The 57,671-nt window shown below is 32.0% G+C and carries 53 protein-coding genes (2 of these 53 cut by a window edge); 19 read left to right on the top strand and 34 right to left on the bottom strand.

Features of this window, described 5'->3' with window-relative positions; genetic code table 11:
* From nreB to BDW25_RS05600, 16 genes are all read right to left on the bottom strand, one after another.
* Positions 1–621, bottom strand: partial view of a nitrate respiration regulation sensor histidine kinase NreB gene (nreB, locus tag BDW25_RS05675; protein ID WP_233172043.1) — the 5' portion only. 390 nt of this gene lie to the left of the window's left edge; the window shows 621 of its 1,011 coding nt (coding positions 1–621); it begins with the start codon at positions 619–621; its stop codon lies beyond the left edge, outside the window.
* Between the two features lie 33 nt (positions 622–654).
* Positions 655–1,107, bottom strand: a complete 453-nt coding sequence (nreA, locus tag BDW25_RS05670) for a nitrate respiration regulation accessory nitrate sensor NreA (RefSeq protein WP_002448501.1) — start codon at positions 1,105–1,107, stop codon at positions 655–657.
* Between the two features lie 20 nt (positions 1,108–1,127).
* On the bottom strand, positions 1,128–1,817 hold the full coding sequence (gene narI, locus BDW25_RS05665) for a respiratory nitrate reductase subunit gamma (RefSeq protein ID WP_002448574.1): 690 nt from the start codon (positions 1,815–1,817) through the stop codon (positions 1,128–1,130).
* The gene (gene narJ, locus BDW25_RS05660; protein ID WP_002448445.1) at positions 1,810–2,385 is read right to left on the bottom strand and encodes a nitrate reductase molybdenum cofactor assembly chaperone; all 576 of its coding nucleotides are present in this window, start codon (positions 2,383–2,385) and stop codon (positions 1,810–1,812) included. Before narJ ends, narI begins: the two co-directional genes overlap by 8 nt.
* Positions 2,378–3,937 (bottom strand): nitrate reductase subunit beta, encoded by a 1,560-nt coding sequence (gene narH / locus BDW25_RS05655; protein ID WP_002454911.1) that lies wholly within the window; start codon positions 3,935–3,937, stop codon positions 2,378–2,380. Before narH ends, narJ begins: the two co-directional genes overlap by 8 nt.
* Positions 3,927–7,610, bottom strand: a complete 3,684-nt coding sequence (locus BDW25_RS05650) for a nitrate reductase subunit alpha (protein WP_002448393.1) — start codon at positions 7,608–7,610, stop codon at positions 3,927–3,929. Before BDW25_RS05650 ends, narH begins: the two co-directional genes overlap by 11 nt.
* Before the next feature lie 205 nt (positions 7,611–7,815).
* Positions 7,816–8,766, bottom strand: coding sequence for a uroporphyrinogen-III C-methyltransferase (cobA, locus tag BDW25_RS05645; RefSeq protein WP_133945088.1), 951 nt, complete (start codon positions 8,764–8,766; stop codon positions 7,816–7,818).
* Complete coding sequence (nirD, locus tag BDW25_RS05640; protein ID WP_037554316.1) at positions 8,757–9,071, bottom strand: nitrite reductase small subunit NirD; 315 nt, start codon at positions 9,069–9,071, stop codon at positions 8,757–8,759. The genes cobA and nirD overlap by 10 nt, the downstream gene beginning before the upstream one ends.
* Positions 9,072–9,073: 2 nt before the next feature.
* The gene (gene nirB, locus BDW25_RS05635; RefSeq protein ID WP_133945086.1) at positions 9,074–11,479 is read right to left on the bottom strand and encodes a nitrite reductase large subunit NirB; all 2,406 of its coding nucleotides are present in this window, start codon (positions 11,477–11,479) and stop codon (positions 9,074–9,076) included.
* Between the two features lie 210 nt (positions 11,480–11,689).
* The gene (locus BDW25_RS05630) at positions 11,690–12,403 is read right to left on the bottom strand and encodes a sirohydrochlorin chelatase (RefSeq protein WP_071859928.1); all 714 of its coding nucleotides are present in this window, start codon (positions 12,401–12,403) and stop codon (positions 11,690–11,692) included.
* A 124-nt stretch (positions 12,404–12,527) separates the two neighbouring features.
* Entirely contained in the window at positions 12,528–13,346 is an 819-nt protein-coding gene (locus BDW25_RS05625) for a formate/nitrite transporter family protein (protein WP_002448547.1), read from the bottom strand.
* Positions 13,347–13,470: 124 nt separating this feature from the next.
* Positions 13,471–13,653, bottom strand: coding sequence for a hypothetical protein (locus BDW25_RS05620; RefSeq protein ID WP_002448340.1), 183 nt, complete (start codon positions 13,651–13,653; stop codon positions 13,471–13,473).
* Between the two features lie 71 nt (positions 13,654–13,724).
* Positions 13,725–14,195: an SRPBCC family protein gene (locus BDW25_RS05615; RefSeq protein ID WP_133945083.1), complete on the bottom strand. Its 471-nt coding sequence runs from the start codon at positions 14,193–14,195 to the stop codon at positions 13,725–13,727.
* 111 nt (positions 14,196–14,306) lie between these two features.
* Entirely contained in the window at positions 14,307–14,822 is a 516-nt protein-coding gene (locus BDW25_RS05610; protein WP_002448482.1) for a YceI family protein, read from the bottom strand.
* Between the two features lie 299 nt (positions 14,823–15,121).
* Positions 15,122–15,718 carry a thioredoxin domain-containing protein gene (locus BDW25_RS05605; RefSeq protein ID WP_002448447.1) on the bottom strand — a complete coding sequence of 199 codons (597 nt, stop codon included), beginning with the start codon at positions 15,716–15,718 and terminating at the stop codon, positions 15,122–15,124.
* 24 nt (positions 15,719–15,742) lie between these two features.
* Positions 15,743–16,102: a DUF4467 domain-containing protein gene (locus tag BDW25_RS05600; protein ID WP_133945081.1), complete on the bottom strand. Its 360-nt coding sequence runs from the start codon at positions 16,100–16,102 to the stop codon at positions 15,743–15,745.
* A 267-nt stretch (positions 16,103–16,369) separates the two neighbouring features.
* On the opposite strand from BDW25_RS05600, the gene BDW25_RS05595 reads away from it, so the two are divergent.
* Both BDW25_RS05595 and BDW25_RS05590 read left to right on the top strand, forming a co-directional pair.
* Positions 16,370–17,617 carry an aminoacyltransferase gene (locus BDW25_RS05595; protein ID WP_002454905.1) on the top strand — a complete coding sequence of 416 codons (1,248 nt, stop codon included), beginning with the start codon at positions 16,370–16,372 and terminating at the stop codon, positions 17,615–17,617.
* 40 nt (positions 17,618–17,657) lie between these two features.
* Positions 17,658–18,080, top strand: a complete 423-nt coding sequence (locus tag BDW25_RS05590; RefSeq protein ID WP_002448363.1) for a MaoC/PaaZ C-terminal domain-containing protein — start codon at positions 17,658–17,660, stop codon at positions 18,078–18,080.
* Positions 18,081–18,181: 101 nt separating this feature from the next.
* On the opposite strand, the gene BDW25_RS05585 is transcribed toward BDW25_RS05590, so the two are convergent.
* From BDW25_RS05585 to BDW25_RS05570, 4 genes are all read right to left on the bottom strand, one after another.
* The gene (locus BDW25_RS05585; RefSeq protein WP_002448438.1) at positions 18,182–18,913 is read right to left on the bottom strand and encodes an amino acid ABC transporter ATP-binding protein; all 732 of its coding nucleotides are present in this window, start codon (positions 18,911–18,913) and stop codon (positions 18,182–18,184) included.
* The gene (locus BDW25_RS05580) at positions 18,910–19,629 is read right to left on the bottom strand and encodes an amino acid ABC transporter permease (RefSeq protein WP_002448600.1); all 720 of its coding nucleotides are present in this window, start codon (positions 19,627–19,629) and stop codon (positions 18,910–18,912) included. The genes BDW25_RS05585 and BDW25_RS05580 overlap by 4 nt, the downstream gene beginning before the upstream one ends.
* Complete coding sequence (locus BDW25_RS05575) at positions 19,610–20,410, bottom strand: transporter substrate-binding domain-containing protein (RefSeq protein WP_002448333.1); 801 nt, start codon at positions 20,408–20,410, stop codon at positions 19,610–19,612. The genes BDW25_RS05580 and BDW25_RS05575 overlap by 20 nt, the downstream gene beginning before the upstream one ends.
* Positions 20,411–20,528: 118 nt before the next feature.
* Positions 20,529–21,968, bottom strand: a complete 1,440-nt coding sequence (locus BDW25_RS05570; protein WP_077699993.1) for an MDR family MFS transporter — start codon at positions 21,966–21,968, stop codon at positions 20,529–20,531.
* A gap of 94 nt (positions 21,969–22,062) precedes the next feature.
* On the opposite strand from BDW25_RS05570, the gene BDW25_RS05565 reads away from it, so the two are divergent.
* Complete coding sequence (locus BDW25_RS05565) at positions 22,063–22,161, top strand: putative metal homeostasis protein (protein WP_100066500.1); 99 nt, start codon at positions 22,063–22,065, stop codon at positions 22,159–22,161.
* A gap of 133 nt (positions 22,162–22,294) precedes the next feature.
* On the opposite strand, the gene BDW25_RS05560 is transcribed toward BDW25_RS05565, so the two are convergent.
* Positions 22,295–22,981, bottom strand: coding sequence for a 2,3-diphosphoglycerate-dependent phosphoglycerate mutase (locus tag BDW25_RS05560; RefSeq protein WP_002448565.1), 687 nt, complete (start codon positions 22,979–22,981; stop codon positions 22,295–22,297).
* A 348-nt stretch (positions 22,982–23,329) separates the two neighbouring features.
* Between BDW25_RS05560 and BDW25_RS05555 the strand changes: the two genes are divergently transcribed.
* The gene (locus BDW25_RS05555; protein WP_133945079.1) at positions 23,330–23,767 is read left to right on the top strand and encodes an aggregation-promoting factor C-terminal-like domain-containing protein; all 438 of its coding nucleotides are present in this window, start codon (positions 23,330–23,332) and stop codon (positions 23,765–23,767) included.
* A gap of 40 nt (positions 23,768–23,807) precedes the next feature.
* On the opposite strand, the gene BDW25_RS05550 is transcribed toward BDW25_RS05555, so the two are convergent.
* The 3 genes from BDW25_RS05550 to BDW25_RS05540 form a co-directional block, all read right to left on the bottom strand.
* A complete protein-coding gene (locus tag BDW25_RS05550) occupies positions 23,808–24,683 on the bottom strand; it encodes a cation diffusion facilitator family transporter (RefSeq protein ID WP_071859921.1) in 876 nt (291 codons plus the stop codon).
* A gap of 180 nt (positions 24,684–24,863) precedes the next feature.
* A complete protein-coding gene (locus tag BDW25_RS05545; RefSeq protein WP_049334685.1) occupies positions 24,864–25,244 on the bottom strand; it encodes a GtrA family protein in 381 nt (126 codons plus the stop codon).
* 2 nt (positions 25,245–25,246) lie between these two features.
* The gene (locus BDW25_RS05540; protein ID WP_133945077.1) at positions 25,247–26,743 is read right to left on the bottom strand and encodes a hypothetical protein; all 1,497 of its coding nucleotides are present in this window, start codon (positions 26,741–26,743) and stop codon (positions 25,247–25,249) included.
* Between the two features lie 150 nt (positions 26,744–26,893).
* Between BDW25_RS05540 and BDW25_RS05535 the strand changes: the two genes are divergently transcribed.
* From BDW25_RS05535 to BDW25_RS05520, 4 genes are all read left to right on the top strand, one after another.
* On the top strand, positions 26,894–28,039 hold the full coding sequence (locus BDW25_RS05535; protein WP_133945075.1) for a glycerate kinase: 1,146 nt from the start codon (positions 26,894–26,896) through the stop codon (positions 28,037–28,039).
* A 15-nt stretch (positions 28,040–28,054) separates the two neighbouring features.
* Positions 28,055–28,777 (top strand): hypothetical protein, encoded by a 723-nt coding sequence (locus BDW25_RS05530; protein WP_002448557.1) that lies wholly within the window; start codon positions 28,055–28,057, stop codon positions 28,775–28,777.
* A gap of 140 nt (positions 28,778–28,917) precedes the next feature.
* Positions 28,918–30,114: a putative multidrug effflux MFS transporter TcaB gene (locus BDW25_RS05525; RefSeq protein WP_133945073.1), complete on the top strand. Its 1,197-nt coding sequence runs from the start codon at positions 28,918–28,920 to the stop codon at positions 30,112–30,114.
* A 419-nt stretch (positions 30,115–30,533) separates the two neighbouring features.
* Entirely contained in the window at positions 30,534–31,145 is a 612-nt protein-coding gene (locus BDW25_RS05520) for a C39 family peptidase (RefSeq protein WP_002448367.1), read from the top strand.
* A gap of 52 nt (positions 31,146–31,197) precedes the next feature.
* Here the strand turns inward: BDW25_RS05520 and BDW25_RS05515 are convergent, their stop codons facing one another.
* Positions 31,198–32,010, bottom strand: a complete 813-nt coding sequence (locus BDW25_RS05515) for a metallophosphoesterase (protein ID WP_071859916.1) — start codon at positions 32,008–32,010, stop codon at positions 31,198–31,200.
* Positions 32,011–32,317: 307 nt separating this feature from the next.
* Between BDW25_RS05515 and BDW25_RS05510 the strand changes: the two genes are divergently transcribed.
* The gene (locus BDW25_RS05510; protein WP_133945071.1) at positions 32,318–33,718 is read left to right on the top strand and encodes an amino acid permease; all 1,401 of its coding nucleotides are present in this window, start codon (positions 32,318–32,320) and stop codon (positions 33,716–33,718) included.
* Between the two features lie 132 nt (positions 33,719–33,850).
* Positions 33,851–35,947, top strand: coding sequence for a cation:proton antiporter (locus BDW25_RS05505; RefSeq protein ID WP_133945069.1), 2,097 nt, complete (start codon positions 33,851–33,853; stop codon positions 35,945–35,947).
* Between the two features lie 53 nt (positions 35,948–36,000).
* On the opposite strand, the gene BDW25_RS05500 is transcribed toward BDW25_RS05505, so the two are convergent.
* On the bottom strand, positions 36,001–37,827 hold the full coding sequence (locus BDW25_RS05500) for an APC family permease (protein ID WP_133945067.1): 1,827 nt from the start codon (positions 37,825–37,827) through the stop codon (positions 36,001–36,003).
* Between the two features lie 269 nt (positions 37,828–38,096).
* Here BDW25_RS05500 and BDW25_RS05495 point away from each other — a divergent pair, with 269 nt between their 5' ends.
* Positions 38,097–39,590, top strand: coding sequence for a serine hydrolase domain-containing protein (locus BDW25_RS05495; RefSeq protein ID WP_133945065.1), 1,494 nt, complete (start codon positions 38,097–38,099; stop codon positions 39,588–39,590).
* Positions 39,591–39,687: 97 nt separating this feature from the next.
* On the top strand, positions 39,688–40,530 hold the full coding sequence (gene yidC, locus BDW25_RS05490) for a membrane protein insertase YidC (protein WP_133945062.1): 843 nt from the start codon (positions 39,688–39,690) through the stop codon (positions 40,528–40,530).
* 55 nt (positions 40,531–40,585) lie between these two features.
* On the opposite strand, the gene BDW25_RS05485 is transcribed toward yidC, so the two are convergent.
* The 3 genes from BDW25_RS05485 to BDW25_RS05475 all read right to left on the bottom strand — a co-directional run bounded on the left by BDW25_RS05485 (position 40,586) and on the right by BDW25_RS05475 (position 43,746).
* Positions 40,586–41,059: a DUF1440 domain-containing protein gene (locus BDW25_RS05485; protein ID WP_019834811.1), complete on the bottom strand. Its 474-nt coding sequence runs from the start codon at positions 41,057–41,059 to the stop codon at positions 40,586–40,588.
* 100 nt (positions 41,060–41,159) lie between these two features.
* Complete coding sequence (locus BDW25_RS05480) at positions 41,160–42,092, bottom strand: 2-dehydropantoate 2-reductase (protein WP_071860261.1); 933 nt, start codon at positions 42,090–42,092, stop codon at positions 41,160–41,162.
* 253 nt (positions 42,093–42,345) lie between these two features.
* Entirely contained in the window at positions 42,346–43,746 is a 1,401-nt protein-coding gene (locus BDW25_RS05475) for an MFS transporter (protein ID WP_002454889.1), read from the bottom strand.
* Between the two features lie 264 nt (positions 43,747–44,010).
* Here BDW25_RS05475 and BDW25_RS05470 point away from each other — a divergent pair, with 264 nt between their 5' ends.
* The 4 genes from BDW25_RS05470 to lrgB all read left to right on the top strand — a co-directional run bounded on the left by BDW25_RS05470 (position 44,011) and on the right by lrgB (position 47,928).
* The gene (locus tag BDW25_RS05470) at positions 44,011–45,765 is read left to right on the top strand and encodes a sensor histidine kinase (protein WP_133945060.1); all 1,755 of its coding nucleotides are present in this window, start codon (positions 44,011–44,013) and stop codon (positions 45,763–45,765) included.
* The gene (locus BDW25_RS05465) at positions 45,766–46,536 is read left to right on the top strand and encodes a response regulator transcription factor LytR (RefSeq protein ID WP_133945058.1); all 771 of its coding nucleotides are present in this window, start codon (positions 45,766–45,768) and stop codon (positions 46,534–46,536) included.
* Positions 46,537–46,771: 235 nt separating this feature from the next.
* Complete coding sequence (lrgA, locus tag BDW25_RS05460; protein ID WP_002488774.1) at positions 46,772–47,227, top strand: antiholin-like murein hydrolase modulator LrgA; 456 nt, start codon at positions 46,772–46,774, stop codon at positions 47,225–47,227.
* A complete protein-coding gene (gene lrgB / locus BDW25_RS05455) occupies positions 47,227–47,928 on the top strand; it encodes an antiholin-like protein LrgB (protein WP_002448343.1) in 702 nt (233 codons plus the stop codon). The genes lrgA and lrgB overlap by 1 nt, the downstream gene beginning before the upstream one ends.
* Positions 47,929–47,991: 63 nt before the next feature.
* Here the strand turns inward: lrgB and BDW25_RS05450 are convergent, their stop codons facing one another.
* Genes BDW25_RS05450 through BDW25_RS05435 form a run of 4 tightly spaced genes read right to left on the bottom strand, consistent with a single transcriptional unit; the run spans position 47,992 to position 51,568 of the window.
* On the bottom strand, positions 47,992–48,669 hold the full coding sequence (locus BDW25_RS05450; protein ID WP_002448417.1) for an ABC transporter permease: 678 nt from the start codon (positions 48,667–48,669) through the stop codon (positions 47,992–47,994).
* A 2-nt stretch (positions 48,670–48,671) separates the two neighbouring features.
* Positions 48,672–49,610 carry an osmoprotectant ABC transporter substrate-binding protein gene (locus tag BDW25_RS05445; RefSeq protein WP_002448611.1) on the bottom strand — a complete coding sequence of 313 codons (939 nt, stop codon included), beginning with the start codon at positions 49,608–49,610 and terminating at the stop codon, positions 48,672–48,674.
* Between the two features lie 24 nt (positions 49,611–49,634).
* Complete coding sequence (locus BDW25_RS05440; protein WP_002448427.1) at positions 49,635–50,270, bottom strand: ABC transporter permease; 636 nt, start codon at positions 50,268–50,270, stop codon at positions 49,635–49,637.
* The gene (locus tag BDW25_RS05435; RefSeq protein ID WP_133945056.1) at positions 50,270–51,568 is read right to left on the bottom strand and encodes a betaine/proline/choline family ABC transporter ATP-binding protein; all 1,299 of its coding nucleotides are present in this window, start codon (positions 51,566–51,568) and stop codon (positions 50,270–50,272) included. Before BDW25_RS05435 ends, BDW25_RS05440 begins: the two co-directional genes overlap by 1 nt.
* Positions 51,569–52,014: 446 nt before the next feature.
* Here BDW25_RS05435 and BDW25_RS05430 point away from each other — a divergent pair, with 446 nt between their 5' ends.
* The 3 genes from BDW25_RS05430 (at position 52,015) to BDW25_RS05420 (ending at position 56,467) form a co-directional block, all read left to right on the top strand.
* A complete protein-coding gene (locus BDW25_RS05430; protein WP_002448606.1) occupies positions 52,015–53,070 on the top strand; it encodes a 2,3-butanediol dehydrogenase in 1,056 nt (351 codons plus the stop codon).
* 302 nt (positions 53,071–53,372) lie between these two features.
* The gene (locus BDW25_RS05425; RefSeq protein WP_049437279.1) at positions 53,373–55,016 is read left to right on the top strand and encodes an APC family permease; all 1,644 of its coding nucleotides are present in this window, start codon (positions 53,373–53,375) and stop codon (positions 55,014–55,016) included.
* 101 nt (positions 55,017–55,117) lie between these two features.
* Positions 55,118–56,467, top strand: coding sequence for a carboxylesterase family protein (locus tag BDW25_RS05420; RefSeq protein ID WP_133945054.1), 1,350 nt, complete (start codon positions 55,118–55,120; stop codon positions 56,465–56,467).
* A gap of 48 nt (positions 56,468–56,515) precedes the next feature.
* Here BDW25_RS05420 and BDW25_RS05415 read toward each other — a convergent pair whose 3' ends face one another.
* Positions 56,516–57,671, bottom strand: partial view of an MFS transporter gene (locus tag BDW25_RS05415; protein WP_133945052.1) — the 3' portion only. The gene runs 20 nt beyond the window's last position; only the last 1,156 of its 1,176 coding nucleotides appear in the window; the start codon falls outside the window, past its right edge — the gene reads right to left on this strand; its stop codon occupies positions 56,516–56,518.

Here is a 57,671-nt window from a genome sequence, read left to right as displayed (position 1 = left end):
ATCTAGAGATGAGGGTCTTAATTCAACTGATAGATGTCTGATATCATCAATCAATTTAGACATTAATCCCTCAATACGTTGTGATTGTTGGACAAGTTCTGAGGATTCTTTTTGATATTTCAGCAATCTGAGTTCAACATCAATATTTAGCATTTCTTGTACAACACTATCGTGTAGTTCTCTAGAAATACGTTTTCTTTCATTTTCTTGCGCGGAAATTGTTTTTCTCATCATCTGACGTTGATACATTTTTTCTTGTCTTTCAATTTGCGGCGAAATATCTTGAAGTGTAAATGCATATATCTCATTATCTTCATCAATTGCTTGATAAGAAGCTGTAAATGGTCGAACTTTATGATCTACTGTTTTCATAAACACTTGAAAATTGATATCGTTTGGTTTAGATGTGTCTAAATAACAATTTTTGCAACTTTGAAGTTCAAATTCATTTGAATACCCTTCACAACGGTCACAAATCGCATTTGTCATCGCACTATAATTATTATCTTTTGAAATAATTTCTTCAGCGGCGTCATTCATTGCAATGATTTTTCCTTCTTTGTTTACAAAAACAATTTTTTCATTTGTAGTTTCATAATATTTTTTTAGTAAGTCTTCCATTTGCAGATTATACAACTCTAACACATATATCACCTAGATTTCTTCATTAAATTCCCACAAACGGCCTTTAATATTTAATTGATTAATCACTTTAGGCAATGTTTTACTACCTCTTTGTCCTAATAATAACACGCCTGCAACATGCTGTTCATGCCATAATGGTATAGCAACGAGTGCGTTTAAGTTTTCACTCATCAAAATAGGATACTTAATTTTTTCTTCTGGCGTTATTGTTTTGGAAACATTTTCTATAACCATTCGCTTTCCTGTTTTCATGACTGTTCCAGCTAAGCCTCTGCCTTTTCTCAAAACAATCAATTTATAACGATTGTTTAGATTACCTGAAACATATTGCCATTTAATAGGTCCAGAAGGTTCATGGTTTTCATATAGCGCAACACCAGCAAAATCACAGTTTTCTTTTTTTCTAAGTGTGTCAAGCTCTTGCTGAAAATGTACCGGTTCAAACAAAGGTTCCGGAATCATATATCGTACTCCTTTTATATTTAATGTGCACGAGGTGCTTTATGTTTTCTATATACAATATAACGTCTATTTGTATATGCTAATGGAATACTCCATACATGTACAAGACGTGTAAATGGCCAACAAGCTAATATTGTAAATCCTAATAAGATATGAATTTTAAATGATAATGGAACGCCTGTCATTAGTGCTGCATTAGGTGAAAATGTAAATAAGTGTCTAAACCATATAGAAATCGTTTGACGGTAATCAAAGTCAGTTATCACTGCATTAGTAACTAATGTTGAGAAACATCCCATAAATATAATCAATATTAATAAGAAATTTACGAAAATATCAGAAGCTGAACTTAACTTTCTCACATTACTAATAGTTAAACGTCTTGCTGTTAAAAGTAACATTCCAATTAGAGTCATTATACCAAAAATACTACCGATATAAACAGCTCCAAAGTGATATGTACTTTCGCTTATACCAAGCCCATCTATCCATTCTGCTGGAATAGCTAATCCCACCACATGGCCAAAAAATACTGGAATAATTCCTAAGTGAAATAACAGACTGCCCCATTTAAGTTGTTTCTTTTCTAAAAACTCACTCGATTTTGCAGTCCATGAAAACTGATCATATTTATATCGGGCAATATGACCGACGATAAAAATTGCCACACATAAATATGGGTAAATAATCCAAAGAAATTGATTAAGCATGATGTGTCACCTCTTTTGGAATGTCTAAACAAGCTTTTAATGTTTCTCGTAATGCACGAATCACATAAGCGTAAGGATTATTCTCCTTAGCTAATTGATTTGCCATTTCATATGTACCATCTTCAATAATCATAATCACTAACTCAATATTGCCTTCTGCACGAGGATCATTATGCCAACTTGCTACGTGTAAAAACTGCAACATCAATGGTAGATAATCAGATAATTCATTATCTACCATTTTTAATCCAAACATTTCATAAAGTACTTTAAGTTTTGCGAGCATTTGACCTCTTTCTTTTTGAGTATCAAATTTATTGTAAGTCATATAAAGTGGTGATGTTTTATTGAAATCAAATGTATCCGTATAAATTGCTTTAATTTCAGATAAAGTAAATTGATACATAATTTCACGATATTTCATTAAATCTGCATATCCTGGATGTGAAGGATGAATCGTTTCTTCAAATGTATTAGGATGAAAGGTTAATTTTTCTGGAAAATTAAGTTGTTGTGCAAGATATCCAAAACTTTCTTGATAGTATTTAAATTGCGTTAGATTAATCACGGAAAATACCTCCATAGAAATTCTCATTATAAATTTCTTGACTAGATTTTCCTGACGTTGAACCTACTGGAACACCACAACCTTCACAATTGTCTCCGAAATATTCACCGCCATATCCTTGACTACCTTGAGCGTGATACGTATCTAAATAGGTTTCTTTATGTGAAGATGGTACAACAAATCGGTCTTCATATTTAGCTAAACCTAATAGACGATACATTTCTTTTGTTTGAATTTCTGATAAACCTAAACGTTCTAATCTAGAAGTATCAAATGGTTTGTTTGTGACTTGAGCACGCATATAACTTCTCATCATTGCCATTTTTTGTAACGCTTCTTTCACTGGCTCTACTTTACCTGCTGTAAATAAGTTTGCTAAATATTCAATAGGTAAACGCATTTCTTCGATGGCCGGGAAAATCATATCAGGATTTTGACCTGAATTTTTACCTTCAAAATAACTCATAATTGGACTTAAAGGCGGGCAGTACCATACCATTGGCATTGTTCTAAATTCAGGATGTAATGGAAATGCCAATTTATATTCAATTGCTAATTTATAAACAGGTGAATTTTGAGCAGCTTGGATCCATTCATAACTGATACCATCTTTTTCTGCTTGTTCAATCACTTCTTCATCAAATGGATTTAAGAAGATATCAAGTTGTTTTTCATATAAGTCTTGTTCATTTTCAGCTGAAGCCGCTTCATGTACACGATCAGCGTCATATAGTAAAACGCCTAAATATCTCATTCTTCCTGTACACGTTTCTGAACATACAGTTGGCATTCCTGCTTCAATTCTTGGGAAGCAGAATGTACATTTTTCAGCTTTATTTGTTTTCCAGTTGAAATATACTTTTTTGTAAGGACAACCTGTCATACAGTAGCGCCACCCACGACATGCATCCTGATCGACTAAAACAATACCATCTTCATCTCTTTTATACATAGCCCCTGAAGGACATGAAGCAACACAACTAGGATTTAAGCAATGCTCGCATAGACGAGGTAAATACATCATAAATGTTTCATCAAATTGGAATTTGATGTCTTCTTCAATTCTTTGAATATTTGGATCTTCTGGTCCTGTTACATGTCCACCAGCTAAATCATCTTCCCAGTTTGGTCCCCATTCAAGATTTAGTCTATCTCCTGAAATCAATGAGTGTGCTTTTGCAACTGGTGAATGTTTACCTTCTTTAGCTGTTGTTAAATGTTCATAATTATAAGTCCATGGTTCATAATAATCTTTGATTAACGGCATATCTGGATTATAGAAGATTTTACCTAAGGCAATTTTAGACCACTTACTACCTGATTTAAGCTCAAGTTTACCTTTTTTATTTAATACCCAACCACCTTTATAGTGCTCTTGATCTTCCCAACGTTTTGGATAACCTACACCTGGTTTGGTTTCTACATTATTAAACCACATGTATTCTGCACCCGGTCTATTTGTCCAAGTATTTTTACATGTCACACTACATGTATGACACCCAATACATTTATCTAAATTCAATACCATTGCAACTTGCGCTTTAATCTTCAAGCCAATTTACCTCCTTCATTTTTCTAACTGCGACGTACACATCACGTTGGTTTCCAATTGGTCCATAGTAATTGAAGTGATAACTAATTTGTGCATATCCTCCAACTAATTGCGTAGGTTTTAGGTGAATTCTTGTAGGTGCATTATGTGATCCCCCACGAGTATCAGTAATCTCAGAACCTGGTGTTTCAATGTGCTTATCTTGTGCGTGATACATAAACATCGTACCTTTAGGCATGCGGTGTGACGTTACCGCTCTTGCAGTCACAACACCATTTCTGTTATAAACTTCAAGCCAATCATTATCATTAATACCATGTTGCTCAGCATCTTCATTAGATAGCCAAACAACTGGACCTCCTCTGAATAAAGTCAACATACGTTCATTATCTTGATATGTTGAATGAATATTCCATTTTCCATGAGGTGTTAAATAACGTAGAACAAGTGCATCTTGTCCACCTTTTACCTTTTTATCTCTTGCGCCAAATACCATTGGTGGAAGTGTTGGTTTATATACTGGTAAACTTTCACCAAATTGCTGGAATACTTCGTGATCGATATAGTAACTTTGTCTTCCTGTTAGCGTTCTAAAAGGTACAAGTCTCTCAATATTTGTTGTAAATGGAGAATAACGACGATTATTTTTATTAGAACCTGGGAATACTGCTGTTGGGATAACTTCTCTTGGTTGAGCTGTAATATTTAAGAATGAAATTTTTTCAGATGCACGTTCTTTTGAAATATCCTTCAATTCCATTCCAGTTTGATTTTCTAAATCTTCATATGATTTTTGAGATAATTTACCATTCGTTGCCGAAGAGATATTTAAAATTGCATCAGCTACTTTACGTGCAGTATCAATACGTGGTCTATCATTTCTAACAGAATGTTCATCGTCATCATTCCATGTACCAATCATGCTTTTTAGTTCTTCGTATTCTTCTTTAACACTAAAACTTACGCCATGTGCCCCTACTTTACCTTTCTCAAGTAAAGGTCCTAATGTAACGTATTTATCATAAATTTTAGTATAGTCACGTTCTACAATAGAGAAGTTAGGCATAGTTTTACCTGGCATGCCTTCTACTTCACCTTTAGACCAATCTTTAACAATACCGTATTCAGAACCTAATTCTTGTTTAGAATCATGAGCAAGTGGTGTAGTTACCACATCTTTAAATGTGCCTGGTAAATAATCTTTAGCCATTTCTGAAATTGCTTTACTCAATGTTTTGTAAATGTCCCAGTCAGAACGTGATTCCCATAATGGATCAATTGCTGGATTAAATGGATGAATAAATGGATGCATATCGGTTGAAGATAAGTCATGTTTTTCATACCAAGTTGCTGCTGGCAACACAATATCAGAATACAAAGGCGTTGCAGTCATTCTAAAATCTAATGATACAAGTAAATCTAATTTGCCTACTGTATCTTCTCTCCATTTAATTTCCTCTGGTTTATCATTTTCATTTGGTTCAGCCATTAATCCTGAACGTGTACCAAGTAAATGTTTCATAAAGTACTCTTGACCTTTAGCTGAACTTGAAATTAAGTTAGATCTCCAAACAAATAATGTTTTAGGGTGATTTTTTCTTAAGTCTGGGTCTTCAATAGCAAATTCTGTTTCTTTATTTTTCACTGATTCAATCGCACGTTTTAAAATAGCTTCATTTGAATCATCGCCCGCATCTCTTGCTTCTTCACCAAATAACAAACTGTTTTTATTAAATTGTGGATATGAAGGCAACCAACCTAAACGTGCTGCTGTCACATTATAATCTGCTGGATGCTGATGTTTAATGTTGTTAGCAAGTGGTGATTTCAATTTATCTACATTAGATTCTTCATATTTCCATTGATCAGTTGCAAAATAGAACCAACTTGTACCATTTTGTAAACGTGGTGGACCTTGCCAATCTTTAGCGAAAGCTACAGTATTCCATCCTTCGATTGGACGACATTTTTCTTGCCCAACATAGTGAGCCCAACCTCCACCATTAACACCTTGGCATCCACATAAGAGAACTAAATTCAATACAGCACGGTAAATGGTGTCAGAATTGAACCAGTGGTTAATCCCCGCACCCATAATTATCATCGAACGTCCTTTAGTATCAATAGCATTTTGTGCAAATTCTCTTGCGACTTGTGTCACTAATTCTTGTTTAATACCTGTAACGTTTTCTTGCCATGCAGGTGTATATTTAGACTCACTATCTTCATAAGATTTAGCTTCTAACTCATGACCAAATCGTTTAATACCATATTGACTAGCCATTAAATCATATACTGTAGCAATACGTACTTCTTTACCATCTGCCAATTTAACTTTTTTAGTTGGGATAGGTCGTTCGAAAATACCATCTCCTTGACTATCAAAGTAAGGAAATTGAATGGTTTGTAACTCATAATCTTCTTCTGCAACAGATAAAGCTGGATCAATTTTACTTCCATCTTCTGTTTCGAGTTTTAAATTCCATTGTTTGCCTTCTTCCCAACGTTGACCCATTGTACCGTTTGGAACGACAAGTCGATGGCTAATCGCATCGTGAATCACTGGTTTCCACTCACCATTTTTACTTTTTATGCCTAAATCGCTTGCACGTAAAAATCGTCCTGCCTTATAACCATTCTCATCTTCATCCAACATCAATACAAATGGCATATCTGTATATTGCTTGGCATAATTAACAAACATATCACTTGGTTCATCTTCATAAAATTCTTGTAAGATGACATGTGTCATAGCTTGAGCAACTGCAGCATCTGTTCCTGGATGAGGTGCTAACCAATTATCAGCAAATTTAACATTTTCTGCATAATCTGGTGCTACAGACACCACTTTTGCACCTTTATAACGTACTTCAGTCATAAAATGGGCATCAGGCGTACGAGTAAGTGGAACGTTAGATCCCCACATAATGATGTAAGAGGCATTGTACCAATCACTTGATTCAGGTACATCAGTTTGTTCACCCCAAATTTGAGGAGATGCAGGTGGTAAATCAGCATACCAATCATAAAAACTTAACATTTCTCCGCCTAATAAATTAATAAAACGCGCACCAGATGCATAACTAATCATCGACATTGCTGGAATAGGTGTAAAACCAGCGATTCTATCCGGACCATCTTTTTTAATGGTATAAAGAATTTGTGCTGCGATAATATCTGTTACATCTTTCCAACTTGCACGTACATGTCCACCTTTACCACGTGCTTCCTTATATAATTTAGCTTTCTTTTCATCTTCGACGATAGATGCCCATGCAGCGATACGATTTCCATTATTGTCTTCAAGTGCTTCTGTCCATAGATCTAATAGTTTACCTCTAATGTAAGGATATTTCACACGAAGTGGGCTGTATTCATACCATGAAAATGACGCGCCACGTGGACATCCACGAGGTTCAAATTCAGGCATATCTGGACCGCAACTTGGATAGTCAATTTGTTGATTTTCCCACGTAATCACACCATTTTTAACGAAAACTTTCCACGAACACGATCCAGTACAGTTTACGCCATGTGTAGTTCTTACTACTTTATCGTGACTCCATCTTTCACGATACATTTTTTCCCATTCTCTACTTTTACTTTCTAAGACTGACCAATTTCCATTAAACGTTTCAGTTGGTTTGAAAAAGTTTAATCCGAATTTTCCCATTTATATAAATCCTCCTACCTGCAAAGGTCATACGTTACTTATGTTCAATGTTATTTAAAGAAATTTCATTTAAATTGTACATTTTTTCACATGGCTTTTATATTAGGGAATTACCTATTTCATATAAAAGAATCCCTAAAAAAGTGAGATAACACACTTTTTAAATACCGTGTTATCTCACTTATGACATTCGAAGTGTAAAGAACTACACTTCAATATATTTAATATTTTGATGCTGCGTTATGATCGATTCATATAAATATTTTTGAGAAGAATGATAGGTTTCATCATATTGAATTAAGCATTTTAAATACTGTTGAGATAAATCTTCTGCTTTTGAAAGTGCTAATTCTTTATTCCCTTTAATAACGTACAATGTTTCATCTATTGTTTGTTTTGAGTGTATAATCTTTTCGTCATCCATATAGTTAATGATATGGCCTAATATACAAATTCCTGGATCATGTTTAATATTAAGCTTAGATAATTGATATTCAATAGTGCTTAGTTTACCAACCACTATGGTTTCGTTATAACATGTAGCATTAAAAATGATAGCAATATCATAATCTTCTTTAGTATATCTTCTAATTTGACTAATAATATAATTTAATCGTTTAATTCCCATATAAATTGCTAAAGTCCCACCATTAGCTAAATTACGTATATCCATGTCTTGATCAATATCATCTTTAAAATGACCTGTAGAAAATGTAACACTTGGTGCTACTGAACGCATCGTTAAACCTAAGTCTAATGAAGCTACCGCTGCACTCGCAGAAGTTACCCCAGGTACAATATCGTAGGCAATCTGATGTTCTTTTAAAATGTCTATTTCTTCAGTTACTCGTCCAAATACTGCTGGGTCTCCACCTTTTAAACGTACAACAACTTTATACTTTTTCGCTGCTGCTACTATTTTTAAATTAATATCTTCTTGTTGAATATGTTTAGTATAAGGTTTTTTTCCAACATCTATGATTTCAGTAGTTGGTTTTGCATATTGTAATATCAATGGATTGACAAGACGATCATATAAAATAACATCTGCTTGACGAATTAATCGTTCTGCTTGTTTAGTTAGCAAATTAGGATTGCCAGGGCCAGCCCCAATTAAATATACTTTTCCAAATTTACTATTAGTGACTAGAGACATATAAATACGTCTCCATCTTGAATTTCAACTTGATATGTTTCAACACAACCTGTATCAGGTTCTTGCACTTTACCCGTATTCAAATCAATTTTTTGATCGTGGAGTGGACAATAAACGTATTCTCCACTTACAGTACCTTCAGATAGCGGTCCTTCTTTATGTGGACACACATTATTAATAGCATGCACTTGTCCATTTTCTGTTAAAAATATACCGATTTGTTTATCTTTAACAATAACTTTTTTACCAATTAATGGTGTTAATTCATCCATAGTTGTTACTTTAACTTTTTCCATTACACTCATCCTCACACTTTCTCGACTTCAAATATTTTTTGTGATTCTTTATTTTCAACAATAGCTTCCCAAGGTTCTTCTTCAAGTGCTTGTTTAGCATCCATAATTCTATCAAAAAGTTCTTTTTGACGTTGTTCATCTAAAAGCACTTCTTTAACATGATCAAATCCTAGTCGTTTAAGCCATGGTGCTGTTCGTTCAGCATATATTCCAGTCTCTCTGTAATATTGCATAAGCGCACCACACAGTTGTACCACTTGATCTTCTGTTTCAACAGTAGTGAGTAATTGACCTACAGTGACCTCTGTGCCACCGTTACCACCAATATAAATTTGATAGCCATTTTCTACTGAAATGACACCAAAGTCTTTAACACCTGATTCTACACAGCTTCTTGGACAACCAGAGACACCCATTTTAAATTTATGAGGTGTGTCTATGTATTCAAATGTTTTTTCTAATCGAATACCTAAACGTGTAGTATATTGTGTACCAAATCGACAGAATTCCTTACCAACACAACTTTTCACAGAACGCGTTTTCTTACCATATGCAGAGGCAGAGCGCATACCTAAATCTTTCCAAACCTTTGGTAACTCATCTTTTTTAAGACCATATAATCCTACACGCTGAGACCCTGTTACTTTAACAAGAGGCACGTTATATTTTTTCGCTACTTCACCTAAACGAATTAATTGGTCAGCATCTGTGACACCACCACGCATTTGTGGAATCACTGAGAAAGTACCATCATTTTGAATATTTGCATGATAACGTTCGTTCGCAAATCTTGATGCTTTTTCATCTTGGTGTTCATGAGGATATACCATATTTAGATAATAGTTAATAGCTGGGCGACATTTTGGACAACCATTTTTATCTTTAAAATCAAGTACGTGACGAACTTCTTTTGACGTTTTTAAACCTTTAGCTCTAATTTGGGTAACAATTTCATCACGTGTCAAATCAGTACATGCACAAATACCTGTTGGTTTAGCAGCTACAAATTCATCACCTAATGTACATTTTAGTATTTCTCCAATTTGTCCTTTACATTTACCACAAGAATTTCCTGCTTTGGTTGTTTTTGTAACCTCATCTACAGTAGTTAATCCTTTTGTTGTAATTGCGTTGACAATCGTACCTTTATCTACACCATTACAACCACAAATTGTTTCATCATCAGGCATATCTGCTATTGAAGTTCCACTTTCTTCTCCGCCTTTATGAAGAAGTGACACTAGTGTATAGTCCTCTAGTGATTCATGTTTTTTCATCATACTATAAAATCTTGAACCATCATCTGTATCGCCATATAAAACGGCACCTACTACTCGACCATCACTTAGATAGACTTTTTTGTAAATATTATCTACACTGTTAAAGATTTCGATGCCATGTACAGTGTCATCTTCAACGATTTGTCCTGCACTATATAAATCACAACCTGATACTTTTAAAGACGTAAATGTCGTAGAACCTTTATATCCTTCAGTCTCATTACCTGTTAAATAATCAGCAAGCACTTTACCTTGTTCATAAAGAGGTGCAACTAAACCATATACTTTACCATTGTGTTCTGCGCATTCACCCACGGCATAGATATGTTCATCAGATGTTTGCAAGTAATCATTAACGACGATACCTCGATTCACTTCTAATCCCGCTTCACGAGCTACTTCGGTAAATGGACGTATACCAACAGCCATAACGACTAAATCTGTTTCTATTACTCTACCATCAGCTAGCTTAATAGCTTCTACATCATCTGTTCCTATAATTTCTTTAGAATTTGCTTGTAGTTCAATATGCATGCCTTGACGTTCTAAATCAGCTTTTAACATATCTCCAGCTTTACGGTCTAATTGCATTTCCATCAGCCATTCTGCTAAGTGAAGAACTGTTACATCCATACCTTGATCCATTAATCCTCTTGCACATTCTAATCCAAGAAGACCTCCACCAATAACAATGGCACGTTGTTTTGTTTTAGCAATTTCAATCATACGCTCAGTATCTTCAATTGTGCGCCAACCGATGACACTTGGTAATTCTGATCCAGGTATAGGTAAAACAAATGCCTTTGAACCCGTCGCAAAGATACAGATATCATAAGCTACAGTGATACCTTTAGACGTAGTGACCGTTTTGGATTGTCTATCTACTTTTTCAACTGGATCATCTACAATTAGTTCAATATGATGTTCTTTATACCAGTCATAAGTGTTCATAATCGTTTCTTCAACTGTCATTTTCTTTTGTAAAATATTGGATAACATGATTCGATTATAATTAGGATAAGGTTCTTTACCAATAATTGTAATGTCAAATTGAGAATCTGAACGCTCTAAAATTTCTTCAATTGTTCTTAAACCAGCCATACCATTACCAATCATTACGAGTTTTTGTTTAGCCATATCAATGCCCCTTTTATTATATTTAATTATTATTAACTTCAAATAGTTTTGAACTCACTATTCTTTACAAGGCTATTTTATACCATATTCTTTTAAATTTGTGATTATTTTCACATTTAAATGTAAAATCGGGGATTTCCCTAATAAAAAACACCTTTCATTACATAAGTGAGGATTTAGCACTCATATAATGAAAGATGTATGTAGTTACTATACTGTTAATTCTTTTAATCGCTCTCGAATAATCGATTTTAAAATAGGGTCGAAATTAATAGACGGAGTCATGTGCAATTCATTAGCAATATCCATCTCTGATATAAGACCTTTTACTTTATTAACTAAACGTCCATCATATAAAAACATTGGAACCACAATAAGATGATGATATTGTCTTGAAAGTTGATCTAAATCATTTTTAAACGTAATATCTCCATATAACGTACGGCAATATATAGGTTTGTCTTGCTTAAACTTAGTACTCAATTCTTTTAGTTCATCATGTGCTTTAGTATAAGAAAAGCTACCATGTGCAATCAATACAACTGCCACATCTGACTCTTCTTTTATATCCACATCATTAATACGTTGTTCTACTAAATCTACCATATATGGATGCGTACCAAGAGGTGCACTAATTTCATAGGTTATATTTGGATGTGCTTGTTTAATGTTTCTTAACATCTCTGGAATGTCTACAATATAATGCATAGCTGAAAATATAAGTAAAGGTACAACTTTAAATTGCGTTTCTCCTTTTTCTATTAAATTAATAATCGTATTTTCAACACTTTTTTCTTCACTTTCAATAAAAGCAAGCTCATAAGCGTAAGTTTCATCTTGTAATAAACTATCTATAAATTCACCGAGTGCTTTATTTTGATCTCCTTTTCTCATGCCATGAGCTACTAGAATATTCGCAACCAAATGGTTTCCCCCTTATTATTTTAATGTTGATTAAAATAATAAGATTTTCTGAATATTAAGTCAATATGTTGGGGATTAAAAGAGCGGAAATGTCTCTCGATATTTCCGCTCTTTGATCGTCTTACTATGCTTTTATACTGTCTCTTTTTCCGTTTAAATAGGCATAAACAAGCCCTACAAAAATACCTCCACCAATATAGTTACCTACAAAAGCAAATACTATATTTTTTAGCACATCTATCCATGATAATGCATCACTATTATAAAAAATCATTCCTGCATATAATCCAGCATTAAATACAACGTGTTCATATCCCATAAACACAAATACTATAACACCAACAGCAATGAAAAATGCGCGAGCTAAACCTTCTTTAAAAAGCATTGAAACATAAATACCAATATTAATAAAGAAGTTACAGAATATCCCTTTGATAAGAATATTTAACCAAGTTGATTCTACCGTTTTTAAATGTACTGTTTTACTTAGACTTGCAACCATTTCAGGTGTCATCACATGTGTACCCTTCATTAATAAGAATAAAATAAACCCACCTATAATATTTCCAATAAAACAAAATAAGAATATGTATAACATTTTTTTAACTGCAATGACTTTGTAGTACCATCCGACAGTTAAATACATAAAATTACTAGTAAGTAATTCTGAATTAGTTAGAACAATAAGAACTAAAGCTAAACTAAATGAGATTGCTCCTAATAAATTAACAAGTCCATCATTTGTTCCTGCAAACTGTGTTTTGATTGCTAACATAAATACTGTAACAATAGCTAGTAAAAATCCTGACATCATTGACTTTAGTAAATATCGTCCAGGTGTTTGAGTTGCCATAACTTCTTTCATTTGTACCTGTCTTACAGCCGCTTTAATAAGATCTTTTGTAGTATATGTATCTTCAATTGTTGTATGGTTACTTGTCATATTCCCTCTCCTTAATTCATTTATAATTTTATATTATATATAGTAACGTGCATTTTGAATAGAGGAGATTAAAAAAGAGCAACATATGGAGGTTTATTTTCCATATCTTGCTCTTGTCATGATATTAATGTGCTTTTTTTAATTTTGAAAAATAACGTAATCCTGAAGCAAAAATACCATAGCCTAATGCCGTTCTTAAAATATATTTTATGACGCCATTATTTAAACACTTTGAATTAATTAATAATGTTGGAATTAAAGTACTAATTGAAAATAATCCCAGCACTTTTAAATATCTTTCTTTCATACTATATCATCCTCTTTTCAATATTATTATAACTTAAAAGTTCAATTTAATTTTGACATCCTCGTGACGATTTATTCATTAAGTAAGACTTCTAGTTGATCTAATGTTGAATTCATACCTGCTTCTATTCCCATACCTACTGCTTGTTGAGCTGCTTCTTTAGTTGGAAACATTGACGTAGATGTAACAGTAGTCATTTGTTTATTATCTGAATTAAAATTGATTGAAATATGCATACCAGGTAAACGCGTATCTTTTTCTCCCTCAGGTGTAGCAAAGTAATCAAAGTATTCAAGATACTTCGGACGATCCACTTTTCGATATTCAGTTAATGTATAGCTTGTCTGTTCTGAGGTTTCTATAGCAAAGAAGGATTCCCCGCCTTCTTCAGTATTAAAACGATATACTTTTGTCTTAGCGCCTTGAGGATGAAACCATCGCTCAAATAACGATGGATTTGTATAGGCATCAAATACATCATTGATAGGAGCTTTAAATGTTCTTTTAAAAATAATTTTATTTTCTTTTACTTCAATTGACATCGTTATCTCTCCTGATTTTTAAAATGATAATTCCTATAGTTTAGCAACTATTATATTTTAAGACAATAAAAAAACAGGCAAAGTTAGAACCTTGCCTGTTTTTTAACTTTATTATTCTTCAATAGGAAATTCTAAATCGAATTCCACATTTAATATTTTACCTAATAAAAAACCGCCAGTTTCTAATGGTTGGTTAAATGTAACACCATATTTTTCACGATCAAGTTCACCAGTAATAACTAAACCTGCTGTATTCTTATTATTAAGTGGGTTTAAGCTAATACCTTTATAATCTAAATCAAATGTTTCTTTTTGTGTTTGATCTTTAATTGTTACATTACCAGTAACTGAATGATCATCAACACTAATAATTTCAAATTTAATTTCAGGATATTGTTCAACGTTTAAGAAATCTTCACTTTTAAGATGATTATCACGATCTTCTACTTTAGTATCAATAGAATTAGCTTGAACAGTAAAAGTTCCTTTTAAAGAACTTAAATCATGAAAGTCACCTGTAATATCTGCATCAAAATCGTTAAAACGTCCTTTTACATTACTAATTACAAGGTGTTGTATTGAGAAATTCACACCTGAATGAACTGGATCTAAATTAAAGTTAGCCATTTATTTTCCCTCCAATAGTGAAATGATAAAATAATATTATTCAATTTATTTATCTTTTATTTTGATATAATTATTATACTTAGTATATTAAATAAATCTAACAAAAATTACAAACTAAGCGACTTAATTAAAATATATTAATTGTGCTGATTTTGTTTCTTTTATTTGTATTCCCTTTTTTTATAAAAATAATGATTTTGAATGTAAAATTTTTAAATATGTCTTAAACGATATAAAAACATAATTAAAAGACCTAATTTAATATTTAAACAACATTAAGTTAGATCTTTTGTATTATGCTATAAATATTTTTTCCATTCTTTGATTTTATAAGGATCTTTTACTTTTTTACCATTGATAAAAACTGTTGGAACGGATTGAATATGATTTTCTTTTGTTAACTTTTTCTGTTTTTCTGCTTCCTTCCAAGCATCGCTGTTTTTAGTTTTATACTCTTTTTTAATGCGATCTTTTTGTTTTTGAGAAATATCTAATTGATCAATTTCTTTGTCAAGTAATGTTTCAGTAATCCAATGTTTTTTTTCATCTTGTTGATGAGCATATATATTTTTTTGGAATGTAAGATATTCTTTGGGTGCAATAGCTTGAATAGCATTCCCTGCTCTAGAGCCCATTAATGAATCTTTTCCAAGAAAACTTGCATTAATAAATTGATATTCCACTTTATTTGTATCAATATAATCTTTTTTTATGATAGGCATGACGTTATCTTCAATTTTTTTGCAATAAGGACATTTATAGTCTCCATATTCTACAATTAAAATTTTTCCATTTCTCGTATGAGCTGGGGTTGTTTCTTTTTTCTTTTGAGAGCAAGCGACAACGATAATGATTAAACATATGATCGCAGCTCCAATAAAAATCAATTTTTTCATATATACTCCTTGAGACTGTTTCAGTTAATTAAGATTTTCTTCTTTATAATCCGAATCATGTGTACTAATATATTGTTTCGTATCAAAGTGCTCTAAATAGGTTGCCTTCTTGTCTTTAAATTGATATGTATAATAATGCATTTCATCGTTATTGTTTAACGGTCTATATGCTAATACAACATACTTACCTTTTTCATACACATATATATTAGCGTCTTTTTTATCAAAATGTTTTACTACATCGCCTTGTTCATTCTTAGCAAGTCGTTTTTGTTTTTTATCTTGTAGTTTTACAGCTTTATCTATTTTATTAGCATATTCATCATTACCGCAGCCCGCTAGCAATATGACACATACACTTAATGATAAAATCAATCTTTTCAAATATGTTCACTCCTACTTTTTCTAATCTAACTTAATATAACTCTTACTATTATACTATGCATATATTGATTATCATACAGTGGTTTTGCAATATAAACTAGACTATTAAAAAATATTATATTTTAAGTTTTATAGTTATATATTTTAAAAAATAATTATTATCTAATACTAAAGTATGAGTAAATTAATTTACTAAATGTGTGTAATAATAGAACTAATTTGATAAAATAGTTTAGAATTCTTAAAAATACAGAGGAGTAGATAATCATGAAATTCGTAAGTTTAACACCTGAAGAATTTGAAAAATTCACATCCGAACATTTTTCTCACTATACACAATCTCGAATACACTTTGATAATAGAAATGAGATGAAACATGATGTACATGTTGTAGGTGTTAAAGATGATAGCGGAGATGTCATTGCTGCAACATTAATGACTGAAGCACGCGCATTAAAATTTTATAAATATTTTTACACACATCGTGGTCCAGTAATGGATTATAGCAATATCAAACTGGTACATTTCTTTTTCAAATCATTAACAGAATATTTGAAAAAACAAAATTGTCTATTTGTTTTAGTAGATCCATATATTTTAGAAAACCTACGTAATGCAGACGGAGAAATCTTAAAAAGCTACGATAATCGTGCGGTGATTAAAACACTTGAAGACTTAGGATATAAACATCAAGGCTGGTCTGTAGGTTATAGTACAATGAGTCAAATTCGTTGGTTGTCTGTACTTGATCTTAAAGATAAAACTGAAGACCAATTACTAAAAGAAATGGACTATCAAACACGTCGTAATATTAAAAAGACGTATGAAATGGGCGTAAAAGTTAAAACATTACCTATGGAAGACACACATACTTTCTTCGAACTGTTCCAAATGGCTGAAGAAAAACATGGCTTTAAATTTAGAGATGAGCCTTATTTCTATGAAATGCAAAAAACATATAAAGATCATGCCATGCTAAAATTAGCTTATATCGATTTAAAAGATTATTTGTCTACTCTACAACATAAACATGAGGATTTAACAAAACAACTTACTGAAATTGAAGAAGCTTTAAAAGAAAGCCCTAACTCTAAAAAGAACAAAAATAAACGTAATCAACTTCAACAACAATTTGATAGCAATGAACGTAAAATAAACCAAACAAAAGATAAAATTGCAGCAGAAGGTGAAGTATTAAATCTAGCAGCTGCATTATATATCTACAATGAACATGAAGTATATTATTTATCTAGTGGTTCTAACCCAAAATATAATGAATATATGGGAGCCTATCGTTTACAGTGGGAAATGATTAAATTTGCTAAAGAGCATAACATTGACCGTTACAACTTCTATGGTATTACTGGAGACTTTAGTGAAAATGCTGAAGATTATGGTGTCCAACAGTTCAAAAAAGGCTTTAATGCTGGTGTTTATGAATATATTGGTGACTTCATTAAACCAATTAAACCTGTTCTTTATCATACTCAACAATGGATCAAAAACAGAAGATAATCATTGCATTATAAGTATACTTTAAGGTAGGCATATAACTATGAAATACAGTATGTTTTCTATAGGAGATACATTCATTAGTAAACATTACAAAATAACTGAGAAAGAAATATTAGAGTTTGCTCATCAATTTGACCCTCAATATATGCATCTAGATAAGAAAAAAGCAGGTCAAGGAATGTATAAAGGGATTATAGCATCAGGTATGCATACCCTTTCTCTTTCCTTTAAACTTTGGATTGAAGAAAACAAATATGAAGAAGACATTATAGCAGGGACTCATTTAAATAATGTAACCTTTATTAAACCTGTCTATCCAAATGACAACTTATATGTAAAAGTTAAAGTTTTAGATAAAAAATTGAAAAAACAATTTGGTAGTTTAACCGTTGAAATTATGACATTTAATCAATATGAGAATAAAGTACTTCAATTTGAGCTTACTGTTTTACTATCAGTTTAAAATATAAATATTTCTAAAATCTATTTATCTGAAGAAAGAAAGCATTATTCAATAAAAAGAATCGTCGTTCAAGATGAAATATCTCAAACGACGATTCTTTTTTAATTTTCATTAATCACATTTAAAAAACGTTTTAATTCATCAGTTTTAGGGTGATCAAATAATTCTTCAGGAGAACCTTCTTCACCAATTTCACCGTCATGAATAAATACAACTTTATTAGATACTTCTTTTGCAAAACGCATTGCATGAGTAACTATCACCATCGTCATGCCTTCATTTGCTAATTCTTTAATAACTTTCAACACATCATTTACAAGTTCAGGATCAAGTGCAGATGTAGGTTCATCAAATAACATCACTTTAGGATTCATCGCTAAAGCTCTCGCAATCGCCACACGTTGTTGTTGACCACCAGAGAGTGCATGAGGACGTTGATCTTTAACATGTGTCAAACCTACTTTTTCAAGTAAGTCTAATGCTCTATTTTTAGCTTCTGATTTACTCATTTTCTTTACAGTTACTAAACCTTCCATCACATTTTCTAAAGCCGTTTTATGTGGAAAAAGATTATAACTTTGGAATACCATCCCTGATTGTTTACGTACTTCAATTTGAGATTTCTTATCTTTAGCAGTATAAGTTTTATCATTCACAGTAACGTTGCCTTCAGTTGGAATCTCTAACGCATTAATCATACGCAATAATGTAGTCTTACCCGAACCGGAACGACCAATTAATGTGACAACTTCACCTTTCTTTACATTCAAATCAATACCTTTAATTACTTCTTTATCATTAAAAGATTTATGAATATTGGATAACTCAATCATGCCTTATACCCTCTTTCAATATATGATTCATAGAAGCCTTGGATGACTGAAATAATAAAACAAACAACCCAATACATCACGGCTACGAGAATATAAATTGTAAAGTACTCGTATGTTGTAGAAGCAACTTCTTGCGCTTTACGGAACATTTCAGCTACTAAGATAAATCCTAGTAATGATGTGTCTTTAATTAATCCTAAGAATGTGTTACCTAAAGCTGGAACTGAAACACGAATCGCTTGAGGTAAAATAATACGTTGAATCGTTTGACGATAATTCATTCCAATAGAGTATGCCGCTTCTGTCTGGCCTTTTGGAATAGAAATAATACCACCACGGATAATTTCAGATGCATATGCACCCACATTTAAAGACAATCCAATAATCGCTGAAACAACAGAAGACAATGTCCATTGTTCGTCTGCATTTCCAGTAATTAGACGTCCAAGTTCTGGAATACCATAAAAGATAATAAAGAGTTGTACAATCATTGGTGTCCCACGAATAATAGATACATATACACGTGCAATTCCTCTTAATACTTTACTAGACGAAATACGCATTAACGCCGTAAACAAAGCGATAATCAAACCTAAAATAAATGTCACAATTGTAATTGGAATAGAGTATTTTACTAAACCTTCCAACATGGGTCCAAATGCTTGAGTTGCTGCATCTAATGCGTGTTGTTGTTGACTATTTAGGCTCAGAAACATTTTCACCGAACCATTTCTCACCAATTTTTGCTAGTTCACCGTTCTCTTTAAGTTTTTTCAGACCATCGTTGAAATCAGAAACAACTTTATCATCGACACTTTTAGAGAATGCAAATGCTGATTTATTTTGTTCTGCATCGCCTTTGATTGCTTTAATTTTAGCATTAGGTTTTTGTTTTTTATAATCTAAATAAGATAAGCTATCATTAAAAGTACCATCCACACGTTTAGATAATAATAAATCGATAGACTGGTTGAAACCATCTACTTTAGTGATGTTAGCACCTTTATCTTTAGCAAGTTTTCCATAGTTAGAAGTAAATGTTTGCGCTAATTTTTTACCTTTCACATCATCAAATGATTTAATATTCTTCTCATCATCACGAACAACTAAGACACCACTTGAATAAGTGTAAGGGTTAGAGAATTTATATTTTTCTTTTCTTTCTTTATTGATACCCACTTGGTTTGCAATGACATCAAAACGTTTTGCATCTAAACCAGCAAACATTGAATCCCAAGATGTTTCATTAAATTTAAGTTTATATCCTTCTTCTTTCGCAACAGCTTTAATTACATCAATATCATAACCAGTTAACTGATCTTTTTTGTTGTGGAAAGTAAACGGTGCATAAGTCCCTTCAGTTCCTACACGTAATGTTTTTTTATCACTATTACTGCTACTTGATTTTGAATCACTATTTTTGTCAGATGAACCACTATTACCACATGCGGCTAATACAAAAATAAGTGTCAAAGCTACAAATAAAAGTCTTTTCATTAATAACTCCTCCATATTCCTATTAAATTAGTCAGAATAAATTAATTCTAATCTCATCACTATGAATAGTCAATAACTATTTAAACTATTAAATAAAATAGAATGTTTAGATATGAGGTTAATGCCTTTCTTCATTTAAATCCTTTTTTCGTTTAAGTAAAAAAGTTAATAATAAACTAACGACTGTGATAATGACTGCAAATAAAAAGCCAGAATGATAACCATGTATCATTGCGTCTGTTTGAATGTGTTTCATCATCTCTGTTTTAGCCATTCCTTGATAATCACTGAGTGTCGGTTTAAAATGCTGACTTGCTACACTTAAAATTGTTACTAAACCAGCTGTACCAATAGAACCCGCTACTTGTTGAATTGTATTTGTCATTGAAGATCCATGGGCATTTAATTCTGGAGTGAGTTGGTTCATTGTATGTGTCATTACAGGCATTAATCCTAAAGCAATACCAATCATACGAATCGCATAAATAGTTGCTAAAACAATTGTTGACGTATGCTCATCCATTACTACAAAGTAGGACGTCGTAATCGTTACAATAAGCATACCTATCATTGAAAGTACTCGTGCTCCAAACGTTTCGTATAAACGCCCAGATATGATAGACATGATTGCCATTACAATTGCTCCGGGTAACAATATCAAACCAGAATCAACAGGCGTACGTTGCAACACATTTTGTACAAACATAGGTAATACCGTTTCAGATCCAATCATCGAAATCATCGTTACAGCCATAATAGCAATACCTACTGTGAATTGACTATTTTTAAATACTTTAAAACTTAATAAAGGGGTTTCAAGTCGTTCTTGTCTCCAAATAAATAAAACTACAAAAATAATGCCTAAAATAATAGTGCTCAGAACGACTGGGTCATTCCAACCTTTCTGAGAAATAGAACTTACCCCGTACAACATACCACCAAATCCGATAATAGATAAAATAATGGAGAGCATATCAATGGGTGCTTTTACTTTTACTCCAACGTTTTTAATAAAAATTAAAGCAAGTATAAAGGTCACTGCTGAAATTGGCGCTACAACATAAAACAATGCTCTCCAATTAATGTATTCAACCAAATATCCAGATAATGTAGGTCCAATCGCTGGTGCTAAACCAATCACTAATCCAAACATCCCCATATATTTTCCACGTTCGTGCGGTTCAAATATATCTAATATAGTCGTCATCATTAGTGGCATCATAATACCAGAACCTAATGCTTGGATAATTCTTGCAATTAATAAAGTAATGAAATTAGGGCTAAATCCTCCTAGTAAAGTGCCTAGAAAGAATATAATAATTCCAGTTAAGAAGACCTGTCTTGTTGTATAACGTTGAATAATAAATGCAGATAATGGAATAACTACTCCATTTGTTAGTAAGAAGGCTGTTGTGAGCCATTGTACTTGAGAATATTCAATATGAAAATCTTTCATTATTCTCGGTAATGCTGTGGTCAACAAGGTTTCATTTAATAAACCAAAAAAACCACCTAATAGCATAGTGAAAATCATAATTAACTTTTTACTATGCGACATGGTATCATCTCCTTATTTTTATTTTTAAATCGTAATAATTACTATTTACATAAGCCATCTTTTCCTTTATTCTTTATAAAAAGGAGGAATATTTATGAAACCAGATTTACAAACTGCACGTCGCAACTTAAAAAGTTCTAATATTAAAACACGTAAACGTGCATTAAAGATGATTAAGCAATATCGACGTTAGTTAAAACCGTTTAACTATTTTTATAAGCAATCTTACTCCACTACATTAATAAAAGACTAAAGCACTTCTTTAATGCTTTAGCCTTTTATTCTATCTACTATATTACAATAAATAAAAATTCTTGCTCACACTTTTATAAATAATAATGATTAGTTACTTTTAAATCGTCATCTAATTCATAAATTAACGGTGCGCCTGTTTTAATTTCATAGCCTATAATGTCTTCATCTGATACGTCTTCTAAATATTTAATTAATGCTCGAATAGAGTTACCATGTGCTGCTACAAGTACAGTATCCCCATCTAATAAATGTTGTGAAATATGATCAGTCCAAATTGGGATTACACGCTCTAATGTTGTTTTTAAACTTTCAGAGTAAGGCATCATACGATGATCTAAATGACGATAGCGACGATCATTTAAATAAGATTGACGTTGTTCTTCAGTTTGTGCTGGCGGTAATACATCATAAGAACGTCTCCATTGATGAACTTGTTCTTCACCAAATTCCTTACGGGCATCATCTTTATTTAATCCTTGTAATTTTCCATAGTGTCGTTCGTTCAGACGCCAACTTTTATGAACAGGAATCCATTCTTGATCAGACTCAGCTAATAAATATTGAGTTGTTTCTAATGCTCTTGTTAATAAAGAAGTATAAGCAACATCAATTTCAATTTTGTTTTCTTTTAATTTTTTACCTGAAGTGATGGCTTCATTTCTCCCTTGTTCTGACAGTTGAACATCTTCCCAACCGGTAAATAAATTTTTCGCATTCCATTCACTTTGTCCATGTCGACATAAAATTAATTTTGGCATAATATAACACTCCTTAGATTAATAGAAAGTTAATGAGTATAACGATTGAATTATAAATACTTTCCTCATTATTTAATTTAATATCTATTTATCTTTACATCATTATTATAGAACGATTTCACTTTTTTTCATAATAGGACTACTTCTAATTTAATTCGGAATATATGATAAATGGTTGAGATATTTGTTACTTCGTGTTCATATTTGATAATTATTTTTGATATGACAGTAACCTATGTCATTAAATGAACTGTTATAGTGAACTTACCGTAGTCAACATCTAGATTTATTGGGATGCAATGTTTTAATTCGAACATTAATATCCAAATCACAAAGGAGTTTTTTATCATGAAAAAATCAATTTTTGCATTAATGACAATGCTCTCATTAGGTGCCGCTGGATTAGAAAGTGGCCAGGCACACGCAGAAGAGGTATCAACATCCCCTTCTCAACAACATCAATATCATCAAAGTCATACATCTAATTTAAATATATCAAGTTCAAACACGACCACTTCTAGTACTTCAAGTAGTACACAATCAGTATATCAACGTTTCTTAGCTGCTGGAGGCACAGAAGAAATGTGGGAGAAAATTGTACTTCCTGAATCCGGCGGTAACCCTAATGCATCAAATGGTCAATACCATGGATTAGGCCAAACTAACCAATCATGGGGGTATGGATCAGTGGAAACCCAAACTAAAGGCATGATTCAATATGCAAAAGAACGTTATGGATCAATTGGAGCAGCGATACGTTTTAGAGAATCAAATGGTTGGTGGTAAATTGAATCAAAAAAGAGTAGGAGTATACTCCCGCTCTTTTTTATTTCTCATTTAATGTATTTGGTTCTGGATGAACATATACAGACGATATACCATTATTTTCTAAATGTGTTTCTACTCTATCGCAAATATCATGCGCTTCTTGTAATGATAAATTTGCATCAACTACAATCGTTACATCTAAAAAAATGCTACTGCCGTGATAACGTCCTTTTACATTTTTTACTTCTCTTACATCTGTAACTTCTTGAACAAGACTTCGATATTCTTCTAAATCTTGTTCCTTAAATCCATCACTCAATGCAAAAATTGAATCTTTAAATATCCCAAACCCAGTATAAATAATTAAACACCCTAATACAGTAGCAAGTATTACATCAATGATAGGTAGACCAAATTGTGTAAATAATAATCCAATAGCAGTACCAATACTGACTAAACCGTCAGATAAATTATCTTTTGAGGCCGAGTCTAATGAGCTACTTTTAGTTTGTTTTGCAAGCCTATGATTAATAGCATAAACACCAATCATAATGACACCACTCATCATACTAATAATAATTGTAATAAAATTTGGAATATGTTGTTCATTTGTCAACATTCGAGGTGCATTTTCAATCACTACTTGTATACCTACAAACATAATAATAAATGATACGAGAAGCGTTGAAATATTTTCAGATTTCAAATGACCATAAGGGTGATTTTTATCAGCTGGCTTAATTGAAATCTTTAATCCCACAATAACAGCGATAGAGACAACAATATCAGTCATGTTGTTCAATGCATCTGCTCTTACAGCTGCTGAATCGTACACATACCCAGTAATATATTTTGCAACAGATAAAACGATATAAACAACTAAACTTAAATAAGCGCCTCTTTGCGCCAATTTAAGATTTTCGCTTTGGGTCATATCTAGTTAACCACCTTAAACACTTAGTATTAATAGTATGTATCATCGAAATTTGAATTACAATATTTTTTTATTTCTATTATTTTTATAAAAATAAACTAATTAATTTTTTAGCCAAGCCTAATTTACTATTTATAAAAAAAGAGCTAGAAATACATATTTCTAGCTCTTTCTTAAATTTTAGTCTTTTAAAATCCATTTAGATAATATAAAAGTAATTGGAATTGTAACGATAAGTCCTACAAAGGGTGCAATTTCAGATGGAAAATTAAACCATCTTACAAAGATATATAAAAACAAAGATTGCATTCCCATATTTACTACTTGTGTTAATGGAAAACTTAAAAATTTCTTAAGGGTTGGTTTAACTCTATAAACGAAATAACAATTTAAATAATAAGAAATAATAAAACTTACTATAAATCCAATAATATGACTCACCATATAGTGAACGTGTAATAATTTTAATAAAATGAGATACACTAAATAATAATCAAGTGTATTAATCCCACCCACTATGACGAATTTGATTATTTCATAGTGCGTTTGTTTTAACTTCATAGTTAATCTCCTCTGTCTTCTATTACATTAATATCAAACGGCAGTATTTTAAGTTGTTTATTATTTGAAATTTGATAGTACTCTTTGAAATTTTCCTTTGCGGTTTCTTCAGTTGGAGTCATTTCATAGAAATATGTCTCAAATGGCAAATGTTTTACAATAATTTCATTTCTATGTTGTTGAATTTGAGTTTGAATATTATTTAATCTAGTTTCATATTTAAAATGCACAATCGTAAAAATAGCAATAAATACGAATAATAAACATCCTACACAAATTTTAAGAATATTATCATAGCTTTGTTTTAAAGTATGTAATTCAGTAACTAAAGTAATCAATATCACACACCACATTATATATACAATAAAGAACTGTTGAGACGTTACCTCTGAGATGAAAAAGATAGGTATAGCACTTAAAATAATAGAAATAAAAGCAGCTATTAAAATGATACGATAGTAGCTATCTGTAACTATAATAAAACTAGCCATACTTATACTGACGAAAAAGTTAAAACACAATAAGAAATTAATTAGACCATAACTTGTAATCAACGTTGTTTGATTAAAATTAAAGGGTTCAAAAATAAATATCTTGTATATAGGCAATGCAAGTATGCCAATCATTAACAGAATTTGTCTAATTTTAGAAAACGTTTGAAAGCGAGTATTTTTTATAAGTAACCCAATTATAACAATCGCAATCATAGACACTATAATAATATGATTAAAAAACATATAACGTGGAAGATCATTTAATATTGTAACTCTTAATTTATGAACATAACCTAAGCCATCAATGTGTGCTCTCATTGCTTGAATGTCACTCAGATAATTAATGTACGTCTGGTTAATCAACATGATTAATGTACCACATAATGATAATAGAAACCCTATTAATAAATTAAAGTTAATTTTACGTTTTAAAATAAAATAAGCAATTAATGTCGTGAATAAAGCTAAATTAACGAAAAAAGTTAATGATTCAGTATATAATTGCCCACTGAAACAACTGATCCAAAATAAAATGACATTGTACATTTTTAGTTCATCTTTTATAAATAAAATTTGACTTATAAAATAAAAATGATAGAGAACACATATCATTCCAAAAGCATAACTAAAAAAATAACCAAAGCTTCCATAACTCTCTGAAAAAACTGAATTAGGTATAATAAGTAATAAAATAGTTGCAAGCATGAGATGACGAATTGAAAATGTTTGGCGTATCAATTTGAGTATTAATAAAATAATACTTACTGATATTATTGAATACATAATCATACGTAATATTACCGAACGTACTGCTACAAGCTCAATTAAATTACTAATATAACGTCCATTCAAATTATCAAAATGTTGGTAAAAGGCACTTATGCCTTGAGGACTTCCAAAAAACCAATCGATTCCATGTAAAGGAATGATTAAACCTAAGTAACCGTAAAATAATAATAACCCTATGACCCAGAGGTAAAATTCGTGTTGTTTAAAGTTAGACATTTACACTACTCCTCCACTACAATAATGTTAAATTATAGTGTTTAATCAATTCTATTTAATTAAATACCATTATATACTTTTTTTATATTTTAAGCATTAAATCATTTTAATTTAGATTTTTATTTATAATTTTAATCGGAAGTGATCTCGTTGAACATAAACAAAATTGTTATTGCGACAGATTCATTTAAAGAGAGTATGACTGCTAAACAAGCTGGATTAGCTATAGAACGGGGTTTTAAAAATATATTCGGTGATGCGTTTAAAACAGAGGTTATCCCTATGGCAGATGGTGGTGAAGGTACAACCGAGGCTTTAATAGAAGCATTAGATGCGACAATTCATAGCATTAAAGTACATGATCCACTATTTAGAGAAGTGACTGCATCTTATGCTCGTTCTAGAGATAATCGTGTAGCTATTATTGAAATGGCAGCAGCTTCAGGATTAGATTTAATTCGTACAAATGAACGTAATCCTTTAATTACTACAACATTTGGTGTTGGCGAATTAATTAAAGACGCTCTAAACCATCATGTGACTAAAATTATATTAGGCATAGGAGGAAGTGCAACAAATGATGGTGGTAGTGGTATGCTGACCGCTCTTGGCGTAAAGTTTCTAAACTCTGATAATGAAGAAATTGAACTTGGTGGTGGTGCTCTTGCTCATTTGACCCATATAGATGCGTCAAATTTAGATTATAGATTAAACGACGTTACCTTTGAAGTGGCATGTGATGTTACAAATCCTTTATTAGGCCCTAATGGTGCCACATATATTTATGGACCACAAAAAGGAGCAACTGAAAAGATGATACCAAAGTTGGATTCCGCACTCGCAAATTATCATGATATGATAGAGAAAGCATATCATATCAGTGTTAAAGATATACCCGGTGCTGGAGCTGCCGGTGGATTAGGCGCCGGTATTCTCACTTTCTTCAATGCGTCATTATCTAATGGCATCGATATTGTCTTAAAAGAAACGCAGTTTCTTGAAAGAATTAAAGATGCCGATTTAGTTATTACAGGAGAAGGAAAAATAGATGTACAAACAATTTATGGTAAAACACCTATTGGAGTGGCAAAAGCATCCAAACAATTCGACTTACCTGTGATTGCGATATGCGGTAGTTTGGGAAAAAATTATCAAGCCGTATATCAACATGGAATTGATAGTGTGTTTAGCATTATAGAAACGCCCTCAGAACTACCCTATTTATTAGCACATGGAGAACGATTCTTAACACAAACTGTTGAAAATATTGCTCGATTAATTAAGTTAAATAATTAAAAAGAGGTGAAATCTATGAAACGTACTGAAAAATACAAAGATTCATATCAATACGATGATCAATATCAACAACGTAATCAAAAAAGTCGGGAGTATCAACAACGTCAACAAGGACGTCAAAGTGAAGAAAATTACAGAAGAAATGAACCTCGTCAAGAGTATCATCATCAAAATCAGGGCGATTATGATGAAAAGGGTAATCGTTACTATAACGATCGTGACTTTAGACGTGAACAATTACTGGAAGAAGAGAATGAAAAAAATAAAAAATCAAAACGTTGGTTAATCGCTATTATTGCAATTCTTCTTTTAATTATTGGCATTTTTGCGACTAAATCTTATATTGATCATAAAAATGAATCGGACAATAAACAACATACTTATAATGCAACAAATGATGTATCTAAAAATTATCAACAAGAAGTTCAAAATCAAAGCGATAATATCAAGAAACAAGTTGAAGATGCAAAAAATGATATTAAAGATAAAATAGACACTGAATCACGTCTTAGACAAATTCAATCTCAAATTGATAAATTAAAAAATAATGAGATTACTAAAGAAGACTCTAAATTAACTCAATTTTATCAAGACCAAGTTAATAAATTAAAAGAAGCAAATAATGCACAACAAAACAACGCAAATGAAAACAAAGTGAATGCGCTATTAGATGATGTCAATAATAAAGTAGATGATATCAAGAAAAAACTAAACAGTATTCTTGGTAATAATAATTAATATTCTTATGTATTGTGATAAATTTCAGCTCTAAAAAAATTGATTAAATCAATCTTTTTAGAGCTTTTTATATTTGAAATTACATATTTTCTCAAAAACCTATATAATGTACATTGCAAATCTTTTCAAGGAGTACAATTATGCATAACTCAACACATACTAAATTGCCGATGCTATTACTTATCGTTCTAGGAACAATGACAGCATTTGGTCCAATGATTATAGATATGTATTTACCTGCTTTACCAGCAATTCAGCAACAATTTAATACATCAACGTCAAGCATACAACTTACCCTATCCTTTGCAATGATTGGTCTAGCACTTGGACAGTTTGTATTCGGACCTTTATCAGATGTATTGGGTCGAAAAAGAATTGCACTAATAATTCTTAGTGTATTCGTTTTAGCTTCATGTAGTGCGATATTTATTACAACATTTCCAATATTTTTATTGATACGTTTGGTACAAGGATTAACTGCCGGAGGTATTATTGTTATCGCTAAAGCTTTCGCAGGAGATTATTACCAAGGAAATACTCTAGCTAAATTTCTTGCTTCTCTTATGGTTGTAAATGGTATAGTGACTATTTTAATGCCGTTACTTGGAGGTTTATCGCTTTCTCTTGGCTCATGGAGAATTATCTTTGTTATTTTAACAGCTATTAGTATGATTATGTTAGGTGGCGTTACTTTCAATATGCCGACCACACATCACTTTGAGCACGTTACTTCCAATTTTAAACATATATTTTCTGACTTTGGACGTTTACTTAAACGACCAAAATTTATTATTCCAATGTTTTTGCAAGGATTAACTTATGTTATGTTATTTAGTTTTTCATCTGCTTCTCCGTTTATCACTCAGAAAATATACCATATGACACCTCAACAATTTAGTGTAATGATTGCAATCAATGGCATTGGTTTAATTGTTGTGAGTCAAATCGTTGCTTTGCTTGTTGAACGTATACATCGCTTTAAAATCTTAATTTATTTGACTTTCATTCAACTTATTGGTGTACTTCTCATTGTATTTACTTTGATATTACAAGGTCCATTGTGGCTTTTATTAGTCGCTTTCTTTTTAAATGTTTGTCCTGTCACTTCAATCGGCCCCTTAGGATTTTCAATGGCTATGGAAGAACGTACTGGTGGAAGTGGAAATGCTTCTAGTTTACTAGGTTTGTTTCAATTTATCCTTGGTGGTTTAGTGTCTCCTTTAGTTGGTCTTAAAGGACAATACAATGTAATGCCTTATATCACAGTAATTGTTATCACAACAATTCTCATAGTTTTACTTCAATTTTTATATTTTAAAAAATATCAACGTATCTAATGTATTCTTATATTAATAAATGTAATCTAGCATCCATTTTTAATATAATCATCGACTGCCAATATGTTAAGACAATTGTTGATATGCTCCCTTCAAAGTAGATATTAAAACTTTGAAGGGCGTTTTTTATGTCTAGTAAATATAAAATGAAAGCCAATATATTACGATACGTTTTCCAAGAATATGAAAAAGGGATTTCTTTTCAATATATAATCGAATTATTACAGTTAGATATTAATACGCTTTGACCACAAACTAAAAATGAATATATACTTAAAACGATATCCATATTTTAGTAATAATGTTTCTTAGTAAATAATATTCAAACAAAGAATTCAAATGATTATACGCTACTCTAATCAAGGTATATAATAAATTTACTTTAAAACAATGTTTTACTGTCATAAAGGAGAACGTTAATGAATAAAAAATTATTATCTGTTACGCCTAAAAGTCAACTTTTTCCAATCCCTATGATTATGGGTTGTGAAGGCGTTTCTGCAGCTATGTTATTACAATATAATCATCATAATATTAAAGCTACTGATATTATGAAACATTGGCCCACTCATCCAAATAATCCCTATAAAGGCTATGTTGGTCATCATTTACTTGTTAAGTTTGGTCATCACCAAACGATTTTCCCTTCTGCTTATGTTCCATATTTACAAACATTTGATTCACGTATCGTAGATGGCACTGGTACGAATTTAGAGGAATTGGAAACTGTGATTGATCAAGGACAACCGGTTCTTATGTATCATACAAGTTTAGGTCAAAAACCTTCACGTAAAACGTTTAAATTTGATAACCATACGCGTCAACTTGTGTCTAACATTCACGTTACATTACTTATTGGATATGACGACACACATTACTATTATATTGATCCTTTATGGAGTCACTTTTTAAGAAAAGTAATTGTGCCTGCATTAGTACCTAATCGCTTCCAGATTATAAAAATTAAAAAAGAATTCATGGAGCGTAGCTTTAACGCCCCTGGTAAAAAATGTATCTATGTAAAACCATAAATTAAAAGAGCAAGAAGCGACTTCCTTCTAAACGTCGTTTCTTGCTCTTTTTTTATTCTATTACAAAGTCCATTAATGCATGATTCATTTCTGAATATATATCTGCTGTTCGCCATTCTCTTTTATAACCTAAACAAGGACATAAAAAGGTTATATTATTTTCAACTAAAGATTTACGAAAATGAACATGTCCCATAATACTGTATTTAATCGGAAACTGCTGATATAATTGATCGAAATCTGATGTACCTATAAATGCATTGAAAAAATCAAAAATACGATGAGGGGTAGGTACTACAAATTTAGAATGTGTTACAATATGGGTCATTAAAATAATTTGTTTATCTTTAAGTTGCTCCAATGCTTGTTTAACATGCTTAGCCGCCTTTTTGGATAAAATCGTATCATCTTCATCCCAATCGATTTTCACTTTATCTTGCCAAGTGGCCCCATAATATTTCCCTTTTTTTAATCGAGTTTCTTCAAACTTTTTATCAGCGTAACTGTAATCATACCAAGCAGTATGGCCTACAATAGCCCAATTATCATTAATTACATATGGATGATCCAACAAACACTCTGGCTTTGTTCTATAAAAATCATAAATATCTTGAGATGTCGTTTCATCCTCTACTTTCCAATAATCATGATTTCCTGGAACAAATAATACGGGAATATGTAAAGCAGTTTTTAAATCTTTAATAAATTGATAGCTATCTCTAAAATAGTTCGAAATATCTCCTGCAATTAATAGTAAGTCAATCTCTCTATGTTGTACTACTTTAATCAATGTTTCTAGATATACATTTGATTTTAATTTAGGATGTCTATCTATATGTAGATCAGAAATCGCTCCGATTCTCATTCCTCTACTCCTCTAATACATTTTTAAATTTTATCTATTATGCCATAGATTATTATAAATATAAATTATTCTGTTTTTCATAGTTGTATACACATATTTGTTTTTTTGAAAATTAAGAGTATAATAAAATTAACTTTTAACAAAGTTACATATTTAAAAAAATTTAAAAAAGGTAAACTTTTAAAAATCTGAATATTCTAATTAATTACAAATTGATCTTCACTCTTTTCTACTTTGTTAAAAAAGTTTTCAAAATTCAAAGAAAGTGCTTACTCGAGTATCATATTGCTTTCTTAGGGGGAAGTCTATGGCAAGACAGTTAGAAAGAGAATTAAGTAATAGACACATTCAATTAATTGCAATTGGTGGCGCTATTGGCACAGGATTATTTTTAGGTTCTGGACAAACGATTTCGTTAACAGGACCATCACTACTCATCACCTATCTAATTATTGGTATAGTGTTATTTGCTTTTATGAGAGCACTTGGAGAATTGTTACTTAGTAATACACGTTTCAATTCATTTGTAGATATTGCCAACGAATATTTAGGGCCGTTCGGTGGTTTTGTCATTGGTTGGACATATTGGTTATCTTGGATTGTTTCAAGTATGTCTGATTTAACAGCAATGGGACAATATTTTAGTTTTTGGTTTCCAAACGTTCCTCACTGGCTAACCGTATTATTTATCGTACTCTTACTTATTTCATTCAATATGCTTGGTGCAAAATTATTTGGAGAGTTAGAATTTTGGTTCTCTATTATAAAAATTATTACTATTATTGCTATGATTATCGTTGGCTTAGTTATGATTTTCTTTTCATTTAAAACATCGTATGGACATGCGTCTTTTAGTAATCTTGTAAATCATGGCGGTATTTTTCCAAATGGACCAGCTGGATTTTTAATGTCATTCCAAATTGCTGTCTACTCATTTATTGGTATTGAACTAATAGGTGTTACAGCCGGAGAAACTAAAGATCCCCGCACAGTTATTCCAAAAGCAATTAATAATGTACCTGTTAGAATTTTATTATTCTATGTGGGAGGCTTACTTGTGATCATGTCAGTGATTCCTTGGAATAAGATCAACCCTGATGCAAGTCCATTTGTGATGTTATTTAGTATGATTGGCTTACCTTTTGCAGCAGGACTTGTTAACTTTGTCGTATTAACAGCAGCCGCTTCTGCAACGAATAGTGGTATTTATTCTAATAGTCGTATTTTATTTGGTTTATCTAAACAAGGATTAGGACCTAAAATGTTAAGTAAGACAAATCATCATAGTGTGCCTTACTTATCAATGCTTGTATCTTCTGGAACATTACTTTTAGCTGCATTATTAAACTTTATCTTCCCAGATGCAATTCAATTATTTATTTATGTCACTACACTCTCAACTGTATTATTTATAGTCGTTTGGGCAATGATCATTATTTCTTACATTATATATGTACGGAAAAATCCTAAAGAACATAAACACAATAAATTTAAACTTCTAGGCGGTAAAGCAATAGCCTATGTTATTCTTGCATTTTTCTTATTTGTATTTGTGTTATTATTCTTTAGTGCTGATACGAGAGTAGCCATATGTATTTCACCAGTTTGGTTTATATTCTTATTCTTGTTTTATAAAAAGTATAAGAAAAACGCTGAATATTTAGCTGAAAAAACACGTCAGCAACCTCGAGAATCAATCAATCATTAGACATTTTATTTAAGCGGAACTGAATTCAGTTTCGCTTTTCTATGTCTTAATAATGAAATATACTAAAATATCTCATTATCTTTTTAATCATGATAAAATATTAATTATTTAAAAAAAGGAGTCACAATACATATGGAATTGTTAGAAGCTTTTTTATTATTTATACTTGCTGTTATCATTAGTTCTATTATTTATCATCGCTTCCCCAACATTCCAACAGCTTTCATTCAAATTGCCTTAGGTGTCGCTTTATTCATCTTACCCATTCCACTACATTTTAAATTTGAACCAGAAGTCTTTATGATGGCTGTCATTGCCCCACTCTTATTTGTGGAAGGGACACATGTTTCTCGAGAAAAACTTCTAGAATATCGAAAACCTGTCGTTCTTATGGCCATGGGATTAGTATTTACAACTGTGATTGGAGTCGGCTTTTTCATCCATTGGATTTGGCCTAATTTACCGATGCCAGCTGCTTTTGCTATTGCAGCTATTTTATGTCCGACAGATGCAGTTGCTGTATCAGCCATTACTAAAGGTAAAGTATTACCCAAAGGGTCTATGGCAATTTTAGAAGGAGAGTCTCTATTAAATGATGCTGCAGGTATTATTTCTTTTAAAATTGCAGTCACTGCCCTGGTGACAGGTAGTTTTTCAGCTATGAATGCAATTGGTCAGTTTCTACTCTCAACATTTCTTGGTATTTTAGTAGGTGCAATAATTGGCGCTTTAGTCGTCAGTTTACGTGTTTACCTCACTTCTAATAAAGGTTTAAAAGATAGTAATACATTGACTTTCATCCAATTACTTACTCCTTTTGTCATTTATTTTATTGCTGAAGAAGTTCATGCTTCTGGGATTATTGCAGTTGTGGTAGCTGGGTTGATTCATGGTTTAGAACGAGATCGTCTCATTCGCGCTCAAACTGAATTACAAATGAACTACAATCAAATTTGGAATACATTAAGTTATGCATTAAATGGCTTTGTCTTCGTCGTTTTAGGATATATTGTGCCAGAAGTTATTTTAGAAATTGTACGTAATGAACCACAAAATTTAGTTTTTCTAATTGTGGTAGCATTCCTTATAGCATTTGCCATCTATATCTTTAGATTTATTTGGGTCTATGTTTTGTTCAAAGATTTTTACTATCCGAAAAATGTTGAAGCATATCTCGATGACGAAGAAGAAACACAACCACCAAAACGGAGTCGTTATGCATTTATTATGACTTTGTGTGGCATTCATGGAACGATTTCATTGTCAATGGCATTAACATTACCATTCATTATTAACGGCAATCAGAACTTTGATCATAGAAACGATTTACTATTTATTGCTTCAATGATGGTACTCATCAGTTTAATTTTTGCACAAATGATTCTTCCGTTCATTACGCCATCCAAACAACAATCACACTTCAAAGGTATGAGTTATCAATCCGCTAAAATTTTCATGATTCAACATGTTATTCACACATTAAAAGAAAAAGCAGCTACGCACAAAGATATCGATTATCGACCTATTCTGAATCAATATTTTAATGAATTATCATTTTTAATCGACATGGAAAGCGATGATAAAAATACGAAAGAATTACATCGATTAAGAGACATTGCAGAAGAAGTTGAAACTGAGACGCTTCAACAGTTAATTAAACAGGAGCGTATTACTAAAAAAGATTTAAGTGATTATCGCAAAGTAATGGAATTTACACAATCATTTAGAGAAATGTCTTTTATTGAGAAATTAAATCGTTTTAGTAAGTTAATCATACTTAGATTTAAAGCGCGAAAAGATTCACATCATAGTGTGAATCAATCCTCATTTGAACAACAGCGCTATACTGACAGAAAAGAATTAAGAAATAACTTTAAAAAAGTACAACACATTATACGTATTGTTAACCGTCAGGTGACTTTGAGACTTCAAGAAGAACAAAATAGCACAAATGTTCTCGAAGTCAGTTTAATTATCAACCAATATTACGCACTATCACGTACGTTAAGACAACATCATAATCGAAAACATCAACGTGAAGAAAATAAATTTATGCATGAATTAAACACTCAACAACAATATGATGCTAAATTAGATGCATTGTATACTCAGCGTCAAATTTTAGACGAATTGATTTCTAAAAATAAAGTTACCAATGAAATTGCCACGCAATTACGTGAAAATATTAACTATAATGAAATTGTACTTGCCAATGAATTAAATCATTAATATATAGAAAGAACTCAAGAGACCTGTATCTCTCGAGTTCTTTTTATTTTCTTCTACTTTTGTAATTTATAAGGAACCGTCGCTAAAATAACATTTTTTTGATAGAATAAATGCATTTTTAATCGCAAACTCGTTTGATTGTGTAAAAAGTTATGCCATGGTTTTTTAGGAATAAATTCAGTGACAACCACTGTGATGACATAGTTTTGAGCATTCGCTTTTTTATTAATTTTATCGATAAATCGAGAAATCGGACGAATGACACTGCGATATTCTGAGTGTAACGTCACTAGTCTAATATCTGGATATTGTTTGTTCCATTTTTCAATAAATAAATTATCAGTTTGGTCTCCGAAAGATACATGTACAGCAATCACATCATCTGCAATCATATGTGCATAATAAATAGATTTATTTAATGCTGTAGTGATCGTATTAACGGGTACAATCGCTAGATTTTTATCAACTACTGGCATATCTTGAACAATTTTAGTTGTGCTAAGTTGCTCAGCAATATCCTTGTAGTGTCTATTAATACGCGTAAATATATATACAACAATCGGTAAAAAGATTAAGATTGGCCATACTTGGCTAAATTTCGTAATTAAGAAAATCATAAATACGATAAAAGTAATAGTCCCCCCTATAGAATTTGCAATAAGTTTAGTAGACCATCCTTTTTCACGACCACGAATCCATTTTAAAACCATTCCATATTGAGCTAGTGTAAAAGGAATAAATACACCTACTGCATATAAAGGAATAAGATTTTCAGTTTTACCATGGAAAAAGATAATAAGCAACATTGCACAAATGCCTAATGTAATAATTGAATTTGAATAACCTAAACGGTCTCCTCTTACGTTAAACATACGTGGCATATATTTATCTTTTGACATACTTGCAGCTAACATTGGAAAGGCTGTGAATCCAGTATTAGCAGCAAGGACAAGAATCATAACAGTCGTTACTTGTACAAAATAATATCCTACATTATGCCCTAAAATATTCATTGCAAGTTGAGATAATACAGTTGTTTCAGTCTGTGGCATAATACCATACCAATATGCTAATCCCACAATACCTACAAGTAAGAAAGCTAATATCATTCCCATAGTAATTAACGTTTTAACTGCATTTTTAGAACCAGGATCTTTAAAGTTTGTTACTGCATTCGAAATAGCTTCTACACCTGTTAGAGATGATGCACCTGAAGAAAATGCTTTAAGTAATAAAAATAATGTGACACCTGGCACTGCGGTTCCTACTGTCGCATGCATATGAGGTTCAGCTTGTCCTGTTGCCACTTTCCATGTTCCAATAACAATCATGACTATTAATCCAAGTATAAATAAATAAACTGGATAAGAGAGCACAGTTGCTGACTCTGTTAAACCACGTAAATTCATTATTAGAATAAATAGTACTAATAAACATGCAATGAATACTTTATGGTGATATAATCCTGGAAACGCTGCGACAAAAGCATCCGCACCTGATGAAATACTTACTGCGACGGTTAAAATATAGTCTACTAATAAAGAGCCACCTGCAAGCAATCCCCATTTTTCTCCTAAATTTGTTTTAGAAACCATATACGCTCCTCCGCCTTTAGGATAAGCATATATAATTTGACGATATGATAGAATCAATGCCGCAAGTAGCACTAAAACAGCGGCCGCAATGGGCAATGTATACCAAGATGCAATAGCTCCAACCACAGATAAAGTAATTAAAATCTGTTCTGGACCATATGCTACTGAAGATAATGCGTCAGAAGATAAAATTGCTAAAGCCTTAAAGTTACTTATTTTTTCATTTTTTAAGTCTCTATTTTTTTTGGGCTTACCAATAATAAGTCTTTTAAATTGAGTGAACATAATCCATCCTTACCTCTTTTTATATTCATTTTTAATGGATAAAATATACTCCCATTTAGTGAAAAAGTATACATTTCCACGGAAATAATATAGTATAAATTACATTTTAAGTAACTTTTTACAATTATATTTTTGAAATATTTTTTTTACCAGTTTTAAAGAGGTGTCAACAGTATTTAATATTTGTATAGAGCCGTTTAAGTTTAAACTTGCTATACTATTTTTAGAGGTTTAATTTTAAGAAGTATTAAGTAAGGAAGTAAGGGAAAATGAGAAAGAAATTGATCATGATTGGGATGATTTTATTAGTAGGAATCATTATTCTTTCCATAGCTATTAAATTAAAATCTAGTTATTCAATGTTTAGTCCATCGTCACAAAGTGATATCGATAACATGATTGTTAATAAAATGAAAGACGATCATATTCCAGGAATGTCCGTTCTTATTGTAAAAAATAATAAGACGATTCTTAATAAAGGCTATGGTTTTTCAAATATTAAAAAGAAATCCAAAGTCACACCACATACGCGTTTTGAAATCGCTTCAAATACCAAAGCATTTACTGGTTATGCAATGATGCAACTTGTTGAGGCACATAAAATCAATCTCAATGATAAAGTCAGTCAGTATATTCCAGGTTTCTATATGAAATACAATCATAAAAAAGTAGATATCACAGTAGATCAATTGATTGCTCAAACAAGTGGTATTTCAGGAGACATCACAAATGATGACAACATCACAAAAGACACAAACAGTCTAGAAGGCCTTGTTCATAGTATCAAAGGACGTAACTTAGATGCTAAACCAGGCAAGCAATTTGAGTATTCCAACATGAATTATGATATTTTAGGTTTGATTGTTCAAAAGGCTTCTCATCAATCATATGCGAATTATTTAAGCACACATCTTTTCACTCCATTACATATGACGCAATCAACAGTAAAAGAAAGTAATATGAAAAAGAACAATGACGCTCAAGGGTATGTAATAAAAAAAGGAAAAGCTTATGCTGATAGTCCTGAATTTAATTTAGGAGATAATCCAGCTGCTTATATGATGACTAACACGAAAGATTTAGCCTCTTGGTTGAAGTTTCAACTTAATCCGCCAAAAAAAGTAGCATCATTAGTTCAACTAACGCATCAGCCTAAAGTTAAAGCAATAGATAATTCTCAAGACGTTCACTATGCAACAGGTTGGTTTATTGATGATAATCATTCAGAAACAATTGTATATCATCCTGGTACACTTGAAAACTATTCTTCATATATTATTTTAAATCCCAAAAAAGACTATGGCATTGTAGTTCTTGCTAATAGCTATTCAAAAAATGTAGCCGAACTTGCACAGCATCTCAATACACAAATGAGTAATGGTCAACATATTAAAACGTTACAATATCTTATTAATCAGTGGAATATCGTATTTATCATCATCACTATTATTTTACTGATAGCTGTAGCAAGTGTTTTTCTAATAATCTATCGCTTAATTTTTAAATTTAAGTCTATTTATTTTAAAACGATGTCTGGTGGATTACTCATCAAAATAAGTATGATAATGTTAACTTTCATACTTATTTTAGCGATACTTCACTTACTTCCAATACTCTTATTATCAAATTCTGATTGGCGTTTTATGATGTCATGGTTACCATTACAAGCGAAAATAACATTATTTAGCTTCGTCTTATTACTGACAAGTCTATGGAGTTATTTTATCCTTAAAATCACAACGCTATCCAAACGACCAATATAGTCTATTAAAACATGTATTTCTTCTTTTCTTCATTATTATGTTAAGCTTATATCACTAAGACTAAGATTATTAAAGACCAGTGTATAGGAGTTTAAATATGAAAAAGAAATGGTTCTTATTACCGATGTCCTTAATAATGCTTGCAGGTTGTGACTATTCTCATAAAGAACAACAACACGGCCTGTTTTATACTGTATTTGTAAAACCAATGGATGCTTTACTCCATGTCTTAGGACATGCATTCAATGAAAACTATGGTTTAGCTATTATCGTCATTGTATTTATATTGCGTTTAATACTGATGCCACTCATGTGTATTCAAGTAAAAAATATTCATGTTATTCGTGGCAAAACAGATGTCGTAAAACCAGAAATTAATAAAATCCAAGAAAAAATTAAAGAAGCTCAATCGCCTGAAGAACGACGTGCAGCAAATAAATTATTAATGAAAAAATATAATGAGTATGGAATCAATCCTTTTAAAAATTTAATTGGCACATTTCCAATTTTAATTCAAATTCCAATTCTTCTCGGATTATATACGTCAATTAAATATCCAACAAGTGGTGGTATTACTCAGCATCCTCATTTTTTATGGTTTAATTTAATGCATACTGATATCATCATGACCATCATTGCAGCTGTGATGTATTTTATACAACCTCTTGTCAACTCAATCCATTATCCTAAAAATGAACGTCGATCTTATTATGTCATGATGGTCTTATCCCCTTTATTTATTACTTATGCATCATTACATTCAGCATCAGCGTTAAGTTTATATTGGGCTATAAGTGCAACGTTTTTAATTATTCAAATGCATTTTGCTCATAGTCATTATGCAAAAGTCGGTAAAATTGAGGGAGAAAAATTAAGACAACGCATAGAAATAAAGCGTCAAACTACTTCAGAAACATCCTCAGACACTTCTAACCATTGATAAGATTAATTATATAAAAAGGAAGAGCGAAACGCTCACGCTCTTCCTTTTTTATTTATCGATGACTATTTCGTATTAAATCAATCGTATTCATCCAAACAATATGACCTAATAATTCTGAAATGCGTTCTTCTTTAGGTAAATCTTTAACTTGTGGTGTTAGATTTAATTTAGGTAGTATATATTCATGAAAAGCAATATGAATCAAAATACCGAAGAATGTGCCTCTTAATGTCGTCACTTTTGGACACTTTTCAGCAAGTAATCCATATACGATAGCATTTGCAATTGAAAAGCCATAATGAATGCCCATGACAGTTATAGGTATATCGTTCTCGTTATAACGGTACGTAGCATGTTTAACATTGTTAGGTAAATTCAATTTATGCAGTAATGTCATTGGTGGTGGTTCTTCTTCACGTTGTGGTGTTCTAGGAGGGATGAGTGCTTCCCATCCCATTTTAACTGCACCGCTTAATAATCCGCCAATAACGCCCGTCATGATAACTCTTTTCGTTGATTGTTTCATTAATTTCACAACTCCTTATCTCACTATATATTATATTTACCCTTAATGATTACAAATTAAAAAGTGAGTTAATCACTTTTAACTCACTTTTGCACTCTATTTACTTAGCTTGACGTTGCTCTTCTTTGGCATGTACCATGTTCGCTACAAATTGATTAATTGGCGCATCGATATGATGTTCTGAACCTAAGCGAGCCACTGCTCCGTTAATGTAATCAATTTCAGTACGTCGATTATTATTAATCAAATCTTGATACATTGATGGGAAATGTGGACCTACTTTATCATTTAAATCGATAAGATAGTGATAGACTTCATCTGCATTTAAATGTACATCATCAACAGTAGCAACTTCTACTATCTCTTTAGTAATGTCATATACAAGTTTTCTTGCGTATTCACTTTCATTTAATGTTGATAAACGACATTCTAAAATGGTACATAGCGCATTTGCTGTACCATTTACACAAATCTTCTTCCAAATAGATTGTTGCAAGTCCTCACTTTTATGTGGATTAAGCTTTGCTTGTTCTAATAGATTATATATCACTTCAACATTATTCTGTCCCTCTGGCAAAAGAGAACCTATCTCTACTGGACCACTACCCATTAAATGAGTATGTCCAGGTGATTCTAATCCGGCCGTCCATGTAGTTACACCACGAACAATACGTGATTTATCTACATAATTTACAATACGGTCTTCATGTTTTAAACCATTCATTGTACACACCATAATTGTTGTATCATGAATATGTGGCTGGATATGTGTTAACATGCTCTCAAGTTGCATAGCTTTTGTAAATAAAAATACAATATCAAATTGAAGATCACTTGGTATTTCTGTATCTTGATACATAGGAATGTTTAAATGATAGTCTTCTCCATTTATATCAATATGTAAACCTTCATGTTTTACAGCTGTTGCTTGTGGCTCCCAACCATCAATGAGTGTAACATCATTACCTTGGCGATATAACATTGCACCGAAACCACTTCCCAACGCTCCTGAACCAGCAATTGCTATTTTCATAACATTCGACTCCTTCTTTTAATATTATTTTTAAAATACTACTTTAATAAAGTATCGTCAATAATATAAACAGAATATTCTAAATAATTTGATAAAATTAGAACTATTTTTATTTTTCAATAATTGATGTAGAAGTCATTATCACTCTGTATAAGGACTCATTATTATGTTTACATTTATTCTTTTATCAATAAAAAAATCTGAGGCACTCTAGCGCACCTCAGATTTAAATGGTATGAATATCCAGTTTTAATTAAGCACGTTTAGTTTTACTTGGAATTAAGAAGAAAATGACAAAGAAAGCAGTTAAAACGATGATGGCATTAAAGAGTACGCCCGCCAAACCTCCAAGTTCTAAATTCATTTTCGCTGCACAAACACCATAAATCGTACTTGATAAAGCTACACCAAATGCATTTCCTAATGATGAAGCCATTTTATACAATCCAGAGGCAACCCCCACTTTATCATCTGGCGCTTGATCAACTGCTGTATCTGTAGATGGTGTTGCATACATACCGAGCCCAATACCAAATAGTAGGTAACCAATAATACTTGAAATAATATAAAACAAATTAGGTAAGAAGGTTAGTGATAAAAGTAGTAACCCTAAAAATGTAGATCCACTACCTATGAGCAATGGCTTTTTAGCACCTAATTTTTGTAATAGTTTTTCACCTACACGAATCATTACAAGAACTGCTACTAAATAAGTGATAGAGATTAATCCTGCTTGTAATGAAGTGAAACCTAAATGACTTTGGTAGTATGTATTTACTACGATGAGCGTACCACCTGCTACTCCATTTAACATGAAATTTGAAAGTGTAGCACCACTATATCCTTTATTCTTAAATAAACTAAAATCAACAAGTGGGTTCTTAGTTTTAAATTCACGAAGAACAAAGAATATACCAGCAATTAAAAATATTCCAAATAATGATAGAATGACAGGTGATAATAATCCACGATCAGATGCTTGTGTTACCATCACATTGACACTTAATAATGTAATAACTAATAAAATCAAACCTATAACATCAAATTTTGAACCGCTATTGTCTGTATCAGTATCTGGTTCATTTTTTGTTTCTGGTGTGTGTTTAATTAAGAAAAATGAAAGTATCGACAAAGCAATAGAAATAATAAAAATCCATTGCCATCCTATTGTTGAAGCGATCAATCCACCGAACAATGAACATATTCCACTTCCGCCCCATGAACCAATAGACCAAAAACTTAATGCACGTTGTCTTTCTTTTCCTATGTAATATTCATTAATTATCGCAAGAGTTGATGGCATAATGAATGCACCTGATAAACCTTGCAAAGCACGTCCAATCAGTAATAACCATGGAACTGGTGTAATAATCAATAATAATGAACCAATGATATTTAAGCCTAGTCCCAAATAAGTCATTTTGACGCGACCAAATTTATCAGCAACATCTCCAGCACCTACAATAAACAAACCAGAAAATAAGGCAGATAAGCTCACTGCAATATTAATGGTACCCAAATCGGTATTAAATGATGATTGTAGTGTGGGCACAATATTAAGTAACGATTGCGCAAACAACCAAAATGTTAATACACTAATAATAATTCCAACGAGTAACCGATTATCTCCCTTAAATTCTTTTGAAGACTCCATTATAAAAAAATTCCTCCTACTTTGCCCAAAAACTATATAATTTTAAACTACATTAAAATTTTATCATAGCTTACTATAATGGGATATAAAAATCTTTTTTTCTTTTTAAATATTATTTTCCAAAATAAATTATCATTTATTATAAATTAAGTGCTAAGTATTTATAATTAAACATTTTAAACTATCAACTTTAAATTTTCCATACTATAATAAAAAGTGTAGTAAAACTTTTGAATTTTATTAATATACTTAATAGGTGCAAAAATGTTTAATTTATTTATTTTATTACTTGAACGTGTAGGCTTAATTATTATTATTGCTTACATTTTAATGAATATTAATCACTTCAAGACGATTATGAGTGCACGTGAAAAATTACGTGCTCAAATAGAACTCACCATTTTATTTTCATTATTCGCAATTATTTCTAACTTTACTGGAATTGAAATTGAGCATGGCAAAATTATTTCTAGTAATATTTACTATCATCTAAATAACGAAACGTCACTTGCGAATACACGAGTATTAACGATTGGAATGTCTGGTTTAATTGGTGGTCCTTTTGTGGCGATTATCGTTGGTATTATTTCGGGCTTATCACGAATCATCATTGGTGGAGCAAATGCTTATACTTACCTATTTTCATCAGTCATCATTGCCTTAATTTCTGGATTTTATGGATATCGCACCATGAGACATAATCGTTATCCAACTGTTTTAATAGGTGCAATGATTGGATTAATAAACGAAAGTATTCAGATGGCTTGTATTTTAATTTTTGCTGATGATGTTTCTAATGCTTGGTCATTGGTAAAATTTATTGCTTTACCGATGATATTAATTAATAGTATTGGAACTGCGTTATTTTTATCTATTATTCTGTCTACTTTAAAACAAGAAGAACAAACACGTGCAATTCAAACTCATGACGTCCTTGAATTAGCAAACAAAACACTACCTTATTTTCGTTCAGGATTAAATGAAAAATCTGCTCGTCCTGTAGCTGAAATTATACTGAGGCTAATGAAAGTATCTGCTGTGGCAATTACTAATAAAACCGATATTTTAACACACGTAGGTGCGGGTAGCGATCATCATGTCGCTAAAAAAGAAATTATTACTAATTTATCTAAAGAAGTCATACGCACAGGTCAATTAAAAGAAGCCAATTCAAAAGAGGACATTGGATGTAATAATCCGAATTGTCCGCTTCGAGAAGCTATCGTTGTACCCTTAATGACGCATGGAAATGTCGCAGGTACCTTAAAATTTTATTTTACAGACTATAGTCATATTACAACATCAACTAAACAACTTGCTCGAGGTTTAGCAGATATTTTTTCAAGCCAATTAGAACTGGGACTTGCCGAAACGCAAAGTAAATTATTACGGGATGCTGAAATTAAGTCTCTACAAGCTCAAGTTAATCCACACTTTTTCTTTAATGCGATTAATACCATTTCAGCACTTGTACGTATTGACAGTGAAAAAGCACGCAAGTTACTTTTACAATTGAGCCAATTTTTCAGATCAAACTTACAAGGTGCGCGCAATAGTACGATTACTTTAGAAAAAGAATTACAACAAGTCAAAGCATATTTATCATTAGAACAAGCACGTTTTCCAGATCGATTTACAATTAAATATCATATTGATGATGCCTATAAACAAGTGTTAATTCCACCATTTATCATTCAAATTTTGGTGGAAAATGCAATTAAACACGCATTCAAACATCGTCGAAAAGATAACATCGTTTGTGTAGACGTTCAATACAAAGAAGCCTCATTAAAAATATCAGTTAGTGATAATGGACATGGTATAGCGCCTGAAAAATTACCCTCACTTGGACAAATCAGTGTGGCTTCAGAAACTGGAACTGGCAGTGCATTAGAAAACTTAAATCGCCGTCTCACTGGTTTATATGGTTCTAATGCAAAGTTACACTTTGATACATCTAATCATGGAACAACAGTATCCTGTATGATTCCATACCATTTAATAAAGGAGGAACGTTAAATGAGGACACTTATTGTTGACGATGAGCCATTAGCACGTAATGAATTACATTACTTATTAAATGAAATATCTAGTTTCGAAATAATCGATGAAGCTGAAAATATTGAAGAAACTCTAGAAAAACTACTCTGTCATACCTATGATTTAGTGTTTTTAGATATTAATTTAATGGATGAAAATGGGATTGATTTAGCTCATAAAATTCGAAAAATGAAACACCCCCCTTATATCATTTTTGCTACGGCACATGATACGTTTGCAGTAAAGGCATTTGAATTAGATGCAGTTGATTATATATTAAAACCTTTTGAATTAGAACGGATTGAACAAGCAGTTCAAAAAGTAAAACGATTATTAAACGCTAAACAACAGGTTCAAACATTGTCTGACCCTATTCACTCTCCACAATCACAAACGAGTACTTCTTCTTATAATAATAATCAAAGTGTACTTCCTATCGAAGTGGATGAACGTATTTATGTCATTAATTTAGACGATATTGTTGCGATTTCTGTGAACAACGGAATTTCGACTATTACGACTTTTAAAAAAACATATGAAACGACAGAACCACTCAATTATTATGAGAAGAAATTACCTAAGCAATTGTTTATAAAAATTCATAGAGCTACAATTATTAATAAGCAGTATATCGAAAGTGTCGAACACTGGTTTAATTATACGTATCAAGTGACAATGACAACGAATGTTAAATTTCAAGTTAGTCGTTCATTTATGAAATCATTCAAACAAGAAATTGGTCTTGTTTAATATCTATTCTAAGTTAGCTTTTAACCTAACGCTTCATATGATCAAGTGTTAGATTAAAAGCTTTTTTAATGACCTCATAGCTTATTTGTTGTTCTATAAACACTTTCTGATTTTCAACTGGGAAATACTGCAACTCACCTATTAATTTTCGTAACTCACTTCTAAATTCAACTCAAGAAAGCGTTTTCATTTTATACTACCATCAAGAGAAAAGAAAAAGAGGGAGAGTATCAATATGGCGAAAAACAATTCAACTACCGCTAATACTCAGAGAGATAAGAAAGCAGGTAAAACTTACAATTTCTTTATCCAAGTATTAACTATTGTTGCTGTATTATTTGTTTCAAAAATTATTGAATCATTTATTCCGTTTCCAATGCCTGCATCGGTAATCGGACTCGTATTATTATTTATTTTATTAAGTGCAGGAGTCGTAAAATTACGTCAAGTAGAGGGTGTGGGGACCGCTCTAACAAATAATATCGGCTTCTTATTCGTACCAGCCGGTGTATCAGTTATTAATTCGTTACCACTTTTAAGTCAACATCCAATTTTAATTATTCTATTAATTATTATTTCAACATTATTATTATTAGTCAGTGTGGGCTATGTATCACAATTATTTGTAACAAAAACATTATTCCCTACTGAAGAACAAAATGAAAAAACACGACTTAAGGAGGAAAACTAATGGCTGATCACTTAGGTATTACAACACCTTATTTTGGTATTTTAGTCTCATTAATTCCATATATTATTGCACAATATTTCTATAAAAAAACAAATGGCTTTTTCCTACTGGCACCTTTATTTGTAGCGATGGTGGCAGGAATTGTCTTTTTAAAAGTAACAGGTATTAGTTATGATAACTATAAAATTGGTGGAGATATTATCAACTTCTTCTTAGAAGCTGCAACAATTAGTTTCGCGATTCCACTTTATAAAAAACGTCAAGTACTTAGAAAGTATTGGTTACAAATTTTTGGTGGTATTGCTGTGGGTACACTAGTAGCTTTAATCTTAATCTATTTAGTTGCAACATTATTCCACTTAGGTGATCAAATTAGTGCGTCTATGTTACCTCAAGCTGCAACAACTGCGATTGCCTTACCAGTATCTGACGGTATCGGTGGTGTAAAAGAATTAACATCATTAGCAGTTATCCTTAACGCTGTCGTTATTTCAGCATTAGGTGGAAAAATTGTAAAAATGTTTAAAATTTCAAATCCAATTGCACGTGGTTTAGCTCTTGGTACAAGTGGACACACACTTGGTGTTGCCGCTGCTAAAGAACTAGGAGAAACAGAAGAATCAATGGGAAGTATTGCAGTAGTAATTGTAGGTGTGATTATTGTTGTAATCGTACCACCACTTGCTTCACTATTATTCTAATAAAAAAAGCGTTGCTGACGAACTAAGTAACAACTTAGTCATCGTCTAAGCAACGCTTTTAATTTATCTTAAACTTTGTACTTGTTTACTAGAACGATGTGTGGGATCTAATTTTTTCTCTAATAAACGTAGACCAATATCAATTAAAATCGCAATTAATGCAATTGGAATCGCACCTGCAAGAATAAAGACTGTACCATCAGTAGAATTCGTTCCACGAATAATAATGTCCCCTAGCGTCGGTGCACCAATAAATGAACCAATAGCAACAATTCCTATTGCTACAACAAGTGCAATACGAATACCACCGATGATTACAGATAGCGATAGTGGAAGCTCAATCATACGCATAACTTGGTTATTAGTCATTCCCATACCTTTACCTGCGTCTTTAATATTGTAGTCAACTTCTGTAATACCTGTGTAGGTGTTTTTTATGATCGGTAGCAAGGCATATAAAAATACTGCAAATACAACTGTTGATGGACCGAGTCCTAACGCCAACATAAGTATGGCAAGCATTGCAATAGCTGGCACAGTTTGAATAATATTAGCAATAGTAATCACTGGCCATGCTATTTTTGAATAACGCGCAATTAAAATACCAATTGGAATGCCAATAATACAGGCAAACAATACTCCATATATAGACATTAATAAATGTTTAAAAAAGAGTTCCATCAGATAGCCAAAATTCAAAGTGTAATATTCATAAAGCGAACTTAACACATTCCCTTTCACTGTTATTGACCACCTTTCTTATCTTCAAAATAGTTATGTTTTTTAACAAATTCTTCTGCAATGACGGCTGGTTCTTTTCCCTTTCCATCTGCTTCATAATTCAGTTTTTGCATTTCTTTTGTACTTACTGTATCTTCTAATTTTGTCAATGCTTTATCAATTTCAGGATGCTCTTTAATTAATTCTTCTGTAACTAATGGACTGCCATCATATGGAGGGAAAAAGCTACGGTCATCTTTTAAAATTTTCAAATTATATGCCGCAATACGGCCGTCTGTGGAGTAACCAACAGCAACATCTAATTTTTTGTTTTTAAGTGCATCATACACTAAACCAATTTGCATTGGACGTGCACTTTTGAACTTAAAACCATAGTCTTTTTGGAAAGCTGGATATCCATCTCCAGCACGGTTCATCCATTGCGTATCCATACCTAAACTTAATTCATCTTTATATTTTTTTAAATCTGATACTTTTTCTAAATGATATTTATCAGCAACTTCTTGTGTGACCATAAATGCATATGTGTTTTCAAATCCAAAAGAATTATAATATTTTTGGTCATATTTCTCTTTAAATAATCGCTGCGACTCATCCATTGCTTTTTTAGTATCCTTTGTGGGTGGTGCATCGAGTACACTAGTCAATTCTGTACCTGTGTAACGAACTGCTGACATATTAGCATCTCCACGCATAAGTGCATTATGTTGAATAATACTTGAACCTAAATTGCCAATAATTGAAGGCTTAACTTCTCCATTTGTATAATGCTCAATCATTAATTTTTCAATATTTGCCATAATCTTGGTTTCACTAGTTTCAGTTGATGTGATTTTCACACTGTCTTTCGAATTACTGTCACCTAAACCGGGTAACCCGCATCCAGATAATACTACGAGAGACAATGCAAGAACGATAAATATATATTTAATATTTTTCATAGCTGTTCATTCCTCCCTTTTAAACTATCTAGATACTTTAAGTCCTTTAGGCACAGCCCATTTTTCAACTAAAGATAATAAGAAATCAATAAGTAGTGCTAGACACGTTACTAAAATAGCGGCACTAATGATCATTGGCGGTTCATATAAGTTTAATCCATTAAATACTAAATCACCTAAACCACCTGCACCAATGTAACTCGCAAGTGTAGCCCAACTAATGACATACACACTTGATAAACGTATACCACTAATAATTAATGGCAAGGCAAGGGGTAATTCCACATCTTTCATTAATTGAAGTTTTGTCATCCCCATACTTGTTCCAGCTTCAATAATGTTTTTATCAATATTTTGAACGCCTAATACTGTATTATTTAAGATAGGTAATAATACATAGATAAATAAAGCTACAATTGCTGGTGTCTTGCCTACACCAAAAATTGGAATCATAAGCGCTAAAATGGCAAGTGTTGGTACCGTTTGAAGTACACCTGCAATAGTCAATACAACATTCGCCGTACGTTTTGTTTTTGATAATAAAATACCAAGTGGTACAGCTACGACAATAGCAATAAGTAACGAAATAATAGAAATATAGAAATGTTCTATCGTTTTCGATACGAGTTCTTCTCCGTATTGTGCAAAAAAGTCTCTCATTAACGATCCACTCCCGTATCATCCGTATGATGGGTATGTTCTCTATCTGTTCCGTTCATAATATCTTCATGATAACGTTGTGTACCTTGCGATGTTAAACGTTGTTGCGTTTCATTTTGACGTTCATTCTCTCGCTCAATTTCATTTGAATAGGTTTTAGAAGAGTGACTCGTTTCATTCTCTTCACCCCAAATGGAGTCATACACAATATCTACTAAGTTTGCTCGTGTAATCAGTCCAATTAATGTATGATGATCATCTACTACAGGCACATTACGTACATTACGCTTTAAAATAGTTCGTACTGAATCTTGTAGTTTTGAATCGATATGTACTTTATAAACATCACGCTGCATCGTATCAATTAATTCTTTACCTTGACGTAATCCTTGATTTATATCTTCAATATCTAAAAAACCTAAAAGACGATTTTTATTATTCACTACAAAAATAGTATCTATACGATGGTTTCTCATAATATTGACTGCATCATTAAGAGAATCGTCAGCTTGAATAGTAATTGGTTTGATCATTGCATCTTCAACCGTTCTCATGTTTGGTCGATCTTGAATCAGTCTATTTTGTCCAATAAATTCTCTAACAAAATCATTTGCTGGATATCTTAAAACATTGTCCGGTGTATCATATTGAACGATCTGGCCTTTCGACATAATACAAATTTTGTCTGCTAGCTTAATCGCTTCATCCATATCATGAGTTACAAAAATAAACGTTTTTCCTAACTTTTTTTGTAAATCTTTAACTAAATCTTGTAACGTATCTCTAGTTATAGGATCTAATGCACCGAACGGTTCGTCCATCAAAATAATGTCTTGTTCTGCTGCAAGCGCTCTAACTACACCAATACGTTGTTGTTGTCCACCCGACAGTTCAGACGGATAACGATCTAAATAATCCTCAGGTAAATCGACTAATTTAATCAACTCTTTTGCTTTAGCATCTTTCTTTTCTTTAGACCATTTTAAAAGTTTTGGAACGAGCACAATATTTTCTCTGATAGTCATATGTGGCATTAATCCAATTTGTTGAATCACGTATCCAATACTACGACGTAATTCTACTGGATTCATGCTACGTACATCTTTACCATTCATTTCAATTGAACCCTCTGTAGGTTCAATCATGCGATTAATCATTCTTAATGCTGTTGTTTTACCACTACCACTTGTTCCAATAAATGCAACAAATTCTCCAGCTTCAATATTTAAAGAAATATTATCGACTGCTTTCTTATTTCCAGAATAAATTTTAGTAAGGTTCTTTATACTAAGCGTCATAGGATGTCCCCTTCTATCGTATTAATGATGGAAAATTTTAAATACAAAAAAGCCAAAGTATTCTATTTTTGATTGTCTCAATCAAGAACCATATGGCCATTGCGTAATAAAGTTTTAAAAAATTGAATTTTAATAGAAATCGTTAAAATTCCACCACCTATACTTATATACCCTTTATAATTTTTTGAAACATTATTTATACGTAATAATTAATTTTTTTACCTAATTATTTTTTTAAATTTTTAATTTTAATATTCCTTATATACAACTATTCATTGTAGAAAGTACATTCTAACCTTTTTATATTGTCTACAATTAAAATTCGCAAAATTGTCAAATTATTCTAAAGTGTGTAACAATTCGTTTATATATATTTGAATTTCTGAGTTACTCGTATTAATCTATAATTGTAAAGTGTTTTTATTATGAAAGGGATGTTATATATCATGAAAGCAGCAGTATGGTATGGTCAAAAAGATGTTCGCGTTGAAGATCGTGAACCAAAAGAATTAAAAGATAACGAGGTAAAAGTTAAAGTATCTTGGGCTGGTATTTGTGGTACTGACTTACACGAATATTTAGAAGGTCCAGTATTTATTTCAACTGACAAACCTGATCCATTCTTAGGTCAAAAAGCACCTGTAACTTTAGGACATGAATTCTCAGGTATCGTTGAAGAAGTGGGGAAAGACGTTACAAAATATAAAAAAGGCGACCGTGTCGTTGTAAACCCAACTGTTTCTGCACGTGAAAAAGAAGAAAATTTAGATTTATATGATGGGTATACATTCATCGGATTGGGTTCAGATGGTGGTTTCGCTGAATTTACTAATGCACCTGAAGACAATGTGTATCACTTACCTGAAAATGTGTCTGCTCAAGAAGGTGCATTAGTTGAACCAACAGCAGTAGCAGTGCAAGCTGTTAAAGAAGGTAACCTATTATTTGGTGATACAGTGGCTATCTTTGGTGCAGGTCCAATTGGTTTATTAACAGTCGTTGCAGCTAAAGCAGCTGGTGCTAGTAAAATCTTTGTATTTGATTTATCAGAAGAACGTTTAGCTAAAGCTAAAGAAGTGGGCGCAACTCACGTTGTAAACTCTGGTCATACTGATCCACTAGAATTCGTAAACGAACATACTGAAAACGGTGTAGATGTAACCTTTGAAGTAGCTGGTGTTGGCGTAACATTAGCACAATCTGTAAAAGTAACACGCCCAAGAGGTAGTGTTGTCATTGTTTCAATCTTTGCACACGAAGTTAACTTTGATCCAATGTTATTGACAAACTCTGGTGTTAAATTAACGTCTACTATTGCTTATACACCAACTACATTCCAACAAACAATTGATTTAATCGCAAATGGCAGCTTAGATGTTAAGAGCGTTGTAACAGATAAAATTGAATTAGCTGACATCGTTGAATCAGGATTCAATCAATTAGTGAATGATAAATCACAAGCTAAAATCCTAGTTAAATTAAATGGTGACCAAAAATATTAATTAAATGTTTTAACCCTGTAAAGAAGTTTTCCTTCTTTATAGGGTTTTTTTGTATTATTTCAAGTCATACGATTCTGTGCCTATCATCTATCTTTTTATTTATCTCTCATTCCCTTTCTACATCGGTTTCACTACATACTTTTTCATAACATTATCATCATTATATTATAGAAAAAATTTAATAAACTCCTTTTAATAATATTTTGAAATCTCTTAAATATTTAGTTTGACTAATTAAATGATAAGCGTATAATTATATCGTGTTTTTTTATAAAAAATAAAATAAATTAAAAGGAGTATTTATGGGAAAGAATAAAAGCGATAATAAAATTAGCCTAACGCAACTTGTGTTACTCGGTTTAGGTTCGTTAATTGGTTCTGGTTGGCTCTTTGGAGCATGGGAAGCATCTTCAGTAGCTGGACCAGCAGCCATTATCTCATGGGTCATAGGCTTCATAGTTATTGGAACGATTTCTTATAACTATATTGAAATAGGAACAATGTTTCCACAATCCGGTGGAATGAGTAACTATGCTCAATATACACATGGGTCATTACTTGGCTTCATTGCTGCATGGGCAAATTGGGTATCACTCGTAACGATTATTCCAATTGAAGCAGTATCTGCAGTCCAATATATAAGCTCTTGGCCTTGGGACTGGGCTAAGCCAACTCAGGCATTGATGCATAATGGTTCTGTAAGTACAATTGGTTTATTTGTTGTTTACATTATCATCATTGTCTTTTCATTATTAAATTATTGGTCTGTAAAATTATTAACATCATTTACAAGTTTAATTTCTGTATTTAAATTAGGTGTGCCACTCCTAACAATTATTATGTTAACGATCTCAGGGTTTGATGCAGGAAACTATGGTCATTCCTTGAATACATTTATGCCATATGGTAGTGCACCTATCTTTGCAGCAACAACAACATCAGGTATTATCTTCTCATTTAATGCATTCCAAACGATCATTAATATGGGCTCAGAAATTAAAAATCCTGAGAAAAACATTGCACGTGGTATCGGCATTTCACTAACATTAAGTGCAATTTTATATATTATCTTACAAAGTACATTTATCACTTCAATGCCACAATCAATGATTCATTCACATGGTTGGCACGGTATTAACTTTAATTCACCATTTGCAGACATGGCAATTTTATTAAGTATTAATTGGTTAGCCATTTTACTTTATATTGAAGCCGTAGTATCTCCATTTGGTACTGGTGTATCATTTGTAGCCATTACTGGTCGCGTATTAAGCGCTATGGAAAAAAATGGTCATATTCCTAAATTCTTAGGAAAAATTAATTCAAAATATAATATTCCACGTGTTGCGATTGCATTTAATGCTGTCATGAGTATTATCATGGTAACGTTATTCCGCGATTGGGGGGTACTTGCAGCTGTTATTTCAACTGCAACATTAGTAGCCTATCTTACAGGTCCTACTACCGTTATTGCGTTACGTAAAATGGGACCTAAATTGCATCGTCCCTTCCGTGGTAAATTATTAAAAATCATGGCACCTTTATCATTCGTATTAGCATCACTGGCCATTTATTGGGCAATGTGGCCTACTACAGCAGAAGTTATTTTAATTATTATTTTAGGTTTACCAATTTACTTCTTCTATGAATATAAAATGAATTGGAAAAATACTAAAAAGCAAATTGGCGGTAGCTTATGGATTATTGTCTATCTTATTTTATTAGCTGCTATGTCATTTATAGGTAGTAAAGAATTTAAAGGTATGAACTGGATTCACTACCCATATGACTTTATTGCTATTATTGTGTTGTCCCTCATTTTTTATAAAATTGGTTCTTCAAGTCACTTCAATAGTATTTACTTCAAACGTGCTAAGAAAATCAATAAAAAAATGAAAGATGGCTCACCAGAAGAAGCTGAAGCAGCTGCTAAAGGTAACGAATAATCATTCAAACGTCTGAAACAAGTTAGAGAATAGTCTCATCTTGCTTCAGACGTTTTTTTTAATGTTATATTAGATATAAGATAAGTATGGAGATGATACTGTTGACTTTAATTAAAACACATGGCGGAGATATTAAAGGCTATACTAAAGGGAAAATTAATTACTTTCTCGGGATTCCTTATGCTAATCAACCCATCAATGAACATCGATTTAAACACTCGAAATGCTTAAAAACTTGGGAAAAGATCATTGAAGCAACATCATTTAAATCTATACCACCACAACCACATAACAAACTCGAAACCTTCTTCTCATCACATGCTCAATTATTTAATCAAAGTGAAGACTGTTTATATTTAAATATTTGGTGTCAAAATAATCAATATAAAAATAAGCCTGTCATTATCTATTTTTATGGTGGTGGCTTTGTGAACGGACATGGTTCTCAGGAACTTTATACACCAGAACATATAGTTGCACAACATGATGTCATTGTCATTACGTTTAATTATCGTTTAGGTGCTTTAGGGTTTTTAGACTGGTCTTACTTCAATAGCGATTATAATAAAAACAATGGTTTGTCTGATCAAATTAATGCACTCAAATGGGTACATACGTTTATTAACTATTTCGGTGGAGATTCAAACAATATAACATTAATGGGACAGTCTGCTGGCAGTATGAGTATTATGGCATTAATGCAACGACCAGAATTAGATAAATACTATCATCAAGTGATGTTATTAAGTGGAACGCTACGTCTTGATTCTCATTTATTAGGACAAAAGAAAGCAGCCCATTTTGCCTATCTGAAAGATGCTTATTTTCCTAAAAAAAGAATGACTCACTTAACAACTTTAGATATATTATCATTAATGGCTTATGATGAAGCATCACGCGGAAAATCAAAAGGTCTTGAATTGATTTATGCACCTATTCAAGAGTCAAACATGTCTCGTCCTCTTTCTCAATTTACTAAACCGGTTGTTATAGGTACTACGAAAGAAGAAGGCAATATCTATATTCGTAATGAATCTAGAAAACTATCATCTGAGCGCTTTGTGGAAGTCATGAAATTAAATGATATACACCTTCACATTTCCCAAGCTCAAACTGGTAAAGACCAAGCCCGTATGGTGACAACTCATTATTTCGAAACACCTGCAATTTCATTTTTAAATCAACTTGACAACAATCCCCATTGTTGGAAATTACGTTTTGATTGGTGCCTTTCTAATGCATCACCGTTTCAATCTGCTTATCATATTTTAGATTTAGTGTTTTGGTTTGGAAAATTAGAGATTTTAAAAGCGCATGGTGTGAACTCATTAGAACATGAACGTCATCTCAGTAAACACATGATAGATGATTTAATCTATTTTGCGACATACCACACTATGCCGTGGCCATCTTATTCTCCTCAAACACCTTATTGTTATATATATAAATAAAAAGAAGCGGAACAATGAACTCAAAATGAATTCTGTTCCACTTCCTCCTTAATTTCTCATATAAGACATATTTTTTAAACTTAAGACAATAATAAGACCCATAGCTCCAACCATCGCGCTCACAATCGTGACTGCTTGAACAGAGATATTTGAAACAACGAGTCCTCCAATAATGCCTCCAAATCCTATTCCCGCATTCAGACTCGACATATTCCAACTCATCACTTGACTCGTATCACCTTCAACATGTTCAATCATACCACTTTGAATTGCTGGATTGGTACTCCACTGTACAATATTCCATATAAACAATCCAATTAATAATAGGGTAACAGTATGCAAAATAAGATTCATTATCAACATCATAACTATAAAAATAGAAAAGGCAATGATTAGCCAACGTTTACTGCTAAGTTTATCTGCTAATATGCCACCTAACGACGTACCAATCACTCCTGCAATCCCATTCACTAATAACGCCAATGATACAAATCCCATTTGATGACCATGATTCAAAATAAGAGGATTAATATAAACAAATGTCACAGAATTTGCTACTAAAATTAAAAAAGTAATTGCTAAATATTTGACTACCTCCACCGGTCTTAAAATTTTAGATGTATTTAGCTGTTTATTTGAAGTTGAACCCCATTGACGTTGAACTTGATTTAATTCTGATGTTGATGGTAAATACACCATCATCAGTACACCGACTATCACACTCACAATAATAATAAATAAGAACGTAAATCTCCAACCTATTGCATCTCCAATCATCGTACCGATCGGGACGCCAAATACGTTAGCCCCACTAAATCCAGTATAAACGACACCAATCATTTTTCCTCTGTTTTTAGGTATCGTTAACATCGCTGTTAAAGCTAAGACTTTAACGATAATGAGTGACGCTGCTGCTGAAGATAAGATACGTCCAATCACTAAAATAGTAAAGTTAGGCGCCATCGCAATCATGGCATTTCCAATAATAAATGCAACGAGTGTCCATAATAAGACCGGTCGTGCTGCAAAGCGATTTGTAAGCTTAACAAGTATGGGGCCACAAATAGCAAATGTTAATGCATATAAAGTCACAAGCTGACCAATAATCGCTTCAGAGACACCGAGATCTCCACTCATTAAATTCATAATTCCTGCAACCATCATCTCAACCATACCGACGATAAACACACTAATAATGAAGGTT

The organism is Staphylococcus sp. AtDRG32 (assembly GCF_004365845.1).
GTDB lineage: Bacteria > Bacillota > Bacilli > Staphylococcales > Staphylococcaceae > Staphylococcus > Staphylococcus hominis.
The sequence above is the reverse complement of the archived record's forward strand: the minus strand, read 5'-3'. Positions and strand labels throughout refer to the sequence as shown.

Excerpts from the sequence above, each read along its gene's own strand:
- nreA (WP_002448501.1), bottom strand. The coding sequence starts at position 1,107 with ATGATTCCGGAACCTTTGTTTGAACCGGTACATTTTCAGCAAGAGCTT.
- narI (WP_002448574.1), bottom strand. The coding sequence starts at position 1,817 with ATGCTTAATCAATTTCTTTGGATTATTTACCCATATTTATGTGTGGCA.
- BDW25_RS05650 (WP_002448393.1), bottom strand. The coding sequence starts at position 7,610 with ATGGGAAAATTCGGATTAAACTTTTTCAAACCAACTGAAACGTTTAAT.
- cobA (WP_133945088.1), bottom strand. The coding sequence starts at position 8,766 with ATGTCTCTAGTCACTAATAGTAAATTTGGAAAAGTATATTTAATTGGG.
- nirD (WP_037554316.1), bottom strand. The coding sequence starts at position 9,071 with ATGAGTGTAATGGAAAAAGTTAAAGTAACAACTATGGATGAATTAACA.
- nirB (WP_133945086.1), bottom strand. The coding sequence starts at position 11,479 with ATGGCTAAACAAAAACTCGTAATGATTGGTAATGGTATGGCTGGTTTA.
- BDW25_RS05625 (WP_002448547.1), bottom strand. The coding sequence starts at position 13,346 with ATGACAAGTAACCATACAACAATTGAAGATACATATACTACAAAAGAT.
- BDW25_RS05620 (WP_002448340.1), bottom strand. The coding sequence starts at position 13,653 with ATGAAAGAAAGATATTTAAAAGTGCTGGGATTATTTTCAATTAGTACT.
- BDW25_RS05615 (WP_133945083.1), bottom strand. The coding sequence starts at position 14,195 with ATGTCAATTGAAGTAAAAGAAAATAAAATTATTTTTAAAAGAACATTT.
- BDW25_RS05610 (WP_002448482.1), bottom strand. The coding sequence starts at position 14,822 with ATGGCTAACTTTAATTTAGATCCAGTTCATTCAGGTGTGAATTTCTCA.
- BDW25_RS05605 (WP_002448447.1), bottom strand. The coding sequence starts at position 15,718 with ATGAAAAAATTGATTTTTATTGGAGCTGCGATCATATGTTTAATCATT.
- BDW25_RS05595 (WP_002454905.1), top strand. The coding sequence starts at position 16,370 with ATGAAATTCGTAAGTTTAACACCTGAAGAATTTGAAAAATTCACATCC.
- BDW25_RS05590 (WP_002448363.1), top strand. The coding sequence starts at position 17,658 with ATGAAATACAGTATGTTTTCTATAGGAGATACATTCATTAGTAAACAT.
- BDW25_RS05585 (WP_002448438.1), bottom strand. The coding sequence starts at position 18,913 with ATGATTGAGTTATCCAATATTCATAAATCTTTTAATGATAAAGAAGTA.
- BDW25_RS05580 (WP_002448600.1), bottom strand. The coding sequence starts at position 19,629 with ATGTTTCTGAGCCTAAATAGTCAACAACAACACGCATTAGATGCAGCA.
- BDW25_RS05575 (WP_002448333.1), bottom strand. The coding sequence starts at position 20,410 with ATGAAAAGACTTTTATTTGTAGCTTTGACACTTATTTTTGTATTAGCC.
- BDW25_RS05570 (WP_077699993.1), bottom strand. The coding sequence starts at position 21,968 with ATGTCGCATAGTAAAAAGTTAATTATGATTTTCACTATGCTATTAGGT.
- BDW25_RS05565 (WP_100066500.1), top strand. The coding sequence starts at position 22,063 with ATGAAACCAGATTTACAAACTGCACGTCGCAACTTAAAAAGTTCTAAT.
- BDW25_RS05560 (WP_002448565.1), bottom strand. The coding sequence starts at position 22,981 with ATGCCAAAATTAATTTTATGTCGACATGGACAAAGTGAATGGAATGCG.
- BDW25_RS05555 (WP_133945079.1), top strand. The coding sequence starts at position 23,330 with ATGAAAAAATCAATTTTTGCATTAATGACAATGCTCTCATTAGGTGCC.
- BDW25_RS05550 (WP_071859921.1), bottom strand. The coding sequence starts at position 24,683 with ATGACCCAAAGCGAAAATCTTAAATTGGCGCAAAGAGGCGCTTATTTA.
- BDW25_RS05545 (WP_049334685.1), bottom strand. The coding sequence starts at position 25,244 with ATGAAGTTAAAACAAACGCACTATGAAATAATCAAATTCGTCATAGTG.
- BDW25_RS05540 (WP_133945077.1), bottom strand. The coding sequence starts at position 26,743 with ATGTCTAACTTTAAACAACACGAATTTTACCTCTGGGTCATAGGGTTA.
- BDW25_RS05530 (WP_002448557.1), top strand. The coding sequence starts at position 28,055 with ATGAAACGTACTGAAAAATACAAAGATTCATATCAATACGATGATCAA.
- BDW25_RS05525 (WP_133945073.1), top strand. The coding sequence starts at position 28,918 with ATGCATAACTCAACACATACTAAATTGCCGATGCTATTACTTATCGTT.
- BDW25_RS05520 (WP_002448367.1), top strand. The coding sequence starts at position 30,534 with ATGAATAAAAAATTATTATCTGTTACGCCTAAAAGTCAACTTTTTCCA.
- BDW25_RS05515 (WP_071859916.1), bottom strand. The coding sequence starts at position 32,010 with ATGAGAATCGGAGCGATTTCTGATCTACATATAGATAGACATCCTAAA.
- BDW25_RS05510 (WP_133945071.1), top strand. The coding sequence starts at position 32,318 with ATGGCAAGACAGTTAGAAAGAGAATTAAGTAATAGACACATTCAATTA.
- BDW25_RS05505 (WP_133945069.1), top strand. The coding sequence starts at position 33,851 with ATGGAATTGTTAGAAGCTTTTTTATTATTTATACTTGCTGTTATCATT.
- BDW25_RS05500 (WP_133945067.1), bottom strand. The coding sequence starts at position 37,827 with ATGTTCACTCAATTTAAAAGACTTATTATTGGTAAGCCCAAAAAAAAT.
- BDW25_RS05495 (WP_133945065.1), top strand. The coding sequence starts at position 38,097 with ATGAGAAAGAAATTGATCATGATTGGGATGATTTTATTAGTAGGAATC.
- yidC (WP_133945062.1), top strand. The coding sequence starts at position 39,688 with ATGAAAAAGAAATGGTTCTTATTACCGATGTCCTTAATAATGCTTGCA.
- BDW25_RS05485 (WP_019834811.1), bottom strand. The coding sequence starts at position 41,059 with ATGAAACAATCAACGAAAAGAGTTATCATGACGGGCGTTATTGGCGGA.
- BDW25_RS05480 (WP_071860261.1), bottom strand. The coding sequence starts at position 42,092 with ATGAAAATAGCAATTGCTGGTTCAGGAGCGTTGGGAAGTGGTTTCGGT.
- BDW25_RS05475 (WP_002454889.1), bottom strand. The coding sequence starts at position 43,746 with ATGGAGTCTTCAAAAGAATTTAAGGGAGATAATCGGTTACTCGTTGGA.
- BDW25_RS05470 (WP_133945060.1), top strand. The coding sequence starts at position 44,011 with ATGTTTAATTTATTTATTTTATTACTTGAACGTGTAGGCTTAATTATT.
- BDW25_RS05465 (WP_133945058.1), top strand. The coding sequence starts at position 45,766 with ATGAGGACACTTATTGTTGACGATGAGCCATTAGCACGTAATGAATTA.
- lrgA (WP_002488774.1), top strand. The coding sequence starts at position 46,772 with ATGGCGAAAAACAATTCAACTACCGCTAATACTCAGAGAGATAAGAAA.
- lrgB (WP_002448343.1), top strand. The coding sequence starts at position 47,227 with ATGGCTGATCACTTAGGTATTACAACACCTTATTTTGGTATTTTAGTC.
- BDW25_RS05445 (WP_002448611.1), bottom strand. The coding sequence starts at position 49,610 with ATGAAAAATATTAAATATATATTTATCGTTCTTGCATTGTCTCTCGTA.
- BDW25_RS05440 (WP_002448427.1), bottom strand. The coding sequence starts at position 50,270 with ATGAGAGACTTTTTTGCACAATACGGAGAAGAACTCGTATCGAAAACG.
- BDW25_RS05435 (WP_133945056.1), bottom strand. The coding sequence starts at position 51,568 with ATGACGCTTAGTATAAAGAACCTTACTAAAATTTATTCTGGAAATAAG.
- BDW25_RS05430 (WP_002448606.1), top strand. The coding sequence starts at position 52,015 with ATGAAAGCAGCAGTATGGTATGGTCAAAAAGATGTTCGCGTTGAAGAT.
- BDW25_RS05425 (WP_049437279.1), top strand. The coding sequence starts at position 53,373 with ATGGGAAAGAATAAAAGCGATAATAAAATTAGCCTAACGCAACTTGTG.